Annotated in this window: 50 protein-coding genes, 1 tRNA gene and 1 pseudogene (1 of these 52 running past the window's edge); 18 read left to right on the forward strand and 34 right to left on the reverse strand. The window is 57.7% G+C overall.

Annotated features, from left to right (window positions below):
• The first annotated feature begins 479 nt into the window (after positions 1–479).
• The 4 genes from nirB to cobA are packed head-to-tail and all read left to right on the forward strand — an operon-like array spanning position 480 to position 6,739.
• Positions 480–2,933, forward strand: a complete 2,454-nt coding sequence (gene nirB / locus J2Y56_RS19485; RefSeq protein WP_310337498.1) for a nitrite reductase large subunit NirB — start codon at positions 480–482, stop codon at positions 2,931–2,933.
• Positions 2,930–3,247 (forward strand): nitrite reductase small subunit NirD, encoded by a 318-nt coding sequence (gene nirD / locus J2Y56_RS19490; protein WP_310352090.1) that lies wholly within the window; start codon positions 2,930–2,932, stop codon positions 3,245–3,247. The genes nirB and nirD overlap by 4 nt, the downstream gene beginning before the upstream one ends.
• Positions 3,247–5,964, forward strand: a complete 2,718-nt coding sequence (locus tag J2Y56_RS19495) for a molybdopterin-dependent oxidoreductase (protein WP_310352093.1) — start codon at positions 3,247–3,249, stop codon at positions 5,962–5,964. The genes nirD and J2Y56_RS19495 overlap by 1 nt, the downstream gene beginning before the upstream one ends.
• Before the next feature lie 10 nt (positions 5,965–5,974).
• Positions 5,975–6,739, forward strand: coding sequence for a uroporphyrinogen-III C-methyltransferase (cobA, locus tag J2Y56_RS19500; protein ID WP_310352096.1), 765 nt, complete (start codon positions 5,975–5,977; stop codon positions 6,737–6,739).
• Between the two features lie 85 nt (positions 6,740–6,824).
• On the opposite strand, the gene J2Y56_RS19505 is transcribed toward cobA, so the two are convergent.
• The 8 genes from J2Y56_RS19505 to ppsA all read right to left on the reverse strand — a co-directional run bounded on the left by J2Y56_RS19505 (position 6,825) and on the right by ppsA (position 14,877).
• The gene (locus J2Y56_RS19505; protein ID WP_310337494.1) at positions 6,825–7,865 is read right to left on the reverse strand and encodes an OmpA family protein; all 1,041 of its coding nucleotides are present in this window, start codon (positions 7,863–7,865) and stop codon (positions 6,825–6,827) included.
• 107 nt (positions 7,866–7,972) lie between these two features.
• The gene (gene sigX / locus J2Y56_RS19510) at positions 7,973–8,563 is read right to left on the reverse strand and encodes an RNA polymerase sigma factor SigX (protein WP_310352099.1); all 591 of its coding nucleotides are present in this window, start codon (positions 8,561–8,563) and stop codon (positions 7,973–7,975) included.
• An 86-nt stretch (positions 8,564–8,649) separates the two neighbouring features.
• Positions 8,650–9,474, reverse strand: a complete 825-nt coding sequence (locus tag J2Y56_RS19515; RefSeq protein WP_007944522.1) for a mechanosensitive ion channel family protein — start codon at positions 9,472–9,474, stop codon at positions 8,650–8,652.
• A gap of 1 nt (position 9,475) precedes the next feature.
• A complete protein-coding gene (locus J2Y56_RS19520) occupies positions 9,476–9,724 on the reverse strand; it encodes a hypothetical protein (RefSeq protein ID WP_007944521.1) in 249 nt (82 codons plus the stop codon).
• Positions 9,725–9,787: 63 nt separating this feature from the next.
• Complete coding sequence (locus tag J2Y56_RS19525; protein ID WP_150778687.1) at positions 9,788–10,783, reverse strand: zinc transporter ZntB; 996 nt, start codon at positions 10,781–10,783, stop codon at positions 9,788–9,790.
• A 24-nt stretch (positions 10,784–10,807) separates the two neighbouring features.
• A complete protein-coding gene (gene rraA, locus J2Y56_RS19530; protein WP_007944518.1) occupies positions 10,808–11,299 on the reverse strand; it encodes a ribonuclease E activity regulator RraA in 492 nt (163 codons plus the stop codon).
• Positions 11,300–11,419: 120 nt separating this feature from the next.
• A complete protein-coding gene (locus J2Y56_RS19535; RefSeq protein WP_310352103.1) occupies positions 11,420–12,409 on the reverse strand; it encodes an alpha/beta fold hydrolase in 990 nt (329 codons plus the stop codon).
• 92 nt (positions 12,410–12,501) lie between these two features.
• Positions 12,502–14,877 carry a phosphoenolpyruvate synthase gene (gene ppsA, locus J2Y56_RS19540; protein WP_007944516.1) on the reverse strand — a complete coding sequence of 792 codons (2,376 nt, stop codon included), beginning with the start codon at positions 14,875–14,877 and terminating at the stop codon, positions 12,502–12,504.
• 174 nt (positions 14,878–15,051) lie between these two features.
• On the opposite strand from ppsA, the gene J2Y56_RS19545 reads away from it, so the two are divergent.
• A complete protein-coding gene (locus J2Y56_RS19545) occupies positions 15,052–15,870 on the forward strand; it encodes a pyruvate, water dikinase regulatory protein (RefSeq protein WP_007944515.1) in 819 nt (272 codons plus the stop codon).
• A 198-nt stretch (positions 15,871–16,068) separates the two neighbouring features.
• On the opposite strand, the gene prpF is transcribed toward J2Y56_RS19545, so the two are convergent.
• From prpF to J2Y56_RS19570, 5 genes are all read right to left on the reverse strand, one after another.
• Positions 16,069–17,259 (reverse strand): 2-methylaconitate cis-trans isomerase PrpF, encoded by a 1,191-nt coding sequence (gene prpF / locus J2Y56_RS19550; RefSeq protein WP_310352105.1) that lies wholly within the window; start codon positions 17,257–17,259, stop codon positions 16,069–16,071.
• A gap of 66 nt (positions 17,260–17,325) precedes the next feature.
• Positions 17,326–19,920: a Fe/S-dependent 2-methylisocitrate dehydratase AcnD gene (gene acnD, locus J2Y56_RS19555; RefSeq protein WP_007944513.1), complete on the reverse strand. Its 2,595-nt coding sequence runs from the start codon at positions 19,918–19,920 to the stop codon at positions 17,326–17,328.
• A 209-nt stretch (positions 19,921–20,129) separates the two neighbouring features.
• Positions 20,130–21,257 (reverse strand): 2-methylcitrate synthase, encoded by a 1,128-nt coding sequence (gene prpC, locus J2Y56_RS19560; RefSeq protein ID WP_310352109.1) that lies wholly within the window; start codon positions 21,255–21,257, stop codon positions 20,130–20,132.
• A gap of 205 nt (positions 21,258–21,462) precedes the next feature.
• Positions 21,463–22,353: a methylisocitrate lyase gene (prpB, locus tag J2Y56_RS19565; protein ID WP_007944511.1), complete on the reverse strand. Its 891-nt coding sequence runs from the start codon at positions 22,351–22,353 to the stop codon at positions 21,463–21,465.
• Positions 22,350–23,066, reverse strand: a complete 717-nt coding sequence (locus J2Y56_RS19570) for a GntR family transcriptional regulator (protein ID WP_405046871.1) — start codon at positions 23,064–23,066, stop codon at positions 22,350–22,352. The genes prpB and J2Y56_RS19570 overlap by 4 nt, the downstream gene beginning before the upstream one ends.
• A gap of 301 nt (positions 23,067–23,367) precedes the next feature.
• Here J2Y56_RS19570 and J2Y56_RS19575 point away from each other — a divergent pair, with 301 nt between their 5' ends.
• The 4 genes from J2Y56_RS19575 to pabB all read left to right on the forward strand — a co-directional run bounded on the left by J2Y56_RS19575 (position 23,368) and on the right by pabB (position 27,958).
• Complete coding sequence (locus J2Y56_RS19575; RefSeq protein ID WP_007944509.1) at positions 23,368–23,904, forward strand: ATP-dependent zinc protease; 537 nt, start codon at positions 23,368–23,370, stop codon at positions 23,902–23,904.
• A 5-nt stretch (positions 23,905–23,909) separates the two neighbouring features.
• Positions 23,910–25,445 (forward strand): inactive transglutaminase family protein, encoded by a 1,536-nt coding sequence (locus J2Y56_RS19580; RefSeq protein WP_007944508.1) that lies wholly within the window; start codon positions 23,910–23,912, stop codon positions 25,443–25,445.
• Positions 25,445–26,431, forward strand: a complete 987-nt coding sequence (locus J2Y56_RS19585) for an alpha-L-glutamate ligase-like protein (RefSeq protein ID WP_310352113.1) — start codon at positions 25,445–25,447, stop codon at positions 26,429–26,431. The genes J2Y56_RS19580 and J2Y56_RS19585 overlap by 1 nt, the downstream gene beginning before the upstream one ends.
• A 189-nt stretch (positions 26,432–26,620) precedes the next feature.
• Positions 26,621–27,958: an aminodeoxychorismate synthase component I gene (gene pabB / locus J2Y56_RS19590; protein ID WP_007944506.1), complete on the forward strand. Its 1,338-nt coding sequence runs from the start codon at positions 26,621–26,623 to the stop codon at positions 27,956–27,958.
• A gap of 58 nt (positions 27,959–28,016) precedes the next feature.
• On the opposite strand, the gene thrH is transcribed toward pabB, so the two are convergent.
• Positions 28,017–28,634 (reverse strand): bifunctional phosphoserine phosphatase/homoserine phosphotransferase ThrH, encoded by a 618-nt coding sequence (thrH, locus tag J2Y56_RS19595; protein ID WP_310337477.1) that lies wholly within the window; start codon positions 28,632–28,634, stop codon positions 28,017–28,019.
• Between the two features lie 173 nt (positions 28,635–28,807).
• Between thrH and J2Y56_RS19600 the strand changes: the two genes are divergently transcribed.
• Positions 28,808–29,548 (forward strand): phosphoadenylyl-sulfate reductase, encoded by a 741-nt coding sequence (locus J2Y56_RS19600; protein ID WP_310352115.1) that lies wholly within the window; start codon positions 28,808–28,810, stop codon positions 29,546–29,548.
• Positions 29,549–29,731: 183 nt separating this feature from the next.
• On the opposite strand, the gene J2Y56_RS19605 is transcribed toward J2Y56_RS19600, so the two are convergent.
• Positions 29,732–30,655 (reverse strand): LysR family transcriptional regulator, encoded by a 924-nt coding sequence (locus J2Y56_RS19605; protein ID WP_310337516.1) that lies wholly within the window; start codon positions 30,653–30,655, stop codon positions 29,732–29,734.
• Positions 30,656–30,779: 124 nt separating this feature from the next.
• Here J2Y56_RS19605 and J2Y56_RS19610 point away from each other — a divergent pair, with 124 nt between their 5' ends.
• Positions 30,780–31,526, forward strand: a complete 747-nt coding sequence (locus tag J2Y56_RS19610; protein ID WP_310352118.1) for a 3-oxoacyl-ACP reductase family protein — start codon at positions 30,780–30,782, stop codon at positions 31,524–31,526.
• A gap of 70 nt (positions 31,527–31,596) precedes the next feature.
• On the opposite strand, the gene J2Y56_RS19615 is transcribed toward J2Y56_RS19610, so the two are convergent.
• On the reverse strand, positions 31,597–32,292 hold the full coding sequence (locus tag J2Y56_RS19615; protein WP_007944499.1) for an HAD-IA family hydrolase: 696 nt from the start codon (positions 32,290–32,292) through the stop codon (positions 31,597–31,599).
• 252 nt (positions 32,293–32,544) lie between these two features.
• On the opposite strand from J2Y56_RS19615, the gene J2Y56_RS19620 reads away from it, so the two are divergent.
• On the forward strand, positions 32,545–37,401 hold the full coding sequence (locus J2Y56_RS19620) for an RHS repeat-associated core domain-containing protein (RefSeq protein ID WP_310352120.1): 4,857 nt from the start codon (positions 32,545–32,547) through the stop codon (positions 37,399–37,401).
• 488 nt (positions 37,402–37,889) lie between these two features.
• Positions 37,890–38,279 carry a hypothetical protein gene (locus J2Y56_RS19630; RefSeq protein ID WP_310352124.1) on the forward strand — a complete coding sequence of 130 codons (390 nt, stop codon included), beginning with the start codon at positions 37,890–37,892 and terminating at the stop codon, positions 38,277–38,279.
• Positions 38,280–38,817: 538 nt separating this feature from the next.
• Here J2Y56_RS19630 and J2Y56_RS19635 read toward each other — a convergent pair.
• The 8 genes and pseudogenes from J2Y56_RS19635 to J2Y56_RS19670 all read right to left on the reverse strand — a co-directional run.
• A complete protein-coding gene (locus J2Y56_RS19635) occupies positions 38,818–39,147 on the reverse strand; it encodes a hypothetical protein (RefSeq protein WP_007944496.1) in 330 nt (109 codons plus the stop codon).
• Positions 39,148–39,227: 80 nt separating this feature from the next.
• Positions 39,228–39,440, reverse strand: a complete 213-nt coding sequence (locus J2Y56_RS19640) for a hypothetical protein (RefSeq protein ID WP_310352128.1) — start codon at positions 39,438–39,440, stop codon at positions 39,228–39,230.
• Positions 39,441–39,545: 105 nt separating this feature from the next.
• Positions 39,546–39,734: a hypothetical protein gene (locus J2Y56_RS19645; RefSeq protein WP_310337468.1), complete on the reverse strand. Its 189-nt coding sequence runs from the start codon at positions 39,732–39,734 to the stop codon at positions 39,546–39,548.
• A gap of 123 nt (positions 39,735–39,857) precedes the next feature.
• Positions 39,858–40,319: a glycine zipper domain-containing protein gene (locus J2Y56_RS19650; RefSeq protein WP_310352130.1), complete on the reverse strand. Its 462-nt coding sequence runs from the start codon at positions 40,317–40,319 to the stop codon at positions 39,858–39,860.
• A gap of 113 nt (positions 40,320–40,432) precedes the next feature.
• Positions 40,433–40,804 carry a hypothetical protein gene (locus tag J2Y56_RS19655; RefSeq protein WP_007944491.1) on the reverse strand — a complete coding sequence of 124 codons (372 nt, stop codon included), beginning with the start codon at positions 40,802–40,804 and terminating at the stop codon, positions 40,433–40,435.
• Between the two features lie 334 nt (positions 40,805–41,138).
• Complete coding sequence (locus J2Y56_RS19660; RefSeq protein WP_007944489.1) at positions 41,139–41,327, reverse strand: hypothetical protein; 189 nt, start codon at positions 41,325–41,327, stop codon at positions 41,139–41,141.
• Positions 41,328–41,491: 164 nt separating this feature from the next.
• Complete coding sequence (locus tag J2Y56_RS19665) at positions 41,492–41,812, reverse strand: YbjQ family protein (protein ID WP_033049030.1); 321 nt, start codon at positions 41,810–41,812, stop codon at positions 41,492–41,494.
• A gap of 30 nt (positions 41,813–41,842) precedes the next feature.
• Positions 41,843–42,616: pseudogene (locus J2Y56_RS19670) on the reverse strand (hypothetical protein); the annotation flags it as partial.
• Positions 42,617–43,201: 585 nt separating this feature from the next.
• On the opposite strand from J2Y56_RS19670, the gene J2Y56_RS19675 reads away from it, so the two are divergent.
• Entirely contained in the window at positions 43,202–43,855 is a 654-nt protein-coding gene (locus J2Y56_RS19675; protein WP_310352131.1) for a YopT-type cysteine protease domain-containing protein, read from the forward strand.
• A 191-nt stretch (positions 43,856–44,046) separates the two neighbouring features.
• Here J2Y56_RS19675 and J2Y56_RS19680 read toward each other — a convergent pair whose 3' ends face one another.
• On the reverse strand, positions 44,047–44,229 hold the full coding sequence (locus tag J2Y56_RS19680) for a hypothetical protein (RefSeq protein WP_007944481.1): 183 nt from the start codon (positions 44,227–44,229) through the stop codon (positions 44,047–44,049).
• Positions 44,230–44,532: 303 nt separating this feature from the next.
• Positions 44,533–44,622, reverse strand: a tRNA-Ser gene (locus J2Y56_RS19685).
• Between the two features lie 308 nt (positions 44,623–44,930).
• Between J2Y56_RS19685 and J2Y56_RS19690 the strand changes: the two genes are divergently transcribed.
• From J2Y56_RS19690 to J2Y56_RS19700, 3 genes are all read left to right on the forward strand, one after another.
• Entirely contained in the window at positions 44,931–45,620 is a 690-nt protein-coding gene (locus tag J2Y56_RS19690; RefSeq protein ID WP_007944480.1) for a crotonase/enoyl-CoA hydratase family protein, read from the forward strand.
• Positions 45,621–45,833: 213 nt separating this feature from the next.
• Positions 45,834–46,556 (forward strand): 1-acyl-sn-glycerol-3-phosphate acyltransferase, encoded by a 723-nt coding sequence (locus J2Y56_RS19695; RefSeq protein WP_007944478.1) that lies wholly within the window; start codon positions 45,834–45,836, stop codon positions 46,554–46,556.
• 133 nt (positions 46,557–46,689) lie between these two features.
• Positions 46,690–47,664 (forward strand): magnesium and cobalt transport protein CorA, encoded by a 975-nt coding sequence (locus tag J2Y56_RS19700; RefSeq protein ID WP_007944477.1) that lies wholly within the window; start codon positions 46,690–46,692, stop codon positions 47,662–47,664.
• An 84-nt stretch (positions 47,665–47,748) separates the two neighbouring features.
• Here the strand turns inward: J2Y56_RS19700 and J2Y56_RS19705 are convergent, their stop codons facing one another.
• The 3 genes from J2Y56_RS19705 to J2Y56_RS19715 all read right to left on the reverse strand — a co-directional run bounded on the left by J2Y56_RS19705 (position 47,749) and on the right by J2Y56_RS19715 (position 51,944).
• Positions 47,749–48,471, reverse strand: a complete 723-nt coding sequence (locus tag J2Y56_RS19705; RefSeq protein WP_007944476.1) for an amidotransferase — start codon at positions 48,469–48,471, stop codon at positions 47,749–47,751.
• A gap of 95 nt (positions 48,472–48,566) precedes the next feature.
• Positions 48,567–50,711 carry a 3-hydroxyacyl-CoA dehydrogenase NAD-binding domain-containing protein gene (locus tag J2Y56_RS19710; protein ID WP_310352135.1) on the reverse strand — a complete coding sequence of 715 codons (2,145 nt, stop codon included), beginning with the start codon at positions 50,709–50,711 and terminating at the stop codon, positions 48,567–48,569.
• Between the two features lie 27 nt (positions 50,712–50,738).
• Positions 50,739–51,944 (reverse strand): acetyl-CoA C-acetyltransferase, encoded by a 1,206-nt coding sequence (locus J2Y56_RS19715; protein WP_007944474.1) that lies wholly within the window; start codon positions 51,942–51,944, stop codon positions 50,739–50,741.
• 593 nt (positions 51,945–52,537) lie between these two features.
• Between J2Y56_RS19715 and J2Y56_RS19720 the strand changes: the two genes are divergently transcribed.
• The gene (locus J2Y56_RS19720; RefSeq protein ID WP_007944473.1) at positions 52,538–53,359 is read left to right on the forward strand and encodes a cytochrome c; all 822 of its coding nucleotides are present in this window, start codon (positions 52,538–52,540) and stop codon (positions 53,357–53,359) included.
• A gap of 122 nt (positions 53,360–53,481) precedes the next feature.
• On the opposite strand, the gene J2Y56_RS19725 is transcribed toward J2Y56_RS19720, so the two are convergent.
• From J2Y56_RS19725 to J2Y56_RS19745, 5 genes are all read right to left on the reverse strand, one after another.
• Positions 53,482–54,291 (reverse strand): transglutaminase family protein, encoded by an 810-nt coding sequence (locus tag J2Y56_RS19725; protein ID WP_007944472.1) that lies wholly within the window; start codon positions 54,289–54,291, stop codon positions 53,482–53,484.
• The gene (locus J2Y56_RS19730) at positions 54,288–55,238 is read right to left on the reverse strand and encodes an alpha-E domain-containing protein (protein WP_007944471.1); all 951 of its coding nucleotides are present in this window, start codon (positions 55,236–55,238) and stop codon (positions 54,288–54,290) included. The genes J2Y56_RS19725 and J2Y56_RS19730 overlap by 4 nt, the downstream gene beginning before the upstream one ends.
• 12 nt (positions 55,239–55,250) lie before the next feature.
• Complete coding sequence (locus tag J2Y56_RS19735; protein WP_310352139.1) at positions 55,251–56,660, reverse strand: circularly permuted type 2 ATP-grasp protein; 1,410 nt, start codon at positions 56,658–56,660, stop codon at positions 55,251–55,253.
• A 394-nt stretch (positions 56,661–57,054) separates the two neighbouring features.
• A complete protein-coding gene (locus J2Y56_RS19740) occupies positions 57,055–57,399 on the reverse strand; it encodes a ribonuclease E inhibitor RraB (RefSeq protein ID WP_007944469.1) in 345 nt (114 codons plus the stop codon).
• Positions 57,400–57,612: 213 nt separating this feature from the next.
• Positions 57,613–57,671, reverse strand: partial view of a hypothetical protein gene (locus J2Y56_RS19745; protein WP_007944468.1) — the final stretch only. The gene runs 175 nt beyond the window's last position; the window shows 59 of its 234 coding nt (coding positions 176–234); the start codon falls outside the window, past its right edge; its stop codon occupies positions 57,613–57,615.

Below are 57,671 nucleotides of genomic sequence, written 5' to 3' on the forward strand. Positions count from 1 at the left end.
TGTCGGGTGGCATTCGCCCTCATGAAAAACCAGAGCGAATACCAGCCGAATTTACGGCTGCAGGGTTCCCCTGCAACATAGAATCTCCCACAGGGGATTTGTGGCGTTCAAAAACCCCATGTGGGAGCGAGCCTGCTCGCGATGGCAGACTGACAATCTCTCCAAATCCATCGACAAGCGCTCCATTACCGGGCAACGCGCTTCGATGCGGTGCAAAAACCTCGATAACGATCTGTAAAACCCCTCTCCAACCCAACAAATCCGCGTTTTGGACGACTTGGCACAACCACTGCATTACCCTTTTCACCATACATAAAGCCCGGCCTTCAACGACGAAGGTTGCGCTTCCCGAGAGAACGGGACCAGGACAAAGGCGTCCTCGCTAGGCAACTAGCGGGACGCCTTTTTTTGTTTGCGCAAAATTGTCGAGCCAGACCTGAAGCCCTGATGAGGCGGGTCGCAGCTCCCCGGAGAACCTGATGAAAAAACTAAAACTGGTGATGATCGGCAACGGCATGGCCGGGGTTCGTACCCTGGAAGAACTGCTCAAGCTGAGCAACGAGCTGTACGACATCACGGTCTTCGGTGCCGAACCCCATACCAATTACAACCGCATCCTGCTGTCGCCGGTGCTGGCCGGTGAGCAGACGTTCGAAGAGATCGTGCTCAACGACCTCGACTGGTACCTGGACAACAACGTCAAGCTGCTGCTCAACCGAAAAGTCGTGGAAATCGACCGGGTCAAACGCCGGGTCATCGCCGAAGACGGCACCGAGGCCGAATACGATCGCCTGCTGATCGCCACCGGCTCAACCCCGTTCATCCTGCCGATCCCCGGCAACACCTTGCAGGGTGTGATCGGCTACCGTGACATCGCCGACACCCAGGCCATGATCGACACCGCCAAGACCCACAAGCACGCCGTTGTCATCGGCGGTGGCCTGCTCGGCCTGGAAGCGGCCAACGGCCTTATGCTGCGCGGCATGCACGTCACCGTGGTGCACATCGGCGAATGGTTGCTGGAACGGCAACTCGACAAGACCAGCGGCCAGTTGCTGCAAACCGCCCTGGAAGCACGCGGCCTGCACTTTCGCCTGTGCGAACACACCCACGCGCTGCACGACGCGGGCAATGGCCGGGTCGGCTCGGTTGAATTCAAGAACGGCGACATCATTCCCGCCGACCTGGTGGTGATGGCCGCCGGCATTCGTCCCAACACCGAACTCGCGGAAAAATCCGGCATCCCCTGCAATCGCGGGATTCTGGTCAACGACACGATGCAAACCTACGACCCACGGGTCTACGCCATCGGTGAATGCGCCAGCCATCGCGGCATCGCCTACGGCCTGGTTGCGCCGCTGTTCGAGCAAGCCAAGGTCTGCGCCAATCACCTCGCACAATTGGGCTTCGCCCGTTATCAAGGCTCGGTGACGTCGACCAAATTGAAAGTCACCGGTATCGACCTGTTCTCCGCTGGCGACTTCATGGGCGGCGAAGGCACGGAAACCATCACCCTCTCCGACCCGATTGGCGGGGTCTACAAAAAACTGGTGATCAAGGACGACGTGCTGGTCGGGGCCTGTCTGTACGGCGATACGGCCGATGGCGGTTGGTATTTCCGGCAGATTCGTGAGAATCACGCCATTGGCGAAATCCGCGATCACCTGATGTTCGGCGAAAACGCGCTCGGCGATGTAGGACATCAAGGCCAGGACAAAGCCATGAGCATGGCCGACACCGCCGAAGTCTGCGGCTGCAACGGCGTGTGCAAAGGTACGATCGTCAAGGCGATTCAGGAACACGGGCTGTTCAGTGTCGACGAGGTCAAGAAACACACCAAAGCTGCCAGCTCTTGTGGCTCCTGCGCCGGCCTCGTCGAGCAAATCCTGATCAACACAGTGGGCGGCGCGGCAGACGTCAAACCGAAAAGCGAAAAAGCCATCTGCGGTTGCAGCGACCTCAACCACGGGCAAATCCGCCAAGCCATCCGCGATCAGCATTTGCTGACAATCGCCGGAACCATCGGCTATTTGAACTGGCGCACCCCGAATGGCTGCGCGACCTGCCGCCCGGCACTCAACTACTACCTGATTTCCACCTGGCCAGGCGAAGCCAAGGATGACCCGCAATCGCGCCTGATCAACGAACGCGCCCACGCCAACATTCAGAAAGACGGCACCTACTCGGTGGTCCCACGGATGTGGGGTGGCGTGACCAACCCTTCGGAATTGCGCCGCATTGCCGATGTCGCCGACAAGTACAACGTGCCGATGGTCAAGGTCACCGGTGGTCAGCGCATCGACTTGCTGGGGATCAAGAAACAGGATTTGCCCGGCGTCTGGAAAGACCTCGACATGCCGTCCGGCCACGCCTATGGCAAATCCATCCGTACCGTGAAGACCTGCGTCGGCAGCGAGTTCTGCCGATTCGGTACGCAAAATTCCACGCAGTTGGGCATAGAGCTGGAGCACGACCTGTTCAACATGTGGTCGCCGCACAAAGTGAAACTGGCGGTCTCCGGTTGCCCGCGCAACTGTTCGGAAGCGGGCATCAAGGATGTAGGCATTATCGGGGTGGATTCCGGCTGGGAGATGTACATCGGTGGCAACGGCGGGATCAAAACCGAAGTCGCCGAGTTCTTCGTCAAATTGAAAACCGCTGAAGAAGTGCGCGAATACAACGGCGCGTTCCTGCAGCTCTATCGCGAAGAAGCCTTCTACCTCGAACGCACCGTGCATTACCTGCAACGGGTCGGCATGGACCACATCAAGAAAGCTGTGCTGGAAGACCCGGAACGCCGCAAGGCGCTGAATGATCGCCTGCAATTCTCCCTGTCGTTCGAACAGGATCCGTGGAAGGAACGCCTGGAACAGCCACTGCTGAAAAAAGAATTCGACGTCATCCCCGTGAAAAACCTGGAGGTGCTGGCATGAACTGGCTCGATATCTGCGCACTGGAAGAAATCAACGCCCTGGGCTCGCGGATCATTGCCGGCCCTAAAGGTGACATCGCGATTTTTCGTACCAGCGACGATGAGGTGTTTGCTCTCGACGACCGCTGCCCGCACAAGGGCGGGCCGCTGTCCCAAGGCTTGATCTACGGCAAGCGTGTGGCCTGCCCGCTGCACAACTGGCAGATCGATCTGGAAAGCGGCCAAGCCTTGGCCCCGGACGTCGGCTGCGCCCATCACCACCCGGCGCGGGTCGAAAATGGCCGAGTGATGCTGGCTCTGCGGGACGCAGGCTGATGGACCGCCAGATCACCGCGTCCACCTGCTGCTATTGCGGGGTTGGCTGCGGCGTGCTGATCGAGCATGACGGCGAGCGCATTTTCGGCGTCAGCGGCGATCCGGCGCACCCGGCCAACTTCGGCAAGCTGTGCAGCAAGGGATCAACCCTGCATTTGACCGGCGACTTGACCGCGCGGGCGTTGTACCCGGAATTACGCCTCGGCAAAGGCCTGGCGCGTAGCCGCACCGACTGGGACACCGCCCTCGATCACGCTGTCAGCGTTTTCGCCCAAACCATTGCCGAGCATGGCCCGGACAGCGTGGCGTTCTACATTTCCGGGCAGTTGCTGACCGAGGATTACTACGCCTTCAACAAGCTGGCGCGAGCGCTGGTGGGCACCAATAACATCGACAGTAATTCGCGGTTGTGCATGTCCTCGGCGGTGGTCGGCTACAAACGCAGCCTGGGCGCTGATGCGCCGCCGTGTAGCTATGAAGACCTGGAACTGAGCGACTGCGTGATGATTGTCGGCAGTAACATGGCCTACGCCCACCCGGTACTGTTTCGCCGACTGGAAGAAGCCAAATCCCGCCGGCCACAGATGAAAGTCATCGTCATTGACCCGCGTCGCACCGACACCTGCGATTTGGCTGACCTGCATCTGGCGATTCTTCCGGGGACCGATGTCGCCTTGTTCCACGGGATTTTGCATCTGCTGCTGTGGGAAGACTGGGTCGACCGCGACTACATCAAGGCGCATACCGAAGGCCTGGCCGAACTGAAGAATCTGGTGCGCGACTACACACCGCAGATGGTGTCGCAGCTGTGCGGCATCAGCATTGAACAACTGCAGCAATGCGCTGAGTGGGTCGGTACTTCACCGAGTTTCCTGTCGTTGTGGTGCATGGGGCTCAACCAGTCCACCGCCGGCAGCGCAAAAAACAGCGCACTGATCAATTTGCACCTGGCCACCGGACAAATTGGCCGTCCGGGTGCAGGACCTTTCTCGTTGACCGGTCAGCCGAATGCCATGGGCGGGCGTGAAACCGGCAGTCTGTCCAACCTGCTGCCGGGGCATCGCGACGCCGCCAACGCGGAGCACCGTGCCGAGGTGGCGGCTTTCTGGGACGTTGATCACTTGCCTGAAAACCCTGGGCTCAGCGCCATCGAGTTGTTTGAGCAGGTGGCCAGCGGAAAGATCAAAGCCTTGTGGATTGCTTGTACCAACCCTGCTCAGTCACTTCCCGATCAAACTGCCGTGCGCGCCGCTTTGGAAACGTGCCCGTTCGTGGTGTTGCAAGAGGCTTTCCGCACCACTGAAACCGCCAGGTTTGCTGACCTGTTGTTGCCCGCAGCCAGTTGGGGCGAGAAGGACGGTACGGTGACCAACTCCGAACGGCGTATTTCCCACGTCCGCCGGGCGATCGTCGCACCGGGTGAAGCGCGCCCGGACTGGGCGATTACGGTGGATTTCGCACAGCGTCTGGAGAAACGTCTGCGTCCGGAAGCGGCCAGCCTGTTTGCCTTTGAAACACCGGCGCAGGTCTTCGACGAATACAAACAGCTGACGCGAGGCCGGGACCTGGATCTGTCCGGAATCAGCCACGCATTGATCGACCAAATCGGTCCGCAGCAATGGCCTTTTCCTACGGGTTCCAGCACAGGTACTGCCCGGTTGTATCTGGACGGTATTTTCCCGACTGCCAGTGGCCGCGCGCAGTTTGTGGCCGACCCCTATCGCGCCGCCAAGGAACAACGGGATGCTCGCTTCCCGCTGACGCTGATCACCGGTCGCCTGCGGGATCAATGGCACGGCATGAGCCGTACCGGCACCGCCGCACAGTTGTTCGGTCATGTCAGTGAAGCCGTGTTGAGCCTGCACCCCGATGAACTGCGCCGCCATCGCCTGCAAACGGGTGATCTGATCAGCCTGAAAAGCCGGCGCGGCGCGGTGATTGTGCCGGTGACCAGTGATGACAGTGTGCGTCCGGGCCAGGCCTTTTTGCCGATGCATTTTGGTGACCGTTTTCTCAAGGGCGGTATCAACACCCTCACGCTCCCCGCCTTCGACCCGTTGTCGAAACAACCGGAGCTGAAACACAGCGGCGTGCGCCTCGAACCGGTCCAGCTGCCTTGGCACCTTTTCGCGCTAATTGAGGGTGATATCCAACAGCACTTTGAGACGCTACGCCCCCTCTGCGAGACGTTTTCCTACGTCAGCCTCAGCCTTGCCGGCCGTGAGCGCCCTGCACTGCTGATACGCGCTGCCAGCGCCACCGCGCCCGATCCGCAACTGCTGCGGGAAATCGATCAATGCCTGGGACTCAATGACGGACCGGTCCTGGCCTACGACGACCCACGGCGCTCAATCGGCAAGCGGGTGCGGATCGAAAACGGCCGAATCACTGCGATCCGTTTGGCGGGTGAAACCCTCGCCCGACACTGGCTGCAGAACCTCTGGCTCGAAGGTCGCGCCGATGAACAGCTACGGCGCTGGCTGCTCGCACCACTGAGTGCCCCGCCGGGTCAGGTGGACGCGGAAGCGAGCGGCAACAAAACCCTGTGCAACTGCAAAAACGTCAGCCAAAACGCGGTCTGCGCCGGCATCCGCCGTGGCCTGGACTTGCAGGGGCTGAAACAAGAATTGGGTTGCGGCACGCAATGCGGCTCCTGCGTCCCGGAAATCAAGCGTTTGCTGGCCGCCACCGCGCAGCCGCAAGCCGCCATCTCGTGAGGAAAACACTATGAGCGCAAAAGTCTGGCTGGTGGGTGCGGGTCCCGGTGACCCGGAATTACTGACGCTCAAAGCTGTTCGGGCGCTGAGAGAAGCGGATGTGGTGCTGATCGACGATCTGGTCAACGACGCGGTGCTGGAGCACTGCTGCGGCGCACGGATTATTCCAGTGGGCAAGCGCGGTGGCTGTCGCTCTACTCCGCAAGCATTCATACATCGCCTGATGCTGCGTTATGCCCGTCACGGCAAATGCGTGGTTCGGCTCAAGGGCGGCGATCCGTGCATCTTCGGGCGTGGTGGTGAAGAAGCACAGTGGCTGCGCGAACGTGGTGTCGAGGTTGAGCTGGTCAATGGCATCACTGCCGGGCTGGCAGGCGCGACGCAATGTGATATTCCGCTGACCCTGCGTGGCGTGGCACGAGGTGTAACGCTGGTCACCGCCCACACTCAGGATGGCAGCAGCCTGAACTGGCAGGCGCTGGCCCAGGGTGGCACGACACTGGTGATCTACATGGGTGTGGCCAAACTCAGCGAGATCCGTGAGCAACTGCTGGCGGGCGCAATGGCAGCCGATACGCCGGTGGCGATGATTGAAAATGCATCCTTGCCGCATCAACGGGAATGTCGGAGCAGCCTGATGGCGATGGAAGAAGACGCCAGTGCTTTCGAGTTGAAAAGCCCGGCAATCCTGGTGATCGGCGCGGTCGCAGCCTGTGCAACTCGATCTCTGTGGGAGCACGACTTGCCTGCGTTGACGGCGGATCACTCAGCGTAAAGCTGCCTGCATCACTCCATTTCACCAAATCGCAGACAAAGAAAAGCCCGGCTTAAGCCGGGCTTTTCTCAGAGCGGCGCGCTAATTACTTAGCGTTAGCTTCAACCTGCGCTTCTACGCGACGGTTTACAGCACGGCCTTCAGCGGTATCGTTGCTAGCAACTGGCTTGGATTCGCCGTAGCCAACAGACTCAACGCGAGTCGATTCAACACCGTACTGGTTGGTCAGAACTTGCTTAACGGCGTTTGCACGACGCTCGGACAGTTTCTGGTTGTAAGCGTCAGGACCGACGGAGTCAGTGTGACCTTCAACAGTAGTGGAGGTGGCTGGGTACTGCTTCATGAAATCAGCCAGGTTCTTGATGTCAGCGTAGCTGTCTGGCTTGACTACCGACTTGTCGAAGTCGAATTTCACGTCCAGTTCAACACGAACAACTTCAGCAACTGCCGGGCAGCCATCAGCGTCAACAGTTACGTTGGCTGGGGTGTCTGGGCACTTGTCAACGTTGTCGCACACGCCATCGTTGTCGCTGTCGGAGCAAACTTCTGGAGCAACAACCGGAGCAGGCTTGTTGCCGCCACCGAAGTTCACGCCCAGACCAACGGAAGGAATGTAGTCAAAACGGCCGTTGTCCAGTTTGTAGTCAGCTTCAACACCAGCACGGGCGAAGACGTTTTCCAGGAAGTACCACTTAACGCCAGCGCCAGCAGTCAGGAAAGTCGACTGATCACGGCCCGAGTGACCATCATCACGTACGTTGGTCATGCTGCCGTGCTTAACACCACCTTGAACGTAAGGACGCAGAGCGTCGCCAGCGTTGTTGAAGTGGTATTGAGCGTTCAGACCGAAGCTGTCGCCTTCGATTTTCTGATTGCCAGTGTTGTTTTCCGAACGAGTGTAGTCTTCAGCGTTGTAGGTGAAGTTCAACGATGTATCGTCGGTCAAGAAGTAACCGATGGAGGCGCCAGGAGTGTAACCATCTTGAACGTTGTCAACGCTGTCGTTGTACTTTTTCCCGTAGTTAAGCTCGCCTTCAAAAGCGCCTTGGCCTTGTGCCAGAACGCCGAAAGAAGTAGCGGCAATAAGAGTACCAATGGCCAAGCCCAAGGTGTTTTTCAGTTTCATCCGTTAAATCCCCATCTGGTGATTGTAAAGCAGTCCCTCAAACCGGGGGACAACTCGGCGGCCAGTCTATCAGAACTAGCCTACACGTAAGAGATATTTGCGCTGAACTAAGTTTCAGCACTGCCTGCAAATTTCTCACGCAATTTATCAAGAGCGCGTTTGTACCGCATTTTTGTTGCACTCAATCCCATATGCATAATATCCGCGATCTCCTGAAATTCCAGCTCTGCGACAAATCGTAGCACCAAAATTTCACGGTCAATCGGATTTACATACACAAGCCAGCGATCCAGTCCACCCTTATCCTCAGGTTTCGGCATCTTTTCCTCAGATGCTTCCTCGAGGGGGTCCAGACTCAAAGCGTCCATCAAGCGACGCTTTCGCCGTTCCTTTCGATACTGTGTGATGCATTCGTTATACGTGATGCTGTATAGCCACGTCTTGAACTTTGATTTCCCCTCAAAGTTCTTCAAGCCATACAACACCTTCAGCATCACTTCCTGACAGACATCGTCTGCGTCACGATCGTTCCCAAGGTATCGGGCACAGACGTTAAATAATGTTCGCTGGTAACGCCGCATCAATTCTTCATAAGCGCGCGTTACGTGAAACAGCTCGGTATGCGAGCGCGCGACCAACTCCTCATCAGAGAGCTCGCGGGGGGCGTAGCGCGTGGAGAGCGATTGAGCTTTATTCAAAACAAGTCGGGCCGACAGTCAGGTCAATGTCCGCCGCGCCCTTTCAGGGCATTTTGCGGCGGCATACGTTAGCAGGGTTTGCCGGGTTAGCGGCTACTCACATGCTGCTCCAGGAGAATCCGATTTGAGAGAGAGACTAGCTCACCCTCATCGGTCAGCAATGTAGTTTTAACCGTGCCGATCTCTTCTATCTGCCCCTCAACCTCACCAACACGCACTTGTTGCCCAACCTCATATAGCTCACGCACATAGATTCCCGCAAGAATCTGACCGGCAATTTCCCGGCTTCCCAACCCCATGGCCAGTGCAACTGCCAGACCAACGGTAATCAAAACGATAACAATTACATGGTTCAGAAGGTCAGTCTTGACCTCCAATTGGCTGATCGCAACCGAAATGCTGATGATAATCACCAGCCCCTGAGCAATTCGTCCCAATCCTGAAGCGTAGTCCAGTCCTACGCCTTCTGCCGCCCCGCGAACCAATCCATTGGCCAGTTGTGCCAGCAAAACACCTACCAGCAGCACCAGCGCCGCGCCGAATACTTTCGGCAAATACAGAGCTAGCATGTCTAGCGTAGCTGAAACTCGCTCAAGTCCAAGGGATTCTGCGGCAGAAACCAGAAAAATTAGCAGAACGAACCAATAGACGATTTTTCCGATCAAGGTCGAGATCGGTACCTGAAGCCCGGCGCGGGACAGCAATTTGGTCAGACCGGTGCCGCCCATCAGGCGATCGAGCCCCAGCTTGGCGAGCAGCTTGGACAACAAAGTGTCCAAAAGTTTCGCCACGACAAAACCCAACAGCAGCACAACCAGTGCGCCGAACAGGTTCGGAATGAAGTTCGCAACCTTGGTCCACAACGCAGTCATTGCGGTGACGAGGCTCTGAGTCCAGAGATCAAGTTCCATATTAATCAGCCTTATCAGCAGTGCGAACGGTAGGTTTACGGTGGCGGGAAACCGGCGAGACGTGGGCCGAGCCGTTATTGAGGGCAATCATCAGCGCGGGCAACCAGCGGCCCAGCAGGCTGAACAGATCGCCGGCGCCGACCTGGCGGTTGGCGGTTTTCAGTACACGCCCAAGGCACGCATCATCGTCCCGGGTGGAGGGTGATGCATTGAGCATGTCACGCAAAGACTGTTCAAACGGATCGTGCATACGCACCTCTCGTGATGTCTGTGAAAGACGCGGTCAAATTTGCTCGGGTCACATGACTCATGCTCAGACCCAGCGCAAACGTCGAAATAACCACCACTGCCCGAGCGCCACCGAGACCATCATCAGGCACGCAATGAGGAAGCCATAGGGGCTGTCAGAGAACGGAATACCCCCCACGTTGATCCCCAAAAGACCGGCCAGAAAACTCATCGGCAAAAAGATCCCGGTGATGATCCCGAAACGGTACATCGTGCGGTTCATGCGCACGCTCAGACGTCTGTCTTCAGCCTCAAGGACCAGCCCCACCCGCTCCCGGGTCAACTCCAGCTCCTCAAGGTAGCGGGTCAGGCTGTTGTTCAATTCGTTCCAGTAATCGCCATCGTCTTCGACAAACCAGGGCAGCCTTATACGCGTTAGTTGCCCGAAAATCTCCCGCTGAGGTGCAAGGAAACGTTTCAGCGCGGCGGCCCTGCGACGAATCTGCAAAATCGCTCCGTGCTCGGGCGTATACCGTTCGTCGGTATCCAGTTTTTCTTCTTCCTCATCGACCACTTCCGAGAGGCAACTGACCAGATCCTGCACTTTGTTGGTGAGGTACTGCGCCATATACAGGACGAGTTCAGAGGCGGTTTTCGGCCCTTTGCCATCAGTGAGCTGCACCAGCAATTCATCGGTGGCGCGCAAGGGTCGCAGACGCAAAGAAATAACACGCTGAGCTGAAGCGAAAATCCGCACCGAGACCATGTCTTCCGGTTCTGCGCCAGGGTTCAGGTTGACCCCACGCAGAAACAGCAACAATTCGGCGTCCGGCAAGGGCAACAGGCGCGGCCGGGTGTTTTCTTCGAGTAAAAGGTCACAGCTGAATTCACTCAGACCGCTGGATTTACGCAGCCAGGTCTGGGTTTGTGGATGACTGCGATCCCAGTGCAGCCACAGGCTTTCATGAGCCTGTAGCTGCAAGTCATCGAGTTCAGTCCGGGCTATCGAACGCGCGCCGCCTTTACCGTCCAGCACCAGGGCATGCACCAGGCCCCACTGCGCGTTTTCTTCCTCGAACATCCGCATCCCTTTGTTGGTTTTGGCTTATTCAGGCATTTTCAGCGGGCTTGGCGAAATGATCACGCCGTTGTTGTCCGCGTAGATGTAATGGCCTGGATGGAATGTCACGCCCGCAAAGGTCACCGGCACATTGAGATCGCCGATACCGCGCTTGTCGGTTTTCATCGGATGGCTGGCCAGGGCCTGAACGCCGAGATCGGTTTGCGCAATGACATCGACGTCACGGATGCAACCATAGATCACCAGCCCTTCCCAACCGTTTTTCGCGGCTTTCTCGGCGATCATGTCGCCCAGCAGCGCACGACGCAGAGAACCGCCCCCATCGACCACCAACACCTTGCCATTGCCCTTGAGCTCGGCCTGGTCCTTGACCAGCGAGTTGTCTTCGAAGCACTTGATGGTCACGATTTCGCCGCCGAACGAGTCACGGCCGCCGAAATTGCTGAACATCGGTTCCAGCACCTGCACCAGCTCCGGATAGGCGTCGCACAGGTCAGGCGTGAGGTAATGGTTCATCGAGAAACTCCTGTAAAGAGGAAGACAATCGAGGGTGTCGAACGTGACCAAAATAGCTCAATGCGTCATATCTTAGCCGCAAGCGGAACAGAGCGGAATGCCCTTGTTAGAGCATCGGGCTCATACTGCCGCGGCCAGATCCGGCTTATCGCCCATCAAAGGTGTCTGTTGATCGCCCAGCCAACGCGCCACCAACGGCCAGACTTCGGCTTGAGCGGCTTTGCTGACCAGCATTTCCACGTGGCCGAAATCGTCGCCAAAGCCCTGATCGCGACCAAGGTTGATGAATTGCTTGTGCTCGGAGCCGATCTGATCGAACAGTTTGAGGCACTCCGACGCCGGGTCCTGATGATCGCCCACAGCGCTCACGGCCAACACGGGCACCGCAACGTTGGCCAAGCCGACCCACCAGTCCTTGTCGGCATCGCCGAAACGCCCAAACAAACCGTACCAGCGCATGCTTTCAAGGGCCAGGCCAATCGGCTCGTCCTCCGGGCCGCGCTTGAGCCGGGATCCCGATAGCTGCGCAAAGCGCTTGAGAATGAAACGCCCGCTCCATTCCACCGGTGGAATTTTCAATGGCCAGTAAGTCCGGCTGACCTGCGCGCCAAAGAACGCCGCAGATGCCACCACAGGCTCGCCGATGTACTCTCCGCCCAACGCCGCCGCCAGCGTGATACCGCCCAGTGAGTGACCGATCCAGTGTGGAACCTGACCGCTCTGTTCACGTACGAACGCGCCAATGGCTGGCAGGTCGTAACGAGCGTAGTCGGCGACCCGGTTCTTGCGGTAGTTCTGATTGCGTTGGGACAGGCCATGGCCGCGCATTTCCGGAATCCACACATCGAACCCCTGACGCGTCAGGTACGCGCCCAATCCCAGCCCCTTGGGGGAAAACCAGAAGCGCCGATTGGAAAAGCTGCCGTGCAACAAAATCACGGGCACACCGCGCCCCACCGGCCCATCGGCCATGCCCAACCGGGTAACGGCCAGCTCTACGCTAGGGTCCGGGCTGTTGGCCGGTTTCAATCGGTAAACATCTTCGCTCAGATCCCCACGCCGTTCGGCGCTGATCAGGGCGACAGGAAATAGGTTGCTGCTGCTTTGCATAATGCTCTTGCACAAAAAAGGGCGGCATCCAATTGGAGCCCGCCCTACTTCACTCTCAAAGCCCCGGCCACTTGACCGGGGCTTCATTCACATCAAGCCGAAGCCTGACCTTCAGCCAGGAAGAACCAGGTTTCCAATACGGAATCGGGGTTCAACGAAACGCTTTCGATGCCCTGCTCCATCAGCCACTTGGCCAGGTCCGGGTGGTCCGAAGGACCCTGACCGCAAATGCCGATGTACTTGCCAGCCTTGTTGCAGGCCGCGATAGCGTTGGCCAGCAGCTTTTTGACCGCCGGATTACGCTCGTCGAACAGGTGCGCGATGATGCCGGAATCACGGTCCAGGCCCAGTGTCAGCTGAGTCAGGTCGTTGGAACCAATCGAGAAACCGTCGAAGAATTCCAGGAATTCTTCAGCGAGGATCGCGTTGGACGGCAGTTCGCACATCATGATGATGCGCAGACCGTTTTCACCGCGAGCCAGACCGTTTTCGGCCAGCAGATCGATCACCTGGCTGGCTTCGCCCAGGGTACGGACGAACGGCACCATGATTTCGACGTTGGTCAGGCCCATCTCGTTACGCACACGCTTGAGGGCGCGGCATTCGAGTTCGAAGCAGTCGCGGAACGATTCGCTGATGTAACGCGAAGCGCCACGGAAGCCCAGCATCGGGTTTTCTTCTTCCGGCTCGTAGAGCTTGCCGCCGATCAGGTTCGCGTATTCGTTGGACTTGAAGTCCGACAGGCGCACGATGACCTTTTTCGGCGTGAACGCTGCCGCCAGGGTGCTGATGCCTTCCACCAGTTTGTCGACATAGAAGTCGACCGGGTCGTTGTAACCGGCAATGCGCTTGTCGACGCTGTCCTTGATGTCTTGCGGCAGACCGTCGTAGTTCAACAACGCTTTGGGGTGAACACCGATCATGCGGTTGATGATGAATTCCAGGCGGGCCAGGCCCACACCGGCGTTCGGCAGTTGCGCGAAGTCGAAGGCGCGGTCCGGGTTGCCGACGTTCATCATGATCTTGAACGGCAGGTCCGGCATGGCATCGACGGAGTTTTTCTTGATATCGAAGCCCAGTTCGCCTTCGAAGATGTAACCGGTGTCGCCTTCAGCGCAGGAAACCGTCACGCCTTGGCCGTCTTTCAACAGCTGGGTGGCGTTGCCGCAACCGACCACGGCCGGGATACCCAGTTCGCGAGCGATGATTGCCGCGTGGCAGGTACGACCGCCACGGTTAGTGACGATGGCGCTGGCGCGCTTCATGACCGGTTCCCAGTCCGGGTCGGTCATGTCGGAAACCAGAACGTCGCCCGGCTGGACTTTGTCCATCTCGGACACGTCCTTGATGATGCGGACCTTGCCGGCGCCGATGCGCTGGCCGATGGCGCGACCTTCAACCAGCACGGTGCCGGTTTCTTTCAACAGGTAACGCTCCATGACGTTGGCCTGGGTGCGGCTCTTCACGGTTTCAGGACGAGCCTGAACGATGTAGAGCTTGCCGTCGTCACCGTCTTTGGCCCACTCGATGTCCATCGGGCACTTGTAGTGCTTCTCGATGATCATCGCTTGTTTGGCCAGTTCGCTGACTTCAGCGTCGCTCAGACAGAAACGAGCGCGATCAGCCTTGTCGACGTCGATAGTCTTGACCGATTTACCGGCCGTGGCGACTTCGCCGTAGATCATCTTGATGGCTTTGCTGCCCAGGTTGCGGCGCAGAATGGCCGGACGACCGGCAGCCAGCGTACCTTTGTGCACGTAGAACTCATCCGGGTTCACCGCGCCTTGTACGACGGTTTCACCCAGGCCGTAGGCGCCAGTGATGAACACCACGTCACGGAAACCCGATTCGGTGTCGAGGGTGAACATTACGCCGGCGGTGCCGGTCTCGGAGCGGACCATGCGCTGAACGCCAGCCGACAGGGCCACCAGCTTGTGGTCGAAGCCCTGGTGCACACGGTAGGAAATCGCACGGTCGTTAAACAGCGAAGCGAACACCTCTTTGGCGGCGCGAATAACGTTTTCGACACCACGGATGTTCAGGAAAGTTTCCTGCTGGCCGGCGAAGGATGCGTCCGGCAAGTCTTCGGCGGTAGCGGAAGAGCGAACGGCCACGGCCATGTCAGGGTTGCCGGCCGACAGCGTGGCGAACGCAGTGCGGATCTCGGCGTTGAGCTTCTCGGGGAATTCGGCTTCCATGATCCATTGACGGATCTGGGCGCCGGTACGGGCCAGGGCGTTGACATCGTCGACATCCAGGGCGTCGAGGGCGGCGTGGATCTGATCGTTGAGACCGCTCAGTTCCAGAAAATCACGATAAGCCTGAGCTGTCGTGGCGAAGCCACCGGGCACCGATACACCGGCACCTGCAAGGTTACTGATCATCTCGCCCAGGGATGCGTTCTTGCCCCCTACGTGCTCTACATCATGGACGCCGAGCTTATCGAGGGAAACTACGTACTCTACCAAGGTGATCTCTCCACTAACTGTGTTGGAAAAGCTCAGAAGCCGGCTGCTCAAAGGAGCGTTTTGCGGCTGTATGGCCTGGACCTGGAAAATAAGTGAGAATGCGGGCCACTGGCGGCCGACAAACCGCGCCTATCATATCCAAGATTCGTCATTAGCTTAAGGCCCAAGGTGCAAATGAAACGATCTGCTTTCTTTATTTCCGACGGTACCGGCATCACGGCCGAAACTTTGGGTCAAAGCCTCCTGGCGCAGTTCGAAAACATTACCTTTAGCAAATTCACGCGACCGTACATCGATAACGTGGATAAAGCGCGGGCCATGGTACAACAAATCAACAAAGCCGCTGAAACCGACGGTTTCCGGCCGATTATTTTCGACACCATCGTCAATCAGGACATCCGTGAGATCCTCGCGACTTCGAATGGTTTCATGATCGACATTTTCTCGACGTTCCTGGCACCGCTTGAGCAGGAATTGACCGAGCATTCTTCCTACACCGTGGGCAAATCCCACTCCATCGGCGCCAACACCAATTACATGGAACGCATCGAGGCGGTGAACTTCGCCCTCGACAACGACGATGGCGCCCGCACGCACTACTACGACAAGGCCGATTTGATCCTGGTCGGCGTATCGCGTTGCGGCAAGACCCCGACCTGCCTGTACATGGCCATGCAATTCGGCATCCGCGCGGCCAACTACCCGCTGACCGAAGACGACATGGAACGCCTGACCCTGCCAAGCGCCCTGCGCACCCATCAACACAAACTGTTTGGCCTGACCATCGACCCGGACCGCCTTACCGCGATCCGCAACGAGCGCAAGCCTAACAGCCGTTATTCAAGCTATGCCCAGTGCGAGTTTGAAGTGCGCGAGGTGGAAAACCTGTTCCGCCGCGAGAACATCCCGCACATCAACTCCACGCATTTTTCGGTGGAAGAGATTTCCGCGAAAATTCTTGTGGAGAAAGGCGTGGAGCGGCGGTTCAAGTAGTTCTGCGTCACCTCTTATATCGCCATCGCGGGCAAGCCCGCTCCCACAGTGACTTTTAGTCGCACATTACTTGGTGTAACTGAAGATCGACTGTGGGAGTGAGCCTCCTCGCGATAGCGGTGAACCTGACTACATCAATGTTGAATGTCAGGGCCTCATCGCGAGCAGGCTCGCTCCCACAGGGGTTTGTTGTCCGGCTTAGAACGAGTCGCCTGGGACGCGGACAAAACCTTCCATCAATACCCGCGCACTGCGGCTCATGATGGCTTTGTTCACGGTCCATTCACCGTTCACGAGGCTGGCCTCGGCGCCAACGCGCAACGTTCCCGACGGATGGCCGAAGCGCACAGCGTTACGTTCAATACCGCCTGCCGCGAGGTTTACCAAGGTGCCGGTAATCGCCGCTGCCGTGCCGATGGCTACGGCTGCCGTGCCCATCATCGCGTGGTGCAATTTACCCATCGACAATGCACGGACCAGCAGGTCGACATCCCCCGCCGCAATCGCCTTGCCGCTGGACGACACGTAGTCTGACGGCTTGGCCACGAAGGCCACCTTAGGGGTGTGCTGACGCTTGGCCGCTTCGTCGAGGTTCGAAATCAAGCCCATGCGCAATGCGCCATAAGCACGGATCGTCTCGAACATCGCCAGCGCCTTCGGATCGCTGTTGATCGCGCCCTGCAACTCGGTGCCGGTGTAACCGATGTCCTCGGCATTGACGAAAATCGTCGGGATGCCGGCATTGATCATGGTCGCCTTGAAGGTTCCGACGCCGGGTACTTCGAGGTCATCCACCAGGTTGCCAGTGGGGAACATCGAACCACCGCCGCCCTCCTCTTCTGCCGCAGGATCGAGGAATTCGACTTGCACTTCGGCGGCCGGGAAGGTCACGCCGTCGAGTTCGAAATCACCGGTTTCCTGTACTTCGCCGTTGGTGATCGGCACGTGGGCGATGATGGTCTTGCCGATGTTAGCCTGCCAAACGCGAACAATTGCTACGCCGTTATGCGGGATGCGGCTGGCATCCACCAGGCCGTTGCTGACAGCAAACGAACCCACCGCCGCCGTCAGGTTGCCGCAGTTGCCGCTCCAGTCCACGAATGGCTTGTCGATGGACACCTGACCGAACAGGTAATCAACGTCGTGATCAGCCTTGAGGCTTTTCGACAGGATCACGGTTTTGCTGGTGCTGGAGGTTGCGCCGCCCATGCCGTCGATTTGCTTGTCGTACGGATCGGGGCTGCCGATCACGCGCAGCAACAAAGCATCGCGGGCCGGGCCGGGAATCTGTGCCACTTCTGGCAGGTCTTTCAGGCTGAAAAACACGCCTTTACTGGTGCCGCCACGCATGTAGGTGGCAGGGATTTTGATCTGAGCTGCGTGAGCCATGTGCTCGTTACTCCTTACCTTGAAAACAGACACGGGACTTAAAGTCCCGTGTCCGTACAGCGTGTGTTAAACGGCGACTGCCGACTCTTCGAGGAAGTCCTGGGCAAAGCGTTGCAACACGCCGCCGGCTTCATAGATCGACACTTCTTCAGCGGTGTCGAGGCGGCAGGTCACCGGCACATCGACGCGTTCGCCATTCTTGCGATGGATCACCAGCGTCAGCTCGGCACGCGGTGTGCGCTCGCCGATCACGTCGTAGGTTTCACTGCCGTCGATGGCCAGGGTGTGACGGTTGGTGCCGGCTTTGAACTCCAGCGGCAACACGCCCATGCCCACCAGGTTGGTGCGGTGAATGCGCTCGAAACCTTCAGCGGCAATCGCTTCCACACCCGCCAGACGCACGCCTTTGGCCGCCCAGTCGCGGGACGAGCCCTGACCGTAGTCGGCGCCGGCGATGATGATCAGCGGCTGCTTGCGGTCCATGTAGGTTTCGATGGCTTCCCACATGCGCATCACTTTGCCTTCCGGCTCGACGCGCGCCAGCGAACCCTGCTTGACCTTGCCGTCTTCCAGAACCATTTCGTTGAACAGTTTCGGGTTGGCGAAGGTGGCACGTTGTGCGGTCAGGTGGTCACCACGGTGAGTCGCGTAGGAGTTGAAGTCCTCTTCCGGCAGGCCCATTTTCGCCAGGTATTCGCCGGCGGCGCTGTCCAGCATGATCGCGTTCGACGGCGACAGGTGATCGGTGGTGATGTTGTCCGGCAGTACTGCCAACGGACGCATGCCCTTGAGCGGACGTGCCCCGGCCAACGCGCCTTCCCAGTACGGCGGACGGCGGATGTAGGTGCTCATCTCGCGCCACTCGTACAGCGGCGCTACTTTCGGGCCGGTGTCTTCGTGGATGGCGAACATCGGGATGTAGACCTGACGGAACTGCTCCGGCTTCACCGATGCCTTGACCACGGCGTCGATTTCTTCGTCGCTTGGCCAGATGTCTTTCAGGCGGATTTCCTTGCCATCGACCACAGCCAGCACATCTTTTTCGATGTCGAACCGGATGGTCCCGGCGATGGCATAAGCGACCACCAGCGGCGGCGAAGCGAGGAACGCTTGCTTGGCGTACGGGTGAATCCGGCCGTCGAAGTTGCGGTTACCGGACAGGACGGCAGTGGCGTACAGGTCGCGGTCGATGATTTCTTGCTGGATCACCGGGTCCAGTGCGCCGGACATGCCGTTGCAGGTGGTGCAGGCGAAGGCGACGACGCCGAAGCCCAGTTGCTCCAGTTCGTCGGTCAGACCGGCTTCATCCAAATACAGCGCGACGGTTTTCGAACCCGGTGCCAGGGAGGATTTCACCCATGGCTTGCGGGTCAAGCCGAGCTTGTTGGCATTGCGCGCCAGCAGGCCGGCAGCGATCACGTTGCGCGGGTTGCTGGTGTTGGTGCAGCTGGTGATGGCCGCGATGATCACAGCGCCGTCCGGCATTTGGCCAGGCACGTCGTCCCACTTGCCGGAAATGCCTTTGGCGGCCAGATCGGAAACCGCCACGCGAGCGTGCGGGTTGCTCGGGCCAGCCATGTTGCGCACGACCGTGGACAGATCGAAGGTCAAGCCGCGCTCGTATTGCGCGCCCTTCAGGCTGTCGGCCCACAGGCCAGTGGTCTTGGCGTAGTGCTCCACAAGCTGCACCTGATCGTCTTCACGGCCAGTGAGCTTGAGGTAGTCGATGGTCTGCTGGTCGATGTAGAACATCGCGGCAGTGGCGCCGTATTCCGGAGCCATGTTGGAAATGGTTGCGCGGTCGCCGAGGGTCAGCGCGGCAGCGCCTTCACCGAAGAACTCCAGCCATGCGCCAACCACTTTTTGCTTGCGCAGGAACTCGGTCAGCGCCAGCACCATGTCGGTGGCGGTGATGCCCGGTTGCAGCTTGCCGGTCAATTCGACGCCGACGCTTTCTGGCAGACGCATCCAGGAGGCACGACCAAGCATCACGCTCTCGGCTTCGAGACCGCCCACGCCAATGGCGATCACGCCCAGCGCATCAACGTGCGGGGTGTGGCTGTCGGTGCCGACGCAGGTGTCGGGGAACGCCACGCCGTCACGTACCTGGATCACCGGAGACATTTTCTCCAGGTTGATCTGGTGCATGATGCCGTTGCCTGGCGGGATCACGTCGACGTTCTTGAACGCCTTCTTGGTCCAGTTGATGAAGTGGAAACGGTCTTCGTTACGGCGGTCTTCGATGGCGCGGTTCTTCTCGAACGCCTCCGGATCAAAACCACCGCGCTCGACGGCCAGCGAGTGGTCGACGATCAATTGGGTCGGTACGACCGGGTTCACTTGCGCCGGGTCGCCGCCTTGCAGGGCGATGGCATCACGCAGGCCGGCGAGGTCGACGAGTGCGGTCTGGCCGAGAATGTCGTGGCATACCACGCGAGCCGGGAACCACGGGAAATCGAGGTCGCGCTTGCGTTCGATGAATTGCTTCAGGGATTCGGTGAGCGTGGCCGGGTCACAGCGACGCACAAGGTTTTCCGCCAGCACGCGCGAGGTGTACGGCAGGGTGTCGTAGGCGCCAGGGGCAATGGCTTCGACTGCCGCGCGGACGTCGAAGTAATCCAGATGGCTGCCGGGCAGCTGTTTACGAAATTCTGTGTTCATCGTCAGGGACTCGGTCACGGTAGTTACAAAGGGGGCGTCTGACGCTGGAGTTGAATTGAAACCGGATCAAATGTGGGAGCGAGCCTGCTCGCGATAGCGGTGTATCCGTCGACATCAATGGTGAATGTCAGTCCGTCATCGCCGGCAAGCCGGTCTCGCTCCCACAGGGTTTTCGGTTCCTTCAGTATCCAGCGTCAGTGCCCTCCAGATCAGCGTTGTTCGATTGGCACGAACTTGCGCTGTTCGACGCCGGTGTACTCGGCGCTCGGGCGGATGATGCGGTTGTTGGCACGTTGTTCGAACACGTGGGCAGCCCAACCGGTCAGGCGCGAGCAGACGAAAATCGGTGTGAACAACTTGGTCGGAATGCCCATGAAGTGGTACGCCGAGGCATGGTAGAAGTCGGCGTTCGGGAACAGTTTCTTTTGTTCCCACATGGTCTTGTCGATGGCTTCGGAGACCGGGAACAAGACTTTGTCGCCCACTTCTTCAGCGAGTTTTTTCGACCAGCCCTTGATCACTTCGTTACGCGGATCGTTGTCCTTATAGATCGCGTGACCGAAGCCCATGATCTTGTCTTTGCGCTCAAGCATGCCGAGGGTGCCTTCGATCGCCTCTTGCGGCGAGCTGAAGCGCTCGATCATTTCCATCGCTGCTTCGTTGGCGCCGCCGTGCAGTGGACCACGCAGCGAGCCGATAGCGGCGGTGATGCAAGAGAACAGATCCGACAGGGTGGACGCGCAAACACGTGCGGTGAACGTCGACGCGTTGAACTCGTGCTCTGCGTAGAGGATCAGCGAAACGTTCATCACCTTGACGTGCAACTCGCTCGGCTTTTCACCGTGCAGCAGGTGCAGGAAATGGCCACCGATCGACGGTTCGTCAGACACGCAGCTGATGCGCTTGCCGTCGTGGCTGAAGCGATACCAGTAGGTCATGATCGCCGGGAATGCGGCCAGCAGACGGTCGGTCTTGTCGTGTTGCTCGGAGAAATCGTTCTCCGGTTCCAGGTTGCCCAGGAACGAGCAGCCGGTACGCATCACGTCCATCGGGTGGGCGTCGGCGGGGATGCGTTCCAGCACTTCTTTCAAGGCTTGTGGCAGGTCACGCAGCTTGCTCAGTTTGGCGACGTAAGCGGCCAGTTGCGCTTTGCTCGGCAGTTCGCCGTACAGCAGCAGGTAAGCGACTTCTTCGAACTGAGCGTCAGCCGCCAGTTCACGAACGTCGTAGCCACGATAGGTCAGGCCTGCGCCCGATTGGCCCACAGTGGACAGTGCGGTTTGCCCGGCAACCTGGCCACGGAGCCCGGCGCCACTGAGTACTTTTGCTTCGGCCATTGCTGTCTCCAGTATTTCTTGAATTTGTTTGGGAATCTGCAATTTCTTTCAGATTTACATCGCACACTTGTAGCAGCTGTCGAGCACCGCGAGGCAGCGTTCGGCTGCGTAGCAGTCGCTAAATCGGCCGCCAGACTTTTGCAAGTCCTTCGGCCTCGGACGCAGCCTCGCGGGCTCGGCAGCTGCTACAGGAATGCGTTCTTCATTACTTCTTCGCGGCGAACAACGCATCGAGCTTCTGCTCGAAGGTGTGGTAGTCGATGCGATCGTAAAGCTCCATGCGGGTCTGCATGGTGTCGATGACATTCGCCTGGGTGCCATCGCGGCGCAGCGCGTTGTAGACGTTTTCCGCCGCCTTGTTCATGGCACGGAAGGCCGACAGCGGGTACAGCACCAGCGACACGTCGACAGCGGCGAGTTGCTCGGTGGTGTACAGAGGCGTCGCGCCGAACTCGGTGATGTTGGCCAGGATCGGCGCTTTCACACGGCTGGCGAACAGCTTGTACATGTCCAGTTCGGTGATGGCTTCCGGGAAAATCATGTCGGCGCCCGCCTCGATGCACGCAGCAGCGCGATCCAGGGCAGATTCCAGACCTTCGACCGCCAGGGCATCGGTACGAGCCATGATCACGAAGCTGTCATCGGTACGCGCATCCACTGCGGCCTTGATGCGGTCGACCATTTCCTGCTGGGTAACGATTTCTTTGTTAGGGCGGTGGCCGCAACGCTTGGCGCCGACCTGGTCTTCGATGTGAATCGCCGCAGCGCCGAACTTGATCATCGACTTCACGGTGCGGGCGACGTTGAACGCCGAGGAACCGAAACCGGTGTCCACGTCCACCAGCAGTGGCAGGTCGCAGACGTCGGTGATGCGACGCACGTCGGTCAGCACGTCATCCAGGCCGGTGATGCCCAGGTCCGGCAAACCGAGGGAGCCGGCAGCTACGCCGCCACCCGACAGGTAGATCGCCTTGAAACCGGCGCGCTTGGCCAGCAACGCGTGGTTGGCGTTGATTGCGCCGACCACTTGCAATGGATGCTCGCTGGCGACCGCATCGCGGAAACGCTGGCCTGGAGTGCTCTTGTTCAAACTCATGACTCACCTCGTTTGGCTGTCGGGTTGGCGCCGTCCTGGTAATGACGGGCGATATTGCGTTTGGAGGCGCCGATGTGACGGCGCATCAACAACTCGGCCAGTTCACCGTCACGGTCGGCGATGGCATCGAGAATTCGGTGGTGCTCGGCAAATGCCTGGTGCGGGCGATTAGGTACGGTGGAAAACTGGATGCGGTACATGCGCACCAATTGATACAGCTCGCCGCAGAGCATTTGGGTCAGCGTGCGGTTGCCGCTGCCCTGGATGATTCGGTAATGAAAGTCGAAATCGCCTTCCTGCTGGTAGTAGCCCAGTCCGGCCCGAAACGCCTCATCGCGTTCGTGGGTTTCGAGGACACGGCGCAGTTCGTCGATTTCTTCGAGGGTCATACGCTCGGCGGCCAAGCGGCAGGCCATGCCTTCCAGGGACTCACGGATTTCGTAGAGTTCCAGCAACTCGGCATGGTTCAGCGAAACCACCCGCGCCCCAACATGCGGCACGCGCACCAGCAGGCGCTGGCCTTCCAGACGATGGATCGCCTCACGCAGCGGCCCTCGGCTGATGCCGTAGATGCGCGCCAGCTCTGGCTCGGAGATCTTGCTGCCCGGGGCGATCTCGCCCTTGACGATGGCCGCTTGAATACGCCGAAAGACGTTTTCGGAAAGTGTCTCCGAATCGTCTTGGGTAGTGAGCGGGGGATCCAGTTGATCCAGCATATTGTCGACACCTTGAAAGCTGATGGCGCAAAAACTAGCGAAAACAGGGCGCGCAGTCAAAGGTTAATTCGATATTGTCGACAATCGTCTAATAACCAGTCGCTCCATAACAAAGCAGAACAGGGGTTATAGCCGCCTGCCAGCGCTGGCGCCATCAATCCACCGTGCTAGAATGCCGCCCGCATTTGTTTGTGGCATCTGCACGGCTTGTCATTAATAGCTGACAGGCATACGAGGGAACTTGTGCAGCAATGCCAGGGCCTTGAATCGAAGTACGGACCGCTGCACGCCAGGATTTATGAGACTCAAGCCCTTCCCGACATTCCTTTATCTCCTTTGTCTGCCCGGTTTTGCCGCGGCTGGGGAAAAGACGGTGTACGGCCTCAACGAGTACGCGTCCCTGAATGGCATCAACCTTGAAGTCGCGGCCAAACTCGACACCGGAGCGAAGACCGCTTCTCTGAGTGCCCGCGACATCAAACGCTTCAAACGCAACGGGGAGTCCTGGGTGCGCTTTTACCTGGCCATCGACGCCGCCCATTCGCACCCGATCGAACGCCCACTGGCCCGGGTCAGCAAGATCAAGCGCCGGGCCGGCGACTACGACCCGGAAGAAGGCAAGAAGTACACGGCCCGTCCGGTGATCGAGCTGGACATTTGCATGGGCTCGGCTTTACGCAGCATCGAAGTGAACCTGACCGACCGCAGCGCTTTCCAATACCCGTTGTTGATCGGCTCCGAAGCGCTCAAACGCTTCGACGCGCTGGTCGACCCCAGTCTTAAATACGCTGCTGGCAAACCCGCCTGCGCCACCGACGCTCATACCGCAGAGTAATTCCAATGCGCTCTCTTACCCTCCATCTGAAAATGCTGATCGCCATCCTGGTGGTACTGGGCATTTCAGTTACGGCCTATCAGATCTTCGTGCTCGGCATTCCCGTGACCGAAGACGCCACCGACGACTTGTGGAACATCGACGCCAAGGTCGAGTTCGTCGCCAGTGCCAAGGACCCGGTCAAGATCCAGATGTTCGTGCCGCCGCTGAGCCGCGACTTCGTCAGCCTCAACGAAAGCTTCATCTCCAATAATTACGGCGTGGCGGTGAACCGTGTCGACGGCAACCGCAAGGTCACCTGGTCGGCGCGCCGGGCCAAGGGCAACCAGACCCTGTATTACCGCCTGGTGCTGACCAAGCGTTACTCCGGCGAAAAATCCAAAGTCAAAGGCCCGACCTTCCGCGACAGCATCGCGATCGAAGGCCCGGAAAAACTCGCCGCCGAAGCCCTGCTCGCACCGATTCGCCAGCACTCGGCCGACGTCGAAACCTTCATTGGCGAGGCGATCAAGCGGGTCAACAACCTCAGCGACGACAATGTGAAACTGCTGCTGGCCGGCGATCCGTCCAGTGCGAACAAAGCCAAAATCATCGAGCTGGTCCTGTCCATCGCCCACGTGCCGGTGGAAAAGGTCCATACCGTTCGTCTGGTGGCCGACCAGCCGCAAGTGCCTGAGCTGTGGTTGCGCAGTTTCAACGGCACCGACTGGCTCTACTTCAACCCGGAAACCGGTGAACAAGGCCTGCCGACCGACCGCTTGCTCTGGTGGACCGGCGACGAAAACCTGATCACGGTCGATGGTGGCAAAAAAGCCAGCGTGACGTTCAGCCTGAACAACAGCGAAATGAACGCCATTCGCCTGGCCAAGCTGACCGATGAAAACACCGACGCCAACTTCCTTGAATACTCGCTGTATGGCCTGCCGCTGCAAACCCAGCAGACGTTCATGATCATGGTGATGATCCCGATTGGCGTGCTGGTGATCCTGATCCTGCGCAACCTGATCGGCATTCAGACACTCGGTACCTTTACCCCGGTGCTGATCGCCCTCGCCTTCCGCGAAACCCAGCTCGGCTTCGGTATCGTATTGTTTACGATCATCACGGCGCTGGGGCTCTCGCTGCGTTCCTACCTCGAACACCTGAAGTTGCAGATGCTGCCGAGACTGTCGGTGGTACTGACCTTCGTGGTGGTACTGATTGCGGCCATCAGCCTGTTCAGCCATAAACTCGGCCTGGAGCGCGGGTTGTCGGTGGCGCTGTTCCCTATGGTGATTCTGACGATGACCATCGAACGCCTGTCGATCACTTGGGAAGAACGCGGCTCGGGCTTTGCCATGAAGGTGGCCATCGGCACCCTGTTCGCCGCGTCCCTGGCGCACTTGATCATGACCGTGCCGGAGCTGGTGTACTTTGTGTTCACCTTCCCGGCGATCCTGCTGATCCTGGTGGCCTTCATGCTGGCGATGGGTCGCTATCGCGGTTACCGCCTGACCGAACTGGTGCGTTTCAAGGCGTTCCTGAAGAAGGCTGACGCCTGATGTTCGGTTTCTGGAAGACCTGGAAGGCCCTGGAAGCCCGGGGCATCATGGGGATCAATCGGCGCAACGCGGACTACGTACTCAAGTACAACCAGCGCAGCCTGTACCCGATTGTCGATGACAAGATCATCACCAAGGAGCGCGCCATTGCTGCCGGCATTCACGTGCCGGAACTGTATGGCGTGATTTCTACCGAGAAGGAAATCGACAACCTCGACGAGATCATCGGCGGGCGCACCGACTTCGTGATCAAACCGGCCCAGGGCGCGGGCGGCGACGGCATCATTGTGATTGCCGACCGTTTCGAGGGCCGCTACCGCACGGTGTCCGGCAAGATCATCAGCCATGAGGAAATCGAGCACCATGTCTCCAGCATCCTCACCGGCCTTTATTCCCTGGGCGGTCACCGCGACCGCGCGCTGATCGAATACCGGGTGATCCCGGACCAGATCTTCAAGAGCATCAGCTATGAAGGTGTGCCGGACATTCGCATCATTGTGCTGATGGGCTACCCGGTGATGGCCATGTTGCGTCTGCCGACCCGACAATCCGGCGGCAAGGCCAACCTGCACCAGGGCGCCATCGGCGTCGGCGTCGACCTTGCGACCGGGGAAACACTGCGCGGTACGTGGCTGAACAACATCATCACCAAACACCCGGACACCACCAATGCCGTCGACGGCGTGCAACTGCCCTACTGGGACGGTTTCATGAAACTCGCCGCCGGCTGTTATGAGCTGTGCGGGCTGGGTTACATAGGCGTCGATATGGTCCTGGACCAGGAAAAAGGTCCGCTGATCCTTGAGCTCAATGCCCGGCCGGGGTTGAACATTCAAATCGCCAACGACTGCGGCCTGACCTTGCGTACCCATGCGGTCGAAGCGCGAATGGAAGAATTGAAGGCTCGCGGGGTTACCGAAACGGTGAACGAGCGAGTGGCGTTTACACAGGAAATGTTTGGGCATATTCCGGCGGTTGAGGGCTGATCCTTATAGTTGATCGTTCCCACGCTCTGCGTGGTAACGCCGCCACGGACGCTCTGCGTTCGCCTGTGACGCGGAGCGTCAGAGGATGCATTCCCACGCAGAGCGTGGGAACGATCAATCCCCTCTAGGAGCAAATCCTGCAGAGGACTACAATCGCCACCCCGCCTCGATGGCTGATCTGCCCCGCCCATGTTGACCTGTTCTGTACACCCGCTCCCTTATCGCGCCAACCCCGCCGAGTACTTCGCGGCGATTCGTCATGCTCCCGGTGCCGTGCTGCTCGACAGTGGCCGGCCGAATGCCGAGCGTGGCCGTTTTGATCTGCTCAGCGCCTGGCCGCTGGAGCAATTGGCGGTGCTGCCTGACGAAAGCGGCAGCGATTTCCTGCAACGTTTGCGCGACCAGCTGACACGACTCGGTAAAGCGGCTGTTCCTGACGAACTGCCCTTCGCCGGCGGCCTGATCGGTTATCTGAGCTACGATTTCGGTCGGCACCTGGAGCATCTGCCGACTCAGGCGCAAGACGACCTGCACTTACCCGACGCGCGTTTCGGGATATACGACTGGGCCTTGATCAGCGATCACCACGTGAAGACCAGTCAATTGGTCTTTCACCCGTCGTTGATTGAAAGCGGCCGCGAGCGCCTGATCACACTGTTCACTCAGGTGACGGCTGAAGTCCTTGAACCCTTCAAGCTGACAACGCCGATGAGCGCCGATCTGAGCACCGAAGAGTATCGCCAGGCGCTGGAACGTATTCAAAACTACATCCAGGCCGGTGACTGCTACCAGGTCAACTTCGCCCAACGTTTCCGCGCCGAGTGCAAAGGCGATCCATGGTCGGCGTATGTCGCGCTGCGAGCCGCCTGCCCAACACCCTTTTCCGGTTTCCAGAGCCTCCCCGAGGGTGGTGCGGTGCTGAGCCTGTCTCCGGAACGCTTCGTCAAAGTCAGCGAACGTCATGTGGAAACCCGCCCGATCAAAGGCACCCGCCCGCGCGGCCTGACTGCTGCCGAAGATGCCGCGAACGCCGCCGAACTGCTGGCCAGCCCAAAGGATCGTGCGGAAAACCTGATGATTGTCGACCTGCTGCGTAATGACTTGGGCCGTACCTGCCGCATCGGCTCGGTACGGGTACCGGAGCTGTTCAGCCTGGAAAGCTATCCGAATGTGCATCACCTGGTGAGCAGCGTGACCGGTGAACTGGCCGATGAGCGAGATGCGCTGGACCTGATCGCCGGCAGCTTCCCCGGCGGCTCGATCACCGGTGCGCCGAAGATTCGTGCGATGCAGATCATTGATGAGCTGGAGCCGACCCGGCGCGGGTTGTACTGCGGGTCACTGCTGTATCTGGATGTGCGTGGCGAGATGGACAGTTCCATCGCGATTCGCAGCTTGCTGGTCAAGGATGGACAGGTGTGTTGCTGGGGTGGTGGCGGGATTGTCGCCGATTCCGAATGGCAGGCTGAGTATCAGGAATCAATTACCAAGGTAAAAGTCCTGCTCGATACCCTGCAAAATCTCTAAAGCCGAGCTTCTGAATGATCGTTCCCACGCTCTGCGTGGGAACGATCAGCTGGAATCGTTACAAACTCAAAGCCCGATTCGAAGCCTTGATGAACTCCTGCTTCAGTTCTTCAAAGGTGTGCACGGCCGGGAACTGCGGGAACTCGCGGATCACATTGTCCGGCGCATGGAACAGAATCCCGGCATCCGCCTCACCCAGCATCGTGGTGTCGTTGTAAGAATCCCCCGCCGCGATCACCCGGTAGTAAAGGCTCTTGAAGGCCAAGACCGACTGACGCTTGGGATCTTTCTGACGCAGCTGATAGCTGGTCACTCGACCGGTTTCGTCGGTAATCAGACGGTGGCAGAGCAACGTCGGGAAGCCCAGTTGACGCATCAGCGGCTGGGAAAACTCGTAGAACGTGTCCGACAGAATCACCACCTGAAAGCGCTCACGCAGCCAATTGACGAACTCAATGGCGCCATCGAGTGGTTTGAGCGTGGCAATCACTTCCTGAATATCGGTGAGTTTCAAGCCGTGTTCGTCGAGGATTCGCAGACGTTGCTTCATCAGTACGTCGTAATCGGGAATGTCCCGAGTGGTGGCACGGAGCGATTCGATCCCGGTTTTTTCGGCGAAAGCGATCCAGATTTCCGGGACCAGTACACCTTCAAGATCCAGACAGGCAATTTCCACAAGACACTCCCATTTGTATTGATTATTGAGTCGAGCGAGTAAAAAGACTGCCGAACTCTAGCGATTCAGGCTGACCGGCGCAACGCAGAGGGCGCGCCAGCGACAGCAGGATTTTGTTACCATCCGGACCATATAGAGCGCCCAGCGCCACCGACCTGTAGGAAGCCGCCCTGATGAGCCCAACGTTCGACGTCGTGGAACTCGCCACGACCTATGCCCATAAATCCGCCCAGGACATCCTGAAACTCGCGTTCGCCGAGTTTGGCGATGACCTGTGGATATCTTTCAGCGGCGCCGAAGACGTGGTGCTGGTAGACATGGCCTGGAAGCTGAACAAGAACGTCAAGGTGTTCAGCCTCGACACTGGCCGCTTGCACCCGGAAACCTACCGCTTCATCGATCAGGTGCGCGAGCACTACAAGATCGACATCGAACTGGTGTCGCCGGACTACACGAAACTTGAACCGTTCGTGAAGGAAAAGGGCCTGTTCAGCTTCTACAAGGACGGCCATGGCGAATGCTGCGGCATCCGCAAGATCGAGCCGCTGCGCCGCAAGTTGTCCGGCGTCACCGCTTGGGCCACCGGCCAGCGCCGCGACCAGAGCCCCGGCACCCGTAGCGCCGTCGCCGTGCTGGAAATCGACACCGCGTTCTCCACCCCGGAACGCACCCTGTACAAGTTCAATCCGCTGGCGCAGATGACCAGCGAAGAAATCTGGGGCTACATCCGCATGCTGGAGCTGCCCTACAACAGCCTGCATGAGCGCGGGTTCATCAGCATTGGCTGCGAACCCTGCACCCGCCCAGTGCTGCCGAATCAGCATGAACGCGAAGGTCGCTGGTGGTGGGAAGAGGCAACGCAGAAAGAATGCGGGTTACATGCGGGCAACATCATCGGCAAGTCCAAGGACTGATCCCAGTCTTTTGATTTCCCCCGGCGGGAGCACATTATTGGCTGGCCGGGGCGGTTGGGACGGTAGACCGCGTTATCGTTCATCGCGGGCAAACCCGCTCCCACAGGGGATTTGTGAGCGCCACAAATCCATTGTGGGAGCGTGGCTTGCCCGCGATGGCAGCACTTCGGTCCCAAGCCGAACTCACACCGCACTAAACCTCTGCCCCAACCCCTGCTCCGCAAACTGCTCGATGATGAAATCCACAAACGCCCGGGTCTTGCCCGGCAACAGTTTGTGTTCCACGTAATAGATCGAAATATTGCCATCGTCGACGTACCAGTCCGGCAACACTCGTTGTAGCTGCCCGTTTTCCAGATAACCCGAAGCGAACGGCATGCTCACCAGCGCAATCCCCAGCCCTTGAGCCGCTGTCGCACACGCGGCTTCCGAATCGCTCATGGTCATTCGCGCCTTCAGCGTCAATGGACTGTGCTGCTGCGTACGGCTGGTCAACTGCCAGGAACGCACCCGGCCGGTCTGCGGCGAACGAATCAGAATACCATCGTGATGTTTGAGATCATCAGGCTCGGCGATGACGTGCTGCGCCTCCAGATACCCGGCTGACGCCACCAATACCCGGTGCGCCGGTGTCAATTTGCGCGCCACCACACCTTGGGGCAATTCGAAACCACCGCCGATGGCCGCGTCGAACCCCTGCGCGATCAAATCGACCTGCCGGTTATCGAAGTGCCAGTCCGGATTGATCGCCGGAAACCGCTGCAAAAACTCCCCCAGCAACGGCACGATATACAGACGTCCGAACACCGTGCCCATGCTCACCTTCAACGTCCCCGCCGGTCGCCCTTCGGCGCTGGCCAGATTGGCGACGGCATTCTGGATCGTGTGCAGGCTGGTACTGACCTCGCCAAGAAACAGCTGACCGGCCTCCGTCAGCGTCAGGCTGCGGGTGCTGCGTTGAAACAGCCGCACACCGAGCCGCGCCTCAAGTTTGGCAACACTCTTGCCCACAGCGGCCGGTGTCAGGCTCAACCGCCGGGCGGCCTCGGCAAAGCTGCCAACCTCGGCGCTGCGCACGAAGCATTCGATACTGCTGAAGGTTTCCATAAGCGTCACTATAAACTTCTGGTTTACACAGACTATCGCAATTACCGTCTACCCAGCATGTAATCCTCAATCGATACTAGGCTCCATCAACCGAGGCATCCGCCTCGGGACTTTGGAGATCGATATGACTACTCAGAACCTCATCGGCAAAGTGGCGTTCATCCAGGGCGGATCTCGCGGTATCGGCGCAGCCATCGTTAAACGCCTGGCCGCTGAAGGCGCAACCGTTGCCTTCACCTACGTCAGCTCCACCGCCAAAGCCGAAGAATTGCAAAACAGCATCACCACCAGCGGCGGCAAAGCCCTGGCCATCAAGGCGGACAGCGCCGACGCCGAGGCCATTCGCAGCGCCGTGAGTGCGACTGTCAAAGCCTTCGGCCGCCTGGACATCCTGGTCAACAACGCCGGCGTGCTGGCCGTTGCCCCTCTGGAAGATTTCAAACTCGAAGACTTCGACCAGACCCTCGCCATCAACGTGCGCAGCGTGTTCATTGCCACGCAGGCCGCCGCCATACACATGACCGAGGGCGGTCGCATCATCAACATCGGCAGCACCAACGCCGATCGCATGCCCTTCGCCGGCGGCGGCCCGTATGCCATGAGCAAAGCGGCGCTGGTCGGCCTGACCAAAGGTCTGGCCCGCGACCTCGGCCCGCGCGGCATCACCATCAACAACGTGCAGCCGGGCCCGGTCGACACCGACATGAACCCGGCCCACGGTGACTTCGCTGAAAGCCTGATCCCGTTAATGGCAGTGGGTCGTTACGGCAAGGCTGAAGAAATCGCCAGCTTCGTGGCTTACCTGGTCGGACCGGAAGCGGGTTACATCACAGGGGCCAGCCTGACCATCGACGGTGGTTTCGGCGCCTGATCCACGGTTTGATCGAAACAAAAACGCCGGCAACCCTGATCAGATTGCCGGCGTTTTTTTGTGTATCGCTCTAAGCCCATTCCAGGGCTGGCAAGCCGCAAGCGCTCGGTGTGAACGCCTTCAGCGTTCGAAGAATGCCATCGGCATGTGCGTATTTTTCATCCGCCATGGCCGCGTCCGGGATCGCTATCGCGGTCATCCCCGCCGCTTTTGCCGCAGTGACACCAAACGGTGAGTCTTCAAACACCAGGCAATCCTCAGGCGCTACGCCAAGGCGCCTCGCTGCCGTGAGGAAGATATCCGGTGCCGGTTTGGCGGCGCCTACTTCTGGATCATCCGCCGTCACGATGAAGTCGAACAGCGCAAACCAGTCACGGTGCAATGTGGTTTTCTGAGCGAACGACTGACGCGAAGAACTGGTGCCCACCGCAATCGGAATCTGGTTGGCCTTCAAGTGCCGCACCAGTTCTTCTGCACCCGGCATCGCCAGAGCGGCAGGAAAACGCTCGCGCATCAGCGGCTCACGGATCACCAGGAACTCTTCGGCGGTAATCGGCAGATCGAGCGCCTGGACCACGTAACGCGCCAGATCACCGGCACCACGACCGATAATGTTTTGCTTGATGCTCCAGTCAAAAACCCGACCGTAACGCGCGGCGATCAAGGACGTGACCTCGGTGTAAATGCCTTCGGTGTCCAGCAACAAGCCGTCCATGTCGAAAATCACAGCCTTGATCGGGCCGAACTGATTGAGCGGTGCATTCATCGCATCGGTTCCGTTTTCTAATGACGCCCCGGAGGCGGCTCAAATACAGCCGGTTCCGTGATCGATTAAAGGATTCAGCAGCATAGCGAGCGCGGCTGACGTTGGGCAACGGGCAATGCCTGACCTTTACAAAAAGTGCTGGTCGTCATTTAGCGATTTTCCCTACATAAAACGCCTCCTTTCCCGACTTCTTTACCCGCTGATCCCACGCAAAGTCTCGCGCTCACATTTGATCTGCGCGAGGGACTGCGAATGCTCGAACCTGACAAGGTACTGGCCTTGAATAACGCCATCGGGCTACTGGTGGTCGCGGCCATGGACCCCGAGCAACCGAACGTCGAAGCGCTGCTCGCAGACTTTCGGCTGTGCCTCAACGACTACGACGCCTGGGCTGAGAGTTTCTGGACCGGCAAGGCGCTGGATATCGAGCAGGTGTTCAAGGTCGGCAACGAAGTCCGGCTGTTCGCGCCAAAACATTCCACGACACCGGTCAGCGCAACCGTCGCGGCGTGTGCGGCCAGCGGCCCGTTGACGCTGGTACACATGTTCGACGCGGCGCGGTTCCTGCCGATTGGCAATACGCCGGTAACGTTGGAGCCGTTGAACGCTGATGGCACCTATGGCGAGCCGGTCAACCACGAGATCGGCCCCAGCGGCATCCTCGAAATTCCCGAATGCGAGCGCGGTCAGCGTTATCGCATCACCTTCTTCCCGAATGTCTCCACTGACCATGTCAAAGCGTTGTACGCCTCCTATCAAGGCGTCATCGACGACCTGGAAGGCTGGCTGCGCAATGAATGGTCGAGCGAATTCGAACCGTCATGGGCAGCGTTTTCCGAGGCCGGATTCATCAAGCGCTACGACCTGCTGCAACAGGCTGACTGGCTGGGTTTCGAGAAGTCGCTGAACGGATTGTGGGACGACGTGAAGCAGATTTACGAGCTGATCACGGACCTGCAAGCCAACAGCGAAAAGCTCCTTGAATACCTGACCGAAACCGAACTTGAAACGCTGTTGCAGGCCTCGGCGGAATCGATTGCCAATCTGTTGTTGGTGTTGAGTGACGAGCCGTTGATGTTCATCCATCTGGCGGCGTTCACCAGTTGGCTTCGAATGCTACCGCCACAGCACATCGCCGAGGTCGTGTCAGAGATTCGTACAGGGATATTGATCGGATTCCTGCTGGCTCGTTTCACCGGTGGTGCAGGACTGACGCTCGGCATCAGCGCCAGGGTGCTGAGCAACATCAAATCGGAACGTGCGCGCAAATGGCTGGCTGCCGCCAGTTTGCGCCTGGCCACCCTGCCCGACCTCACAAGTCACGCGGGGGTGCTCAAACCTCTCGCGGTCAATGTCCGGACTTCTGCACTGAACCCAGCGCCTGTGGTGCCGTTGCAGATCAGCGCCGGCTCCGCGCCGGTTGTGTTGGTGAACAACCCGGTCGCCATTGCTCGCAACAAATCCGCAGCCAAGACTCGCCTGGGGCGGCACGAACAGCGTGACGACGCGCCCGACCAGGCGAAAAACCCCAACGGTGACAGCGCCGATTGCGCACCACTCACCTGCACCAACGGTTGCCCGGTGTCGATGGTCACCGGCGAAGAGTTGCTGACGCTGGACGATGGTTCGCTCAACGGTTTGCTGCCATTTGCGTTCACCCGGCTGTACCGCACCAGCGCCGTGGAAATCGATTGCGGGCTGGGCTGGGGTTGGAGTCATTCGCTGGCGCACCGGTTGGAACTGGACGCAGAACACGTCGTCTGGATCGACCATGAAAACCGCCGCACAACCTTTCCGCTGCCAAGCGAGGCACGCCCGGCCATTCACAACAGCCTGTCCCGGGCCGCGATTTATCTTGGGGATCAACCTGAGGAATTAGTCCTCGCCCTGGCTGGCGAGACGGTGCGTTTTTATCACTTTCGCAATGGGCGGCTGACCGCGATCAGTGACGCCTACAACAACCGATTGCACATCACCCGTGACCGCCAGGATCGCATTCACCGCCTCGACAACGGTGCAGGTCGAGCGCTGCTGTTGCGCTACGAACGTCGGCACATCATCGCCGTCGAGTATCAGTCATTTCACCCTGCCGACACCGCGGATGACGCCTGGCGGACAGAGCAAACGCTCATTGCCTACCGCTACGACGCCCGACAGCGACTCATCGAAGCGACCAATGCCGCCGGTGAAAGCGAACGATACGACTACGACGACCAACACGTGATTCTCCAGCGGCAACTGGCCGGTGGGGCAAGTTTCTTTTGGGAGTGGGAACAGTCCGGCAAAGCCGCCCGATGCATACGGCATTGGGCAACGTTCGCGCAGATGGATACGCGCTATGCCTGGGACAACAACGGCGCAGTGCGGGTTAAAAACGTCGATGGCAGCGAGGAAGTGTATGTCCATGACGACACGGCGCGATTGGTGCGCCGGGTTGAGCCGGATGGCGCCGAGCATCTCAAGACATATGACCACAAGGGTCAGCTGATTGCCGAACAGGGACCGCTGGGGGCGATTACTCAATACCGCTACGACGACATCGGGCGGCTGATTGCGCTGATTCCCCCCGAAGATGAGCCAACGTCCTACGAGTACCGCTACGGCTTCCTGCATGCGTGCTATCGCGGCAAAGCGGTATGGAAATATCAACGCAATGCTCAAGGCGATATTACCGAGGCCATCGATCCCGACGGCCAGATCACCCACAACCACTACGACGCTCAAGGTCGCCTGCTGTCGATCCGTTATCCGGACAACAGCCGTCATGTGTTCGTTCGGGATGCTCTCGGGCAACTGATCGAGGAAACCCTGCCGAACGGTGGACAGCGCCGGTTTTCCTACGATGTTCTGGGACGGCAAATTACCCGTCAGGACCAACACCGTGCTGTCACTCACTACCAGTGGGACGCCGTTGGCCGACTGATTCAGACGACACTTCCTACAGGCGCCAGCCGAGCCTTCAGCTACAACGCCTACGGCAAGATCACCGCCGAACGCGATGAGCTGGGCCGGATCACGCGTTTTGAGTACGACGATGACCTGCACCTGGTCAGTCGCAGGATCAACCCCGACGGCACGCAACTGCGCTATCGCTATGACAACGCGCGGCTGCTGCTGACTGAAATCGAAAACGAATCCGGCGAACGCTATCAGCTGGACTACACACCCAGTGGATTCATCCAACAGGAAAGCGGGTTTGATGGTCGACGCACGGCGTACGCCTATGACCTCAATGGTCACCTGCTGGAGAAAACCGAGTTCGGCGACGACGGCTCGCAGCTGATTACCCGTTATCAACGGGACTCGACAGGTCGCCTGCTGATCAAAACCCTGCCCGACGGCATCAAGGTCGAATACCACTACGACGGCCTCGGCCGCTTGGTCAGCGTTAATGACAACCACGATCACCCACTGGAGTTCGAATACGACACCCAGAACCGGCTGATTACTGAACACCAGAGTTGGGCCACATTGCGTTACGGCTACGACGCTTGCGGCCGACTCAGCCACTTGCGCCTGCCGGATAACAGCAAACTCGCTTACCACCGCGCCAAGGGTGGCGCACTGACCGCCATTGACCTCAACGGCACACGTCTTACGAGCCATACCTATCAATTCGGCCGTGAGCAGCAGCGTCAGCAAGGCTTGTTACACAGCCAGTACGAGCATGACGAACAAGGTCGCCTGAAGGCCCATGCCGTCAGCCAACATCAGCAACCGCTGTATCGGCGTGACTTCGCCTACAGCGCCAACGGCAACCTGGACACCCTCGCTGACACCCGCCACGGTCAACGCAACTACCAATACGATCCCCTGAACCGCCTGATCCGCGTCCGCCATTCCCGCGATCAACAACCCGAGAGCTTCGCCCACGACCCGGCCGGCAATCTGCTGATGCAGGATCGCCCCGGCCCGTCCGCCGTCAAAGGCAATCGGCTGTTAATGCAAGGCGACCGGCATTTCGACTACGACGCCTTCGGCAATCTGATCCGCGAACGCCGAGGTACCGCGCAAAAACTCGTCACCGAATACCGTTATGACTGCCAACACCGACTCATCGGCGCCACGCTACCCAACGGCACCTGCGCGACCTACCGCTACGACGCCTTCGGTCGCCGAATCAGCAAAACCGTCGACGGCAAAACCACCGAATTTTTCTGGCAAGGCGACCACCTCATCGCCGAACACAGCCAGGACCACCATCGCAGCTACCTCTACGAACCCGGCACCTTCCGCCCACTCGCCATGCTCGACGGCAAAGGCCCCCGCCAGGCCTGCCCGTTCTACTACCAACTCGACCACCTCGGCACCCCGCAAGAACTCACCGACTACAGCGGCGACATCATCTGGGCCGCGCAATACACCGCCTACGGCCGCCTGACCCGGCTTAACCGAGATACCCATCAGGTACTGGATCAACCGCTGAGGTTTCAAGGGCAGTATTTCGATGCGGAGACAGGGCCGCATTACAACCGGCATCGTTACTACAACCCGGATCTTGGACGGTATTTAACGCCGGATCCGAGTGGGTTGGCGGGTGGAATAAACGGGTATCAGTACACGCGGAACCCGACGGGATGGGTTGATCCGTTGGGGTTGAGTGAGTGCCCTGGGGGGGATGGGTGTAAGAGGCCGGGGTTTGGGGAGGAGGATCCGGTCAGTAAGATAGCGATTGAAAATCGTGAACCCCAACTACCAAAACCCAAAAAAGAGGACGACTTCTTATATCGCGGGGACGATAAAGAACCTCACGATGTATTTGAAAATGGTTTTAAAAGCAAAGGAAAAAGCAACGACCTACTACTACACTCATTAGACAGTCGGGATCCACCTAGCAATTTTATTAGCACGTCCACTTCCAGGGAAGCCGGAAAATTTTTCGCCACTGAATACAACACAAAAACGGGCTATCTGTACACACTCAACAAAATTCCCGGACACGATCTAAAGATAGAACTAGGATCTTTGTACGAGTTTGGGAGAGAAAAAGAAATTGCCATTCCAAGTCGTATAGCAAAAGAGGATGTGCTTGGAGCGACCTTAATTCTTGATAATGGCAAAGAGTTTGGTTACTCCATACCCAACCCAAACAGGATAATTAAGAAATGATATGGACAGTAGAGATAACTATTGAAAACAATGGAGCCAAGGAAACAGCTCAGTTGACATGTGACAATAAAGCTGGAAACGGAGATGTAACTATTATATTCACTATGCAAAACGGATTATCCAAAACCTATTCGGACTCTGATTTTTATAGATGCTTCGCTCGCACTCGAGAAGATAACACTGGAATAAAATTCCTATGCAAAGGATCAAAAGTAAACGTTCATACGTCCAGCATGTCATCACAGATGTCTCTAGGATTGAAAGCGTACGAATTAACTTTAGGTAAAGCCGCATCATTCGACGATGTGATCTACATATTCGATTATGACGAACACAATCTAACCAATGACTCAGCCGAACAGCGAGCTTTTTTTAGGAAATGGATTGAAACTGAAAAAAACGACGAGGAGGAGCAGTAATTAGATGACTATTAAAAAGACGACAGCTATGCGGGACACTCTATACCGAACCCTCTGAGAAAACAATGAATGACAATTGAGGAAATTTCTATTCTGATCGGCGGAAAAATCGAAATAGCGGTTCTCGATTACGACCCACAAAAATCAACCATGAAGGTAACACTAGAAAGTGGATGGACGAAATACTTATCAGGGTTTGATATTTATGACTGTCTAGGGAAAATCATAATGCATAGGCCAGATATTAAGTTCCTGTGCAAAGGAGCAAAATTGAATGTTCGACCTTCTAGCATGTCCTCACAGATGAGCTCAGGAGTAGTCGCTTACGAGCACAAATTAGGCGTCCGCGCGTCACGAAAAGATCTTGTTAATATCTTTCAGTATGACGACCAAGACATTATTAATGATCCACAGTTGCAAACTGACTTCTTCCATCGCTGGCTAAAATCTCTGAAATAATAGTCGACACAGACTAAAAATAACCTTTAACTCAAAGACGCTCATGAAAACATTTGAAATCGCCACCCATTCCGACGGTATCACTGATAGGTCTATAATTGAATACGGACGCGAGGGAGCCCTATCAACCTTACGACTCAGAAGCAATCCAAACAAAACATATAAAGCCCATGACCTGTTTGAATGTCTTGGGCTATTGCGGGCGGATTTCCCCGAAACGAAATTTCTATGCAAAGGTGCGAAAATCAACGTTTACCCTTCGCGAATGTCATCGCAAATGTCCGCAGGATTAGTAGCGTATGAACTTCGCTTAGGCATACCAGCGGAGGACGAGGATATTGTGAGAATATTCGACTATGAGGAAACAAATCTTACGAACAACATCCAGCGACAACGAGAATTCTACACACGGTGGATCGAATCGTTAGCAAATAGGTGTTGAAACCGGTTTATAGCGTACGAGCGGTAGAGTCGGAAACAGCGGATATCAAAAGCCCAACATATAGCTGGGCTTTGCTACCTTCAGTCAGCCGTGAGATTAATTATCATTCTTATTTTTGGCACCGCCAGTGCCGCTATTATCCGCACTACCATCCTTTTCAGCCCCCTTCCCCATCGAACTCCCACCACTCACCACCCCACTTCCCGTCCCAGTGCTGCTCCCATTGGCATCACCACCATTTCCGTTTTGGATAGACCCAGGCGGCAACGCATTACCATCCGTAGAATTCGCATTCATTTCGGTATATGGAGGCATTCCGCCTTTATCCACAGGCGCATCGTTACCGTTGGATTGAGCGACGGCGGTCAATGAACTGATCGACAACAGCCCTGCAATGATCAGGGCTGTTAACTTTGAACTGATCATGGTGCATCTCCTTTAAAAGGTGCATACCTATGTGGCAGCGCTCACTTTTTAAAGTTGCCGCACAATCGACCAGCGGCTTTTCAGCTGGGTTCACCTGATAGATCTTCACCGGCAATGTCCGGATCCTCAGGATCCGCCTCGACATCACCGCGCCTCACATCATCGGCTGGCAGTTGCTCTACCGCCGTATCGTCATCCGGCGGACGTTGATCGCGACTCAACGGGTCAGTCGGTGAAGGCAGCGGATATTCAGGGGTGTCGTCGGCGTCAGTGTCTTTCGGATCTGCGTTCATAAGCACCTCTCGAAGGGCGTGAAAATCATGCCCTGAAACTTCGAGGGGATGATGCAGGGGAGTGTTCGATCGGAGAGACGATCGGTCGAAGCACGGCAACAAAGATCAATCTTCTTCTACGTCTTCATCCTCTTCTTCGTACTCGAGATTCCCCACATCGCCCGCGTCATCAGAATCGTTGAGTGGCACCGTGGCATCGTCCATCAGTGATCCTGGATCTTCATTGCCGGGGTCATTGATGAACGGAAGCCCGCTCGGGCCTTTTTCTTCGGTGCCTTCGGTTTCAGGCGTCATGGCATGCCTCGTCATGTTTGGTGTGTATAAAGTTCGAGACTGCCTGTGGCCAATCGTTCCGGTTTGCGGCGCCCAGATACGAAAAACCCGGCACGGGGCCGGGTTTTGCAACTCGATACCGAGTTAGTGATGTTTGTTTTTATGCTTGTGCTTGTGCTTATGGCCATTACCGGAATGGGAACTGCCATGATCATCGTCGTCGTTGCCCAGGTTGTTGCCGACGCCACCACCCGCTGCACCGCCAAGGCCCGCACCAATGGTCGAACCCGTTGAGCCGCCGAGGCTTTTACCAATTATCGAGCCGCCTGCCGCACCTAAGCCACCGCCAATGGCTGCTTCGTTGCGACTGCCCTTATTCGCCCCGACTGCGCTCCCTGCCGCGCCGCCGACACCGGCGCCAATGGCTGCGCCCGTGCTGCCGCCCAATTGTCCGCCGACGACGTTACCCAATGCACCACCCAGACCGCCGCCTACAGCTGCGGTGCCGTCATTGGCTGCCATTGCTCCTTGAGCCATCAACAGTCCAGCCAAAAACGCGGACAGTGCCAAACGTTTAGTCTTTTTGCCGTTGTTAACCGGTGTCATAGGACGCCTCATGTTCTTCTGGGGTATATGGGCTTTGAGACTATGTTTAAAGAATCGTTCATAAAAGAAAAGCCCGGCATTTAGCCGGGCTCTTCAATGCTGATCGATCAGGATCAGTGACGCTTGTGACCTTTACCCAGGTTGCTGCCTACGCCGCCGCCCAAGGCACCACCCAAACCTGCGCCAATGGTGGAGCCGGTCTTGCCGCCCAGGCTGTGGCCGATCACCGAACCACCGGCTGCACCTACACCGCCACCGATGGCGGCTTCGGTACGACGGCCTTTAGGCGCCGCAACAGCGCTGCCAGCTGCGCCCGCTACGCCAGCACCGATCGCTGCGCCGGTGCTGCCGCCCATGCTCTGGCCGACCACATTACCCAGCGCGCCGCCCAGACCGCCGCCGATTGCGGCGGTGCCATCACTGGCAGCCATCGCGCCTTGAGCAACCAAAAGGCCAAGAACCAGAGCAGGCAACGTTAAACGCATGACAAAAACCTCAAAATAGGGGGGAAAAACGAAAGCGGGTGATTGAATGCTTTAGCGCGGTAAACGTCCACACAAAAACCTCCGCATCTCGCAATTAGCGTCGGTTGGACAGCTTTTATGGAAAAGGTTTTATGACAGGCAAAAAAAAGCCCGCTGGGGAACGGGCTAGGGTACTGCTTTCTAACGGATGGTTTGAGCCTACGACCGAACCTGTGAAAAGTTTGTGAAAAACAACCGGGCGCCATGACCGAATGTCTGAGGTCCGGTTTGAATCGATAATCGATAGCGTGAAAATGAAAACCCCGCTCGATGGCGGGGTCTGTCCGGTTAACCGTTACTTCTTGGGCGGCGCCGCCACTCTTGGCAAAAATTTCGCCTTAGGGCCTCTGGGCGTTGTCGATTTCATTTTGATGATTTGGACCGGGTCTTCCCCAAAGCCTGCCACATACTCGGTCTGGCCACAATTAACGCAATTGTTGATCGGAAATTCAGCCCCGTCGTCTTCGATATACGGATCAGCCATACCTCTTCCTCTCTCAAAAAGGGTCGACACCGGCAAAGCCCTTTGCCTGAAAAATATCGACCGCCAAGGCTTTTGAGACTAGCCGGTCACTACCCGACTTGTAATTCAGATTTTCGCATGCCCGACGAGTGGCCCAAACTCTATGCGTGATAAAGCAGAATGAATCAATTCAGTTTGACCGCAGTCCCTGTCACAAAAACCACCACCATCCCACCTTTGCCGGACGGCATACTGATCTCAAAATCGAGCCCCACCACCGCGTCCGCCTGAAGTGCCCGAGCCCGTTCCTTGATCTCGTCAGTCGCCTGAATCCGTGCCTCCTTCAACGCACGCTCCAACGTCTGGGACCGCCCCCCGAAAAAATCCCGCATCCCGGCGAACACGTCACGGATAACGTTTATGCCCTGCACTGACTCGGCACTGACGATGTCCAGGTAAGCGGTGATTTGGCGGCCTTCGATGGCGTGGGTTGTGGTGGTGATCATGGGGATTTCTTCTTCATAAGCAGTGGATAAAGGTAACTTGGACAGATAGGCGGCCAACGCATCAAACGCCGGCAACGTCACAGGATCATTCGCAGAATTGCTGGCAACCGGGTGCGAGGCATAGCGAACACTCACCATCTCGGCTTTGGGATCGACATAGATGCGCTGGCCATGAACACCACGCGCCATGAATGCCCCGCCCTCTTTGTCCGTCACCCACCACATCGAGCGGTAACTCCAGCCCTTCAACAAGTCATAACCAGCCTTGGCAAAAATCTGTTTGTCGCCGCCACGGCGAATGTCATCCACGACGGCTTGGGGCACGATCTGCTGGCCGTCGAACCGGCCATTATTGCGCAACATCTCGCCAAATCGGGCGAGGTCTCGCAAGCCGGTGTTCAAGCCACCGCCAGCAAACGGCGTCCCGATGGAGTCCACCGTGAAATAGGCATCCTGCTCGGCGCCCAGGTGAGTCCAGATGCCCTCAGACAACATCTGTGCAACGTTGCGACCGGTCGCTCTGGCGATGACATCACCACAATCCCGTCGGTGTAAATGGCCGCGAGGGATTGATCCCAGCTCATCGACTGCGTTGCGCCAAGTGGTTTGAAGCTAAGGGCGTCGATATCGTTACGCAGTGCAAAAATCAATGGGTCCGGGGCGACCAAGCCTCGTAAAACGCTGATCGTCGGCAGGAGGTGGCGATCCGACCATCCAGCCGAGTTTCGCCGGATCGCTGGCTTCTTCACCACCACACACTTTTGCACAAAAAAGGGACGAAAATCCCGACGGCGGGAAAAGGATAAGTTCTCTTCGGCCGCTTTTTCTTGCTCTTGATTTTTTCCTAGACCATCACACAACTGCCATTTGGACTACACAGAAGGGTACTGCATTGGGGAGGGCGATAATCTGAGCTTAGTAGAATGGAACAAATAACGTCAACGCGAAAACATCATGTTCGCGGTTAGATCTGAAGAGCCAAGAACATCGTTTTTTTTCATTGAAAGTTACCCTGGGAATGAGGGGCGTTCGCATAGAGCTCGCTCTGGCCAGCACCTACGCCGGAGCACAATCCATACACGTAGCTCTTTGTCAAAATACTCCTGTGAAATGAGCGAAAATTGCAAGTGACTGACCAGATAAAGCGAGATGCTGCACCCGCTGTTTGCTAAGGCGGGTCTGCGGGTCTGCTCGTCGTTTGTGGACAACCCAAAATCAGCACTATGGATAGCTTCATTGTAAACAGGTGAAGCTGGCTGGAATGATGCATCGTCTGTCAGTTTATACAGTGCGCTGGCGACCTAACCTCGGCTAGCTCGCGGAGGGAAGTTCATCATTCGAACCCCGATGCTAACACTGACTTAATAAAGCACCTTTCAGAGTAAAGCTATGCTCAATGCTATACACAACAGTGAGAAATTCGGAAGTATTCAGGTTGACTACAAACAATCTGAAATAACCAAGAACGTTTACGAGGTCTATGGCGTCAGAACAAACGCCACCGACAGTGGCGTCTGCATGGCCATGTCTGCGAAATATCTTCTTAAAAATTCGCAGAACCAAGACTTTTTTTCTTGGCTTGCTGACTCATCTTCAAAGTGGGAAGTGGTGTCCTCGTATTTGGATAGCGATTACTCTGCACTTGCTCCGATCGAGGTACAGGACCGTATTCAGTATGAATTAAAACTCCACCTTAATCATCTTGGCACGCTGAACCTGAAGCCTAACGACTTTTGCTCAGAGGGACTGTCGAATGCGATGAGCATGGTGGTCAACGACGACAAAGACGGCTTTAACATGTGCTACCTATACAATCCATCCGGGCCGGGACATGCCGTCGCATGCATTAAGGAGCAGGACTGCATAAAATTTATGGACCCTAATTTTGGTGAAATGTCGTTCAACTCCTCTACCGAATTCGAGAACTGGATGAGCAACGTTTTTGATAAGCGTTACTCTTATTTCTCTAGACTGAGCGTCAACATGTACGAATCGCCCTCCAATATTGATAATGAATCCAGGGGAGCGGCAGAATCCGCGTAACCCCCTTTTCTGCAATACTCTTTTTGATGTCGTGTTTGGCTTGCTCTCAGCGCCTCTCGTTTCGATCACCACGCTTGAGGTTTTGTACGGGATCGATTCGTCAGGCCAACCTGGTGAAATGAAGGCCTACCTAACGGCAGGCCGTTACACGCCCGCACACAAAAAATCTGACACTCTCCAAAAATCAGGCGCTAAAGAAGTTTAATCAACATTGCAGTGACGGTTGCTACCGTACCAATCATCCCAATGGCTATTGCCACCGGATACCAAAAGGTTTCACGGGTCATCTTGCCCGCTTCAGCATTCAACTTGCGTTGCTCAGCGAGCGATTTGATGATCTCTACGTGGATCTTTTCGAGTTCGGCCTGATTCATGGTCATTTCCTGCATATCGCGCGTAAGTCCATTTCGAATTAAGGGGGAGCCGTCATATGTACTGCGCTGTTTTTCATCTTGAACCCGAAGGCACAAATCGAAAACCCCTCTCGAAATGGCTCATTTGAGACGCTAAACCTCGTGGACGCCCCGACTGCCTGGCTTTCCAGCACGACTTCCTACAAGCCTGCGATTCGTCCTGCATAAAATTCAGAAACGGCAGCGCCACTCACAAAATCCAGACCCAGAAACCACAAAACCCCTGATTTCTCTCGAAATCAGGGGTTCTGGTTACATCGAATTTGGCGGTGAAGGAGAGATTCGAACTCTCGATACAATTTCTTGTATACACACTTTCCAGGCGTGCTCCTTAAGCCACTCGGACACTTCACCGTATCTCGTCAAACAAGTTCTGTCTGTCGAGGCGCGCTAATGTAGTCGAAACCTTTTCTGATGGCAAACTTTTTTTGCAGAATTTTCATGCGCTTAGCGTTTTAGCGATTCCGGCGGGTTGCTGCCCATGGCAAACCTGCCAATCTCCGGCTTCGCGCCCTCATCTATATAGAGGGGAATGCGCGGCGGGTGTGGCGGGCCACGCTTGCCTGGCGGGGAAAGGGTGACTGGCGGGTCAGTCACGGCGCTTTACCTGGCCTGCCTTGGTGGGTAACTTCTGCGTCAACTTTCATACAAGGAATAGCGTCATGAGTGAGTTGATTTCCTACCACCTCGAAGACGGTATCGCGACCCTGACCTTGAGCAATGGCAAGGTCAATGCCATCTCGCCCGACGTGATTACTGCGTTTAACGCGGCACTGGATCAAGCGGTGACGGATCGTGCGGTGGTGATCATTACCGGTACGCCCGGGATTCTGTCCGGTGGTTATGACTTGAAGGTGATGACGTCCGGCCCTAAAGAAGCCGTGGCGTTGGTGACGGCCGGTTCGACCTTGGCCCGTCGCCTCCTGTCGCACCCGTTCCCGGTGATCGTGGCGTGCCCTGGGCATGCCGTGGCCAAGGGTGCGTTCCTGTTGTTGTCGGCGGATTACCGCATTGGTGTCGAAGGCCCGTTCAGCATTGGCCTGAACGAAGTGCAGATCGGCATGACCATGCACCACGCGGGTATCGAGATTGCGCGTGATCGTCTGCGCAAGTCGGCGTTCCACCGCTCAGTGATCAATGGTGAGATGTTTAACCCGCAGAGTGCGGTAGATGCCGGATTCCTCGACGTAGTGGTGTCGGCCGAAGAGTTGCAAGGTGCAGCGCTGGCGGCGGCTCGTCAGTTGAAGAAGATCAACATGACCGCGCACAAGAACACCAAGCTGAAAGTACGCAAGGCGTTACTGGAGACGCTGGACAACGCGATCATCCTGGACCAGGAGCATTTGGGTTAAGCCCATACTTGCTGTGCCGAAAAGCCCGACCGTCGTGTCGGGCTTTTTCTTACGCGTCGCGTTAAAAAGCCTGCAACCGCTCTAGAACACATCTGACCAATTAGTCAGAAACATGCTCACAAACATTGCTTTTCTCCCCCTCTTTAGTGGCAATTGCCGAAAACAGTGCACATCCGTACACTGCGCCACCTTTTGTCCCGGTGGGGCCTGCAAATGCTGTTTGTGTTTCGTATGTTCTTGATGGGCTTGCACTTTATTCTGGCTGGCGTACTTGGGGTAATCCTGGGCCTGTGTCGCCCGTTCAACCCGGACAACAGCCGCTTGTGCGCACGCCTGTATGCGTGGCCGGCGATGTGTATTTTGCGTTTACGGGTGAAGACCGATGTCGGGCCATTGATGGACAAGCCTGCCAGCTGTGTGATCGTCGCCAATCACCAGTCCAACTACGACTTGTTTGTGTTCGGCAACGTGGTGCCCCGCCGCACCGTGTGCATTGGCAAGAAAAGCCTCAAGTGGGTGCCACTGTTCGGGCAGTTGTTCTGGCTGGCCGGTAACGTGTTGATCGACCGCGGCAATGCCCATAAGGCGCGTCAGTCAATGTTGACCACCACACATACCCTGCAGCATGAAGATACTTCGATCTGGGTCTTCCCGGAAGGCACGCGCAACCTTGGCGAAGAGTTGCTGCCGTTCAAGAAAGGCGCGTTCCAGATGGCGATTGCTGCCGGCGTGCCGATCGTGCCGGTGTGTGTCAGCAGTTACGTCAAACACATGCGATTGAACCGCTGGCGCAGTGGGAACGTTCTGATTCGTTCTTTGCCGGCGATTCCGACAGCGGGATTGAGCCTGGACGACATGCCCATGTTGATGGATCAGTGTCGCGAGCAGATGCGCGAGTGCATCGCTTCGATGGATCGGCAACTGCAAGCCGCGTAAAAAGAAACCCGCCTGGTGCGGGTTTTCTTTTGCCTGCGAACTCTGCAGAGTTCACTCACTCTCAAGCAGTAGACAAGGCTAAGCTGATGATTGCCTGCCACTGCCACCTGCCAATAAGAAGTGAACCTGAATCATGGGTAGAGTTGTTGCTGCTGCGGTTTACAGCGCCGGTAAGAAAGTCACCAATATCACCCTCGACGAAGGTGCTGCCTGGGCCGCCAAGCCTGGCCACTTTGTCTGGATCGGCCTTGAAGAGCCGGACGCTCAGGAACTGGCCAACCTGCAACGCCAGTTCAACCTGCATGAGCTGGCCATCGAAGACGCCTTGGAAAAGCACAGCCGGCCGAAGCTCGAAACCTTCGGTGATGCGCTGTTTATCGTCACGTATTCGCCAATACGTAACGAAGGCAAATTGGAGTTCATCGAGACCCATATATTTGCCGGCAACGGTTACATCATTACGGCACGCAATGGTCATTCGGCGTCCTACGCCTATGTCCGTCAGCGTTGTGAGGCGCGTCCGTTGTTACTTGAGCATGGGGAAGATTTCGTCCTCTATGCCCTCCTCGATTTCGTGATTGAAAACTACCAGCCGATGGGCGAAGCGATCCATGCCGAGATCGATGAGCTGGAACGCAACGTGTTGTTGTGCGGTACGCTGAATGAACGTGACATCCAGAAACTTCACGGCCTGCGTCGGGATGTGTTGCGCCTGCGTCGTTATGCGGCGCCGATGGTGGAGATCGGTGAGGAACTGCAGAAGTTGAGCTTCCCGTTCATCGACAAGAACATGCGCCCGTACTTCCGTGATGTGCAGATTCACGTGACGCGGCAGATGGAAGACCTGACAACTTTGGCAGACATTGCCAGCCAGACCATTGAGATTGGGGTGCTGCTGGAAGCTTCACGCCAGAGCGTGGTGCAGCGCAAGTTTGCGGCGTGGGCGGCGATTTTGGCGTTTCCGACGGCCGTGGCCGGAATTTACGGGATGAACTTCCAGAACATGCCGGAGCTGGCGTGGCAGTACGGGTACTTCGGGGTGCTGGCGTTTATTGCGGTGGGGTGTACAGGGTTGTGGGCGAGTTTCAAGAGGTCGGGATGGCTTTAGTCAATACCGAGGTGACTGTGACAATCGCGAGCAGGCTCGCTCCCACAGGGATATTCAGTGTGGGCGAGCCTGCATGTTTTAGCTTTAAACCGTTTCTGGCTTGTGCGCCACAAACCGCATCATCCACTCCGCAACGGTAGCACCATGATGCTCCTGATCAAGGCTGGCTACACCTTTGGAGTAAATCTGCTCGCCCAGCGCTTGTTGACGGATCTCCAACAGCGCACGCGAATAATCGTGAATGAACTCCGGATGCCCCTGGAAGCACAGCACTTGATCGTTGATGTGGTAAGCGGCGAACGGGCAGAAATCGCTGGAGGCGATGACCGTAGCGTTTTCCGGTAGCGAGGTCACCTGATCCTGGTGGCTGATCAACAAGGTCAACTCTTCCCTGACCGGGCTCATCCACGGCGCCTTGGCCGCGAGTTTATAACGGTGGGTGCCGACGCCCCAGCCTTGGGTTGCACGTTCGCTTTTACCGCCCAGCAACAGCGCCAGCAGTTGATGGCCAAAACACACGCCTAGCAGCTTGTCGCCGCGCTCGTAGCGGGTCAGCAGGTAAGTTTTTAGGGTTTCGATCCACGGGTCGGTGCCGAAGGAATCGGCCTTGCTGCCGGTGACCAGATAAGCATCGAAGGTCAGCTCATCGCTTGGGTATTCGCCCTGCATCACGTTGTAAACCGTGAACTCGGCCGCGATAGGTTGCTGCGAAAACAGGTGTTTGAACATCTGCCCGTAGCCCTGATATTGGTCGACCAATTCTGGACGCAGGATGTCGGTTTCCAGAATGCAGATGCGTAACGACATAAAAAATACCTGACACGTGATGGGAATAATGCACACCCCAGAGCCTGCCTCGAAACACCGTTCCAAGGCAAGCCCTGCGAGGCGTCACCGGTCCCTTAAAACGCCTCCCCTTTAGCCGCTTTTTCCAGCAACAAGGCCGGCGGATTGAAGCGCTCGCCATACTGCGCGGCCAGGTACTGGGCGCGGGCGACGAAGTCTTGCACGCCGTATTGATTGATGAATTGCAATGCACCGCCAGTCCATGCGGCAAAACCGATGCCGAAGATCGAGCCGACGTTGGCGTCTGCCGTCGACGTCAGCACGCCCTCCTCCACACAGCGCACCGTCTCGATGGCTTGCACGAACAGCAGTCGATCACGCACATCCTTTGGCGATATCTGCCCGTCAGGCTTCTCAAAACGGCTTTTCAGCTCCGGCCATAGATGTTTCTGGCCGGCGGCCGGGTATTCATAGAAACCGCCCCCTGCCGCTTTACCGGGCCGTTTGTATTCGTTGAGCAGCAAGTCAATCACGGTAAACGCCGGGTGCTCGATCAGCGGCTTCCCTTCGGCTTGCAGGTCCTTGGCCGTTTGCTTGCGGATATGGCTCATGAGGCTCAGGGAAACTTCGTCAGAGATTGCCAGAGGCCCGATGGGCATGCCGGCCTTGCGTGCTTCGGTTTCGATCATCGGCGCGCTGACGCCTTCGCCGAGCATCGCAATGCCTTCATTGGTGAAGGTGCCAAATACCCGCGAAGTAAAGAATCCGCGCCTGTCGTTGACCACAATCGGGGTTTTCTTGATTTGAAGGACGAAATCAAAGCCGCGCGCCAGGGTTTCGTCGCTGGTGTGGGCGCCTTTGATGATTTCCACCAACGGCATTTTTTCCACGGGACTGAAGAAGTGCAGGCCGATGAATTTGGTCTGATCCGGCACCGCCGTGGCCAGGCCACTGATCGGCAAGGTCGAGGTGTTGGAAGCGATGACAGCGTCCGGACCGACGATTTTTTGCGCGGCCGATGAGACCTTGGCCTTGAGCTCGCGGTCTTCGAATACCGCCTCGATAATCAAGTCACAACCGGCCAGGTCCGCGTCGCTTTCGGTGGTGCTGATCCGCGCCAGAATCGCTTCACGCTGCTGCGCAATCATCTGGCCGCGCGCGACTTTCTTGTCCAGCAGTGCTGCCGAATGGGCCTTGCCCTTTTCAGCTGCCGCCAGGGTGATGTCCTTGAGCACCACCTCGATACCCGCCGATGCGCTGACGAACGCGATACCCGCACCCATCATCCCGGCGCCGAGCACTCCGACCTTCTGCGTCAGGTAGGGAGCGAAACCCTGGGGCCGAGAGCCGCCGGCATTGATTTCATTGAGCTGAAACCAGAACGTGCCGATCAGGTTTTTCGAGATTTGGCCGGTGGTCAATTCGGTGAAATAGCGGGTTTCGATCAAGTGCGCAGTGTCGAAATCCACCTGAGCACCTTCAACCGCCGCACAGAGAATTTTCTCCGGCGCGGGCATGCAACCTTGGGTTTTGCTGCGCAGGATCGACGGCGCGATGGCGAGCATTTGCGCGACTTTCGGGCTGGACGGTGTGCCGCCCGGGATCTGATAGCCCTTCACGTCCCAGCGCTGAACCGCCGCCGGATTGGCCAGAATCCAGGCCCGTGCCTTGCTCAGCAGTTCGCCGGGATCTTTGGCCAACTCGTCAATCAACCCGGCTTGCAACGCCTGTTGTGGTCGGACTTTTTTGCCTTCGAGCAGATAGGGCAAGGATTTCTCAATCCCCAGCATCCGCACCATGCGAACCACCCCGCCGCCGCCCGGCAACAGGCCAAGGGTGACTTCCGGCAGGCCGACTTGCACGGACGGATTGTCCAGCGCCACGCGGTGATGGCACGCCAGGCAGATTTCCCAACCGCCACCCAATGCAGCGCCATTAATCGCAGCCACCACCGGCTTGCCAAGGGTTTCCAGAGTGCGCAATTGCCCCTTGAGCGTCAGCACCCTGTCATAGAACGCTTTGGCTTCAGGTTTGCCGACCTTGATCAGCTCATTGAGGTCGCCGCCAGCGAAGAACGTCTTCTTCGCCGAAGTGATGATGGCCCCGGCAATGCTGTCTTTTTCCGCAACCAGACGGGCGACGCAGGCGGCCATGGCTTCGCGGTAAACCGCGTTCATGGTGTTGGCGCTCTGGCCTGGCAAGTCGATGGTCAGGACGACGATCTGGTCTTGACCTTTTTCGTAACGAATGGCTTCAGTCATGAACATGTTTCCTTGAAAGTCGGGGGCTCAGAGGCGTTCGATGATGGTGGCAATGCCCATGCCGCCGCCGACACACAGCGTCGCGAGGCCATAGCGCAGGCGCCGGTTTTCCAGCTCATCGAGTAACGTGCCGAGAATTGCGCACCCCGTGGCACCCAACGGGTGGCCCATGGCAATGGAGCCGCCGTTGACGTTGACCTTGTCCGGGTCGATGGCCATGTCCTTGATGAATTTGAGCACCACCGAGGCAAACGCTTCGTTGACTTCGAACAGGTCGATGTCATCAACCCGCAGGCCGGCCTTGGCCAGTGCTTTACGGGTGGCCGGCGCGGGGCCGGTGAGCATGATGGTCGGGTCGGTGCTGGTGACTGCCGTGGCGACAATCCGCGCCCGAGGCTGCAAACCCAACGCCCGGCCCTTCGCCTCGGAACCGATCAGCATCAGTGCGGCGCCATCGACGATTCCGGAGCTATTGCCCGGCGTGTGGACGTGATTGATCCGTTCGACATGGCTGTAAACCCGCAACGCCGTGGCGTCGAAGCCCATTTGCCCCATCATCTCGAAACTCGGCTTGAGCTTGCCCAAGCCTTCCAGGGTGGAGTCGGCCCGAATGAACTCATCGTGATCGAGCAGGATGATGCCGTTCTGATCCTGCACCGGCACCAGTGACTTGTTGAACGAACCGTTCGCCCGTGCCCGCGTCGCTTTCTGTTGCGAGTACAGCGCGTAAGCATCGACGTCCTGGCGGCTGAAACCTTCAAGCGTGGCGATCAGGTCAGCGCCCACGCCCTGTGGGGTGAAATGGCTGTGCAGGTTGGTCTCCGGGTCCAACGCCCAGGCGCCGCCGTCACTGCCCATCGGCACGCGGGACATCGACTCGACACCGCCGACCACCACCAGGTCTTCGAAACCGGAACGCACCTTCATCGCGCCGAGGTTCACCGCCTCAAGGCCTGAAGCGCAAAAGCGGTTGATCTGAACACCCGAGACGCTGACGTCCCAATCCGCCACTTGGGTCGCGGTCTTGGCGATATCGGAGCCTTGATCACCGATAGGCGTCACGCAACCGAGGACGACATCATCGACCTGACTGGTATCGAGCGAGGTGCGCTGTTGCAGCGCCGTCAGCAAGCCGGCCACCAGATTGACCGGTTTGACGCTGTGCAAGGCGCCATCGGCCTTGCCTTTGCCGCGGGGCGTGCGTAACGCATCGAATATCAAAGCTTGGGTCATGACGTCCTCGAACCTGGGCGGTGAGTAAATACTGAGCGCTCACTCTTATGCCGAGTCGGTTCGGATTCAATGACCGCAGTGCTCACAGACGTTGACGGACACGCTCAGACGGACGGTAGCCTGCTATGGGATTAACCGTTTCAGGACACGGAGCTGTCTAGCAAAAGGGCGCCCAAGAAGCTGGCAATAGGCCTCATGTCTTTTTTATAGCTTTTACCAACAGCTCCATACGAAATGGATCTAAACCACGGGTGACGTGGGCTCTAAGGTGAAGTGTACGAAGTTGTCGTCGGGTTTTGCCGAGGCGCTCGTCTTACAGGAAGTGCAACGCTCTGCCGTCATGGAGATATGCAGGCAGGCATCAGGAAATAACAATAAAGGCGGTCAAGCCATGTTCAAGCAATCAAAAGTACGTCAAGCGGGGCTCATTCTTTTCGCTACCACGCTGTTGTTGATTTTGCCGAATCTGACCAAGGTGATTGGCTAGTCGGTAAAAAATACGGCGTCAGGTATTTATATCGTCATTCCAAAATGTGACTGGCTCGCTACCCGAGCCAGCGTGGGTGTGCCAACCTTTATGGCATCTTCACGACATGGATGACGATCTATTGAAAACGCTCACTCTGATCGGGGCCTTGCTGTTCAGCACGCCTCTGTTTGCCGCACAGCTGAACCTTGAGCTGGGCGCGAGCAGTCGCACCTGGCAGACCGAGGAACTGCTCAAGCACCCTCGACTCCAGACTCTGCGCATTGCCGACGATGTTTCCTACAAACGGGAGATGAGTTATCAAGCGGTGCCGCTGGCGGCCTTGTTGACCGACATCAAGCCTGCTGACCATTTGCAAGCCGTGGCGCTGGACGGTTTTGCCGCCGAGTTGGCCGCGGCACCTTTGCTCAACACCCAAGGCGCGCAGGCATGGCTGGCGATTGAAGACCCGGCCAAACCGTGGCCGGCGCTGTCTGCCGGCAAGCCAAGTGCCGGGCCGTTTTATCTGGTCTGGAGTAATCCGCAGGCAGGCAATATCAGCCCGGAGCAGTGGCCATACCAAGTCGCCAGCATCAAACGTTTGGCGCCGGTGGCCGAGCGCTTCCCTGCCCTGCTGCCGGATCCGGCCTTGAAAGCGGACGATCCGGTCAATCAAGGTTTTGCGCTGTTTCAGAAAAACTGCCTGGCATGCCATCGACTGAACGGTGCCGGAGATGCGCAGTTCGGGCCGGATCTGAATATTCCGTATAGTCCGACCGAGTATTTTGGAGCGGACTTTCTGAAGCGGTACATCCGGGATCCGCAGAGCCTGCGCCAGTGGCCGCAGGCGAAGATGCCGGGATTTACCGCGCAGGTGTTGCCGGAGCGGGATCTGGACATGCTGGTGGGGTATTTGAAGCATATGGCCGGGCGCAAGGTTAAGCCCTGACACCATCAACCCTGGAGGGAGCAAGCCTGCTCGCGATGGCGGTGTATCAGTCACAGATTTGCTGACTGAAAGACCGCTATCGCGAGCAGGCTCGCTCCCACAGGGTATTGTGGTGCTGCAGATTATTGCTGTTGGACCGAGACAACCGGCATCGGCGTTGGCGACACAAACACCTTCGCATGCATCTGTTCGCACCCGCCCCCCCGGCGCATCCCGCGTACCGGGCAGGCATCCAGATAATCCAGGCCCACCGCCAGTTTCAAGTGGCGCTCCGGACGAGCCAGTTCATTGGTCACGTCAAAGCTGTACCAGGCATCATCCAGCCAGGCTTCAGCCCAGGCGTGACTGGCCAGGTGTTCGCTGTTTTCGCTGTACAGATAACCCGACACATAACGCGACGGAATGCCCAGGCTGCGCGCGCAGGCGAGAAACGCATGGGTGTGATCCTGACAGACGCCTGAACGCCCGGCGAAGGCTTGAGCCGCGCTGGTGTCGACTTCGGTTGAACCCGGCGAGTAGGTCATGTGCTGGTTAAGGCCATGCATCAAGTCGATCAGCGCAGTGCGGTCCCGACGGGTTTTGCATTCCTTTTGCGCGAACGCTCGCAAGGCTTCGTCCGGCTCGGTCAGGCGTGTGAAACGCAGGAACGGCAGGGCCGACTGGCTTTCATGCTCAGCTTCACGCAGTTCATCGATGTCGACCTGGCCACGGGCGCCGATGATGATTGCCTCGTGCGGCTCGTCCATGGTCAGCACGTGCAAAATGTTGCCAAACGGATCGAGTTGCGCGCGTACCGGGCGCGGCAGGTCGAGTTGCCAGCTGAGCACGTGCTGACGCTCGCTGTCGTGGGGTGTCAGTCGCAGGTACTGGATGCTCGCCCGCACCTGATCTTCATAGTGATAGGTGGTTTCGTGGCTAATGGAAAGTCTCATGCAGCCTCCAGGTATGAACTGTGAATGGCGTTGCCCAACTGGCGCACCAGCGGGATGAACTCGGTCAGCCAGGCGTGCAGGCCTTCTTCGAGAATTTCGTTGATGCCGGTGTAGCGCAGGCGCGCGTCTATCTCAGCGGCCAGACGTTGAGCCGGACGGCCGTTGGCCCCCGGCAGACTGGCGAGGATCTGGTCGATTTCTTCGGTACAGGCGCGCAATGAGCGCGGCACATCGGCCCGCAACAACAGCAACTCAGCCACATGCCGGGCACCGGGAGCATCGCGGTAGACCTCGGTGTACGCCTCGAACGACGACAGCGCACGGAGCAATGCGCTCCACTGGTAATAGGCGTGCGCCGTACTGTCACTGACGGCTTCGGCTTGATCACCGGCCATTTCGTAGCGCGCATCGAGAAGGCGCAGTGTGTTGTCAGCCCTTTCGATAAATGTTCCCAGACGAATGAAGCGGAACGCATCGTTACGCATGATGGTGCCGTAGGACGCGCCCCGAAACAGGTGGGAACGTTCCTTGATCCATTCGCAAAAACGACTCATGCCGTAGCGGCTCAACCCCTGTTCGGCAATCCCGCGAATCTCCAGCCAGGTGGCGTTGATGTTTTCCCACATATCGGCGGTGATTCGCCCACGCACCGCATGGGCGCTGGCCCGAGCGGCACCGAGGCAGCTGTAGATGCTCGCCGGGTTGGCCGCATCCAGGGCGAAGAAATGCAGCAGCCGTTCGGCATGCAACGCGCCGTGGCGCTCCAGATAATCGTCCAGGGTACCGGTGATCAGCAGCGGCATGGCGAGTTCGTGCAGCCCGTCACCGCGACCATCCTGTGGCATCAGCGACAGCGAATAACTGATGTCGAGCATCCGTGCGAGGTTTTCCGCCCGCTCCAGGTAACGTGACATCCAATACAAATCCGAGGCAGTTCTACTTAACATGGCAGGCTTCCTTCAATCCTCGACCACCCAGGTGTCCTTCGTTCCGCCGCCCTGTGAGGAATTCACCACCAGAGAGCCTTCACGCAGGGCGACACGGGTCAAACCGCCGGGTACAACCCGGGTTTCGCGGCCAGACAATACAAACGGACGCAGGTCGATGTGGCGTGGAGCAATGCCGTTTTCGACAAAGGTCGGACAGGTCGACAGGGACAACGTCGGTTGCGCGATGTACGCATGGGGCTTGGCTTTGATCCGCGCACGGAACGACTCGATTTCCGCCGCCGTCGCCGCCGGCCCCACCAGCATTCCGTAACCACCGGAGCCCTGGGTTTCCTTGACCACCAGATCGGGAAGATTGGCCAGTACGTGGGACAGTTCAGAAGGGTTTCGGCACTGGAAGGTCGGCACGTTTTTCAGGATCGGCTCTTCATCGAGGTAGAAACGGATCATGTCAGTGACAAACGGATACACCGACTTGTCATCCGCGACTCCAGTGCCGATGGCATTCGCCAGCACCACGTTGCCTGACCGGTATGACGACAGCAGCCCCGGAACGCCCAGCATCGAATCCGGGTTGAACGCCAGTGGATCGAGGAACGCGTCGTCGAGGCGACGGTAAATCACGTCGACGGCTTTCGGCCCGTCGGTGGTGCGCATGAACACCTTGTCGTCCCGCACGAACAGGTCTGCGCCTTCCACCAGTTCAACCCCCATCTCCCGCGCCAAAAAGGCATGCTCGAAAAACGCGCTGTTGAAGCGACCCGGGGTCAGCACCACCACGCTCGGATTGTCGATCGGGCTGGAGCTTTTCAGGGTATCCAGGAGCAAGTTCGGATAGTGATCGATGGGCGCAATGCGTTGCGCCGCGAACAGTTCGGGGAACAACCGCATCATCATCTTGCGGTCTTCAAGCATGTAGCTCACGCCACTGGGTGTACGCAGGTTGTCTTCAAGCACGTAATACGTGCCGTCGCCGTCGCGCACCAGATCGATGCCAGAAATGTGCGAATAAATATCCCGATGCAGATCCAGCCCTTGCATCGCCAATTGGTATTGCTCGTTGGCCAGCACTTGCTCGGCTGGAATGATGCCCGCCTTGATGATGCGCTGCTCGTGATAGAGGTCGGCAAGGAACATGTTCAATGCCTTGACCCGCTGAATGCAGCCGCGCTCGACGACCCGCCATTCACTGGCAGGGATGCTGCGGGGAATGGTGTCAAAGGGAATCAGGCGCTCTGTCCCTTGCTCATCACCGTAGAGCGTGAATGTTATCCCGGCGCGATGAAATAACAGATCGGCCTCGCGTCGCCGTTGTGCCAAAAGCTCGTCAGGCGTTTCGGCCAGCCAACGGGCAAACTCCCGATAATGCGGGCGGACCAGGCCGCCGGCATCGTACATTTCATCAAAATAGGTGCGGATCATGCCGTACTCCTTGTCACCCGGACATCTAGGCTTCGCAAGGCCCGTGCCATCGGCATAAACGCTTAGATATCAATCAGTTGTAAATACACATCGTCAATACCGCACCAACCCTGTGCAGCAAACGCCCCAACTTGATTGCCCCCGCTTCATTGCAAGGCGACGTTGTCGCCTATCACCAGCATAGTCAGAGTTGATTTCACTGCCCGGTCGCCGGTGCGGATAATCCGTGCATTCGCTGGAAAAACAGCCCGAACCTCCCTTTCGCCGCCTGCTCAGGCGGTTTTTTTTGCGCCGGGTTCTTGTTTCAGGGTTTTGCCGGAGGGGTTTTACCGCCCCATGAACTAAAACGGCCAACCCGAAGGTCAGCCGTTAGCGCGTGTCACTGTTCATAAGATTATGCGAGTAGCCCTCGTACCTCCTGTTTGACGCCCCATCCTTCGATGATGCCGCCCAGCGGCTCGACCACGGCCTCAAAACATTGCTCGAAATCGCCGATATCATCGTAAGTGGCGTACATGACTTTGCTCAGTTCAAGCGCCCATGCGCCATCGTCGCGCACACTGATTTGCGCATTCAGGGACTCACCACGGTAAAAATGTCCTGCTGCCCTGCGGGCCCGCTCCTCGTCGGGGAAAATGGCGTAGAACTCGATGGGATGGAATCTTGAAAAGTCGAAACCGCCTTCTTTCATGCGGCGCAGCACCGAGCTGCTGATGTCTTCTTGATAGGCTGTGCTCATGAAACGTCCCCCTCAAAGTGATGGATAGACTTTCCGTATTCCCGGCACGCGCAACCGAGTGGTGCGAGCGATGCGGCAATCTCGTTGCCGTTGGGAAGCAAGCATGTAGCTGACAAGACCAGACCTTAGCGATCCGTTCGCTGATCTCGATTGCAGAGTAGCCTCAAGAGAGAGCCGCTGCCAAGGCCTGGATGAGAATGTGACAGGAGGTGTTCAGATTGGCGTGATACCGAGGATTTGTATGCTGTTCTGGGCTTTAAGGCTTTTGACGC

This window comes from Pseudomonas sp. BE134, assembly GCF_031456105.1.
Classification (GTDB): Bacteria; Pseudomonadota; Gammaproteobacteria; order Pseudomonadales; family Pseudomonadaceae; genus Aquipseudomonas.

Excerpts from the sequence above, each read along its gene's own strand:
- J2Y56_RS19660 (WP_007944489.1), bottom strand. The coding sequence starts at position 41,327 with ATGGCTGATCCGTATATCGAAGACGACGGGGCTGAATTTCCGATCAAC.
- J2Y56_RS19495 (WP_310352093.1), top strand. The coding sequence starts at position 3,247 with ATGGACCGCCAGATCACCGCGTCCACCTGCTGCTATTGCGGGGTTGGC.
- J2Y56_RS19615 (WP_007944499.1), bottom strand. The coding sequence starts at position 32,292 with ATGAATGCACCGCTCAATCAGTTCGGCCCGATCAAGGCTGTGATTTTC.
- J2Y56_RS19645 (WP_310337468.1), bottom strand. The coding sequence starts at position 39,734 with ATGACGCCTGAAACCGAAGGCACCGAAGAAAAAGGCCCGAGCGGGCTT.
- J2Y56_RS19520 (WP_007944521.1), bottom strand. The coding sequence starts at position 9,724 with ATGCACGATCCGTTTGAACAGTCTTTGCGTGACATGCTCAATGCATCA.
- J2Y56_RS19730 (WP_007944471.1), bottom strand. The coding sequence starts at position 55,238 with ATGTTAAGTAGAACTGCCTCGGATTTGTATTGGATGTCACGTTACCTG.
- pabB (WP_007944506.1), top strand. The coding sequence starts at position 26,621 with ATGTTGACCTGTTCTGTACACCCGCTCCCTTATCGCGCCAACCCCGCC.
- J2Y56_RS19580 (WP_007944508.1), top strand. The coding sequence starts at position 23,910 with ATGCGCTCTCTTACCCTCCATCTGAAAATGCTGATCGCCATCCTGGTG.
- J2Y56_RS19525 (WP_150778687.1), bottom strand. The coding sequence starts at position 10,783 with ATGTTCGAGGAAGAAAACGCGCAGTGGGGCCTGGTGCATGCCCTGGTG.
- J2Y56_RS19655 (WP_007944491.1), bottom strand. The coding sequence starts at position 40,804 with ATGCGTTTAACGTTGCCTGCTCTGGTTCTTGGCCTTTTGGTTGCTCAA.
- J2Y56_RS19610 (WP_310352118.1), top strand. The coding sequence starts at position 30,780 with ATGACTACTCAGAACCTCATCGGCAAAGTGGCGTTCATCCAGGGCGGA.
- J2Y56_RS19715 (WP_007944474.1), bottom strand. The coding sequence starts at position 51,944 with ATGACCCAAGCTTTGATATTCGATGCGTTACGCACGCCCCGCGGCAAA.
- cobA (WP_310352096.1), top strand. The coding sequence starts at position 5,975 with ATGAGCGCAAAAGTCTGGCTGGTGGGTGCGGGTCCCGGTGACCCGGAA.
- nirD (WP_310352090.1), top strand. The coding sequence starts at position 2,930 with ATGAACTGGCTCGATATCTGCGCACTGGAAGAAATCAACGCCCTGGGC.
- J2Y56_RS19635 (WP_007944496.1), bottom strand. The coding sequence starts at position 39,147 with ATGATCAGTTCAAAGTTAACAGCCCTGATCATTGCAGGGCTGTTGTCG.
- J2Y56_RS19515 (WP_007944522.1), bottom strand. The coding sequence starts at position 9,474 with ATGGAACTTGATCTCTGGACTCAGAGCCTCGTCACCGCAATGACTGCG.
- J2Y56_RS19725 (WP_007944472.1), bottom strand. The coding sequence starts at position 54,291 with ATGAGACTTTCCATTAGCCACGAAACCACCTATCACTATGAAGATCAG.
- J2Y56_RS19505 (WP_310337494.1), bottom strand. The coding sequence starts at position 7,865 with ATGAAACTGAAAAACACCTTGGGCTTGGCCATTGGTACTCTTATTGCC.
- J2Y56_RS19735 (WP_310352139.1), bottom strand. The coding sequence starts at position 56,660 with ATGATCCGCACCTATTTTGATGAAATGTACGATGCCGGCGGCCTGGTC.
- nirB (WP_310337498.1), top strand. The coding sequence starts at position 480 with ATGAAAAAACTAAAACTGGTGATGATCGGCAACGGCATGGCCGGGGTT.
- J2Y56_RS19535 (WP_310352103.1), bottom strand. The coding sequence starts at position 12,409 with ATGCAAAGCAGCAGCAACCTATTTCCTGTCGCCCTGATCAGCGCCGAA.
- J2Y56_RS19575 (WP_007944509.1), top strand. The coding sequence starts at position 23,368 with ATGAGACTCAAGCCCTTCCCGACATTCCTTTATCTCCTTTGTCTGCCC.
- J2Y56_RS19675 (WP_310352131.1), top strand. The coding sequence starts at position 43,202 with ATGCTCAATGCTATACACAACAGTGAGAAATTCGGAAGTATTCAGGTT.
- prpB (WP_007944511.1), bottom strand. The coding sequence starts at position 22,353 with ATGAGTTTGAACAAGAGCACTCCAGGCCAGCGTTTCCGCGATGCGGTC.
- rraA (WP_007944518.1), bottom strand. The coding sequence starts at position 11,299 with ATGAACCATTACCTCACGCCTGACCTGTGCGACGCCTATCCGGAGCTG.
- J2Y56_RS19710 (WP_310352135.1), bottom strand. The coding sequence starts at position 50,711 with ATGACTGAAGCCATTCGTTACGAAAAAGGTCAAGACCAGATCGTCGTC.
- J2Y56_RS19700 (WP_007944477.1), top strand. The coding sequence starts at position 46,690 with ATGGGTAGAGTTGTTGCTGCTGCGGTTTACAGCGCCGGTAAGAAAGTC.
- J2Y56_RS19600 (WP_310352115.1), top strand. The coding sequence starts at position 28,808 with ATGAGCCCAACGTTCGACGTCGTGGAACTCGCCACGACCTATGCCCAT.
- J2Y56_RS19605 (WP_310337516.1), bottom strand. The coding sequence starts at position 30,655 with ATGGAAACCTTCAGCAGTATCGAATGCTTCGTGCGCAGCGCCGAGGTT.
- J2Y56_RS19680 (WP_007944481.1), bottom strand. The coding sequence starts at position 44,229 with ATGAATCAGGCCGAACTCGAAAAGATCCACGTAGAGATCATCAAATCG.
- J2Y56_RS19650 (WP_310352130.1), bottom strand. The coding sequence starts at position 40,319 with ATGACACCGGTTAACAACGGCAAAAAGACTAAACGTTTGGCACTGTCC.
- J2Y56_RS19545 (WP_007944515.1), top strand. The coding sequence starts at position 15,052 with ATGAAACGATCTGCTTTCTTTATTTCCGACGGTACCGGCATCACGGCC.
- J2Y56_RS19630 (WP_310352124.1), top strand. The coding sequence starts at position 37,890 with ATGACAATTGAGGAAATTTCTATTCTGATCGGCGGAAAAATCGAAATA.
- J2Y56_RS19620 (WP_310352120.1), top strand. The coding sequence starts at position 32,545 with ATGCTCGAACCTGACAAGGTACTGGCCTTGAATAACGCCATCGGGCTA.
- J2Y56_RS19705 (WP_007944476.1), bottom strand. The coding sequence starts at position 48,471 with ATGTCGTTACGCATCTGCATTCTGGAAACCGACATCCTGCGTCCAGAA.
- J2Y56_RS19720 (WP_007944473.1), top strand. The coding sequence starts at position 52,538 with ATGGATGACGATCTATTGAAAACGCTCACTCTGATCGGGGCCTTGCTG.
- J2Y56_RS19740 (WP_007944469.1), bottom strand. The coding sequence starts at position 57,399 with ATGAGCACAGCCTATCAAGAAGACATCAGCAGCTCGGTGCTGCGCCGC.
- prpC (WP_310352109.1), bottom strand. The coding sequence starts at position 21,257 with ATGGCCGAAGCAAAAGTACTCAGTGGCGCCGGGCTCCGTGGCCAGGTT.
- acnD (WP_007944513.1), bottom strand. The coding sequence starts at position 19,920 with ATGAACACAGAATTTCGTAAACAGCTGCCCGGCAGCCATCTGGATTAC.
- prpF (WP_310352105.1), bottom strand. The coding sequence starts at position 17,259 with ATGGCTCACGCAGCTCAGATCAAAATCCCTGCCACCTACATGCGTGGC.
- J2Y56_RS19640 (WP_310352128.1), bottom strand. The coding sequence starts at position 39,440 with ATGAACGCAGATCCGAAAGACACTGACGCCGACGACACCCCTGAATAT.
- J2Y56_RS19585 (WP_310352113.1), top strand. The coding sequence starts at position 25,445 with ATGTTCGGTTTCTGGAAGACCTGGAAGGCCCTGGAAGCCCGGGGCATC.
- J2Y56_RS19695 (WP_007944478.1), top strand. The coding sequence starts at position 45,834 with ATGCTGTTTGTGTTTCGTATGTTCTTGATGGGCTTGCACTTTATTCTG.
- J2Y56_RS19665 (WP_033049030.1), bottom strand. The coding sequence starts at position 41,812 with ATGATCACCACCACAACCCACGCCATCGAAGGCCGCCAAATCACCGCT.
- J2Y56_RS19690 (WP_007944480.1), top strand. The coding sequence starts at position 44,931 with ATGAGTGAGTTGATTTCCTACCACCTCGAAGACGGTATCGCGACCCTG.